Origin of the sequence: Hyphomonas pacifica, assembly GCF_000682675.1 — a bacterium.
GTDB classification, from domain to species: Bacteria; Pseudomonadota; Alphaproteobacteria; order Caulobacterales; family Hyphomonadaceae; genus Hyphomonas; species Hyphomonas pacifica.
Genome location: NZ_AWFA01000006.1, coordinates 1 through 57,671, shown reverse-complemented (window position 1 = coordinate 57,671; position 57,671 = coordinate 1). Strand labels below are relative to the sequence as shown.

The 57,671-nt window shown below is 58.8% G+C and carries 52 protein-coding genes and 2 tRNA genes (1 of these 54 running past the window's edge); 35 read left to right on the top strand and 19 right to left on the bottom strand.

The annotated features are described in order from the left end of the window. The 3 genes from HY2_RS03095 to rpoN form a co-directional block, all read left to right on the top strand. Positions 1–76, top strand: partial view of an LptA/OstA family protein gene (locus HY2_RS03095; RefSeq protein ID WP_034824623.1) — the 3' portion only. 452 nt of this gene lie to the left of the window's left edge; 76 of the gene's 528 nt are visible here — the last part of the coding sequence; the start codon falls outside the window, past its left edge; it ends in the stop codon at positions 74–76. A 99-nt stretch (positions 77–175) separates the two neighbouring features. Next, positions 176–910 (top strand): LPS export ABC transporter ATP-binding protein, encoded by a 735-nt coding sequence (lptB, locus tag HY2_RS03090; RefSeq protein WP_051594656.1) that lies wholly within the window; start codon positions 176–178, stop codon positions 908–910. Positions 911–931: 21 nt separating this feature from the next. Beyond that, on the top strand, positions 932–2,419 hold the full coding sequence (gene rpoN, locus HY2_RS03085; protein WP_034824621.1) for an RNA polymerase factor sigma-54: 1,488 nt from the start codon (positions 932–934) through the stop codon (positions 2,417–2,419). Positions 2,420–2,529: 110 nt separating this feature from the next. On the opposite strand, the gene HY2_RS03080 is transcribed toward rpoN, so the two are convergent. The 3 genes from HY2_RS03080 to HY2_RS03070 all read right to left on the bottom strand — a co-directional run bounded on the left by HY2_RS03080 (position 2,530) and on the right by HY2_RS03070 (position 5,160). Then, positions 2,530–3,318: a S1/P1 nuclease gene (locus tag HY2_RS03080; RefSeq protein ID WP_034824682.1), complete on the bottom strand. Its 789-nt coding sequence runs from the start codon at positions 3,316–3,318 to the stop codon at positions 2,530–2,532. Between the two features lie 85 nt (positions 3,319–3,403). Further along, positions 3,404–4,240 carry a ribokinase gene (locus tag HY2_RS03075; RefSeq protein WP_034824620.1) on the bottom strand — a complete coding sequence of 279 codons (837 nt, stop codon included), beginning with the start codon at positions 4,238–4,240 and terminating at the stop codon, positions 3,404–3,406. After that, positions 4,237–5,160, bottom strand: a complete 924-nt coding sequence (locus tag HY2_RS03070) for a nucleoside hydrolase (protein WP_034824617.1) — start codon at positions 5,158–5,160, stop codon at positions 4,237–4,239. Before HY2_RS03070 ends, HY2_RS03075 begins: the two co-directional genes overlap by 4 nt. Before the next feature lie 53 nt (positions 5,161–5,213). Between HY2_RS03070 and cdd the strand changes: the two genes are divergently transcribed. Next, positions 5,214–5,657 carry a cytidine deaminase gene (gene cdd / locus HY2_RS03065; RefSeq protein ID WP_233346192.1) on the top strand — a complete coding sequence of 148 codons (444 nt, stop codon included), beginning with the start codon at positions 5,214–5,216 and terminating at the stop codon, positions 5,655–5,657. On the opposite strand, the gene HY2_RS03060 is transcribed toward cdd, so the two are convergent. Next, complete coding sequence (locus HY2_RS03060; RefSeq protein ID WP_034824616.1) at positions 5,654–6,199, bottom strand: thioesterase family protein; 546 nt, start codon at positions 6,197–6,199, stop codon at positions 5,654–5,656. The genes cdd and HY2_RS03060 overlap by 4 nt on opposite strands. Positions 6,200–6,497: 298 nt before the next feature. Next, a complete protein-coding gene (locus HY2_RS03055; RefSeq protein WP_034824614.1) occupies positions 6,498–7,694 on the bottom strand; it encodes a hypothetical protein in 1,197 nt (398 codons plus the stop codon). Positions 7,695–7,916: 222 nt separating this feature from the next. Between HY2_RS03055 and HY2_RS03050 the strand changes: the two genes are divergently transcribed. Beyond that, positions 7,917–8,810: a stearoyl-CoA 9-desaturase gene (locus HY2_RS03050; RefSeq protein ID WP_034824612.1), complete on the top strand. Its 894-nt coding sequence runs from the start codon at positions 7,917–7,919 to the stop codon at positions 8,808–8,810. Positions 8,811–9,058: 248 nt separating this feature from the next. Next, the gene (locus HY2_RS03045) at positions 9,059–9,820 is read left to right on the top strand and encodes a vWA domain-containing protein (RefSeq protein ID WP_034824610.1); all 762 of its coding nucleotides are present in this window, start codon (positions 9,059–9,061) and stop codon (positions 9,818–9,820) included. Positions 9,821–9,923: 103 nt separating this feature from the next. Here the strand turns inward: HY2_RS03045 and HY2_RS03040 are convergent, their stop codons facing one another. Both HY2_RS03040 and HY2_RS03035 read right to left on the bottom strand, forming a co-directional pair. Continuing rightward, positions 9,924–10,289 carry a VOC family protein gene (locus HY2_RS03040; protein WP_034824608.1) on the bottom strand — a complete coding sequence of 122 codons (366 nt, stop codon included), beginning with the start codon at positions 10,287–10,289 and terminating at the stop codon, positions 9,924–9,926. Between the two features lie 140 nt (positions 10,290–10,429). Further along, positions 10,430–11,212, bottom strand: a complete 783-nt coding sequence (locus HY2_RS03035) for an SDR family NAD(P)-dependent oxidoreductase (RefSeq protein ID WP_034824606.1) — start codon at positions 11,210–11,212, stop codon at positions 10,430–10,432. Between the two features lie 65 nt (positions 11,213–11,277). Here HY2_RS03035 and HY2_RS03030 point away from each other — a divergent pair, with 65 nt between their 5' ends. Next, entirely contained in the window at positions 11,278–11,679 is a 402-nt protein-coding gene (locus HY2_RS03030) for a YkvA family protein (protein ID WP_034824603.1), read from the top strand. Positions 11,680–11,684: 5 nt separating this feature from the next. After that, positions 11,685–12,338, top strand: coding sequence for a lysoplasmalogenase (locus HY2_RS03025; RefSeq protein ID WP_034824601.1), 654 nt, complete (start codon positions 11,685–11,687; stop codon positions 12,336–12,338). Between the two features lie 9 nt (positions 12,339–12,347). Here the strand turns inward: HY2_RS03025 and HY2_RS03020 are convergent, their stop codons facing one another. Next, positions 12,348–13,184 carry a TauD/TfdA dioxygenase family protein gene (locus tag HY2_RS03020; RefSeq protein ID WP_034824600.1) on the bottom strand — a complete coding sequence of 279 codons (837 nt, stop codon included), beginning with the start codon at positions 13,182–13,184 and terminating at the stop codon, positions 12,348–12,350. 134 nt (positions 13,185–13,318) lie between these two features. Here HY2_RS03020 and HY2_RS03015 point away from each other — a divergent pair, with 134 nt between their 5' ends. The 6 genes from HY2_RS03015 (at position 13,319) to HY2_RS02990 (ending at position 20,469) form a co-directional block, all read left to right on the top strand. Further along, positions 13,319–14,485, top strand: coding sequence for a phosphoserine transaminase (locus tag HY2_RS03015; protein WP_034824598.1), 1,167 nt, complete (start codon positions 13,319–13,321; stop codon positions 14,483–14,485). 110 nt (positions 14,486–14,595) lie between these two features. Next, positions 14,596–16,191, top strand: a complete 1,596-nt coding sequence (gene serA / locus HY2_RS03010) for a phosphoglycerate dehydrogenase (protein WP_034824596.1) — start codon at positions 14,596–14,598, stop codon at positions 16,189–16,191. 112 nt (positions 16,192–16,303) lie between these two features. Next, on the top strand, positions 16,304–16,891 hold the full coding sequence (locus tag HY2_RS03005) for a flavodoxin family protein (protein WP_034824594.1): 588 nt from the start codon (positions 16,304–16,306) through the stop codon (positions 16,889–16,891). Positions 16,892–16,958: 67 nt separating this feature from the next. Next, positions 16,959–17,537, top strand: a complete 579-nt coding sequence (locus HY2_RS03000) for an acyloxyacyl hydrolase (protein WP_034824593.1) — start codon at positions 16,959–16,961, stop codon at positions 17,535–17,537. 78 nt (positions 17,538–17,615) lie between these two features. Next, entirely contained in the window at positions 17,616–19,082 is a 1,467-nt protein-coding gene (locus HY2_RS02995; protein ID WP_034824591.1) for a flavin-containing monooxygenase, read from the top strand. A gap of 94 nt (positions 19,083–19,176) precedes the next feature. Beyond that, positions 19,177–20,469, top strand: a complete 1,293-nt coding sequence (locus tag HY2_RS02990) for an adenylosuccinate synthase (RefSeq protein WP_034824589.1) — start codon at positions 19,177–19,179, stop codon at positions 20,467–20,469. Between the two features lie 142 nt (positions 20,470–20,611). Here HY2_RS02990 and HY2_RS02985 read toward each other — a convergent pair. The 3 genes from HY2_RS02985 to cpdR form a co-directional block, all read right to left on the bottom strand. Further along, a tRNA-Val gene (locus HY2_RS02985) sits at positions 20,612–20,686 on the bottom strand. A 46-nt stretch (positions 20,687–20,732) separates the two neighbouring features. Then, the gene (locus tag HY2_RS02980; RefSeq protein ID WP_146617159.1) at positions 20,733–21,017 is read right to left on the bottom strand and encodes a hypothetical protein; all 285 of its coding nucleotides are present in this window, start codon (positions 21,015–21,017) and stop codon (positions 20,733–20,735) included. A 35-nt stretch (positions 21,018–21,052) separates the two neighbouring features. Next, positions 21,053–21,412: a cell cycle two-component system response regulator CpdR gene (cpdR, locus tag HY2_RS02975; protein ID WP_034797220.1), complete on the bottom strand. Its 360-nt coding sequence runs from the start codon at positions 21,410–21,412 to the stop codon at positions 21,053–21,055. Between the two features lie 123 nt (positions 21,413–21,535). Here cpdR and HY2_RS02970 point away from each other — a divergent pair, with 123 nt between their 5' ends. The 3 genes from HY2_RS02970 (at position 21,536) to HY2_RS02960 (ending at position 24,034) form a co-directional block, all read left to right on the top strand. Further along, a complete protein-coding gene (locus HY2_RS02970; RefSeq protein WP_233346706.1) occupies positions 21,536–22,504 on the top strand; it encodes an N-formylglutamate amidohydrolase in 969 nt (322 codons plus the stop codon). Between the two features lie 285 nt (positions 22,505–22,789). Further along, a complete protein-coding gene (locus tag HY2_RS02965) occupies positions 22,790–23,185 on the top strand; it encodes a helix-turn-helix domain-containing protein (protein ID WP_034824585.1) in 396 nt (131 codons plus the stop codon). A gap of 33 nt (positions 23,186–23,218) precedes the next feature. After that, positions 23,219–24,034 (top strand): inositol monophosphatase family protein, encoded by an 816-nt coding sequence (locus tag HY2_RS02960; protein WP_034824583.1) that lies wholly within the window; start codon positions 23,219–23,221, stop codon positions 24,032–24,034. A 23-nt stretch (positions 24,035–24,057) separates the two neighbouring features. On the opposite strand, the gene HY2_RS02955 is transcribed toward HY2_RS02960, so the two are convergent. Next, positions 24,058–25,077 (bottom strand): TraB/GumN family protein, encoded by a 1,020-nt coding sequence (locus HY2_RS02955; protein ID WP_051594655.1) that lies wholly within the window; start codon positions 25,075–25,077, stop codon positions 24,058–24,060. A gap of 353 nt (positions 25,078–25,430) precedes the next feature. Here HY2_RS02955 and HY2_RS02950 point away from each other — a divergent pair. Next, positions 25,431–25,507 (top strand) — tRNA-Arg (locus HY2_RS02950). 287 nt (positions 25,508–25,794) lie between these two features. On the opposite strand, the gene HY2_RS02945 is transcribed toward HY2_RS02950, so the two are convergent. Next, complete coding sequence (locus HY2_RS02945) at positions 25,795–26,010, bottom strand: hypothetical protein (RefSeq protein ID WP_034824581.1); 216 nt, start codon at positions 26,008–26,010, stop codon at positions 25,795–25,797. Positions 26,011–26,362: 352 nt separating this feature from the next. On the opposite strand from HY2_RS02945, the gene HY2_RS02940 reads away from it, so the two are divergent. The 10 genes from HY2_RS02940 to HY2_RS02900 all read left to right on the top strand — a co-directional run bounded on the left by HY2_RS02940 (position 26,363) and on the right by HY2_RS02900 (position 34,319). Then, entirely contained in the window at positions 26,363–26,926 is a 564-nt protein-coding gene (locus HY2_RS02940; protein WP_155836540.1) for an antirestriction protein ArdA, read from the top strand. A 14-nt stretch (positions 26,927–26,940) separates the two neighbouring features. Next, positions 26,941–27,111: a hypothetical protein gene (locus HY2_RS17275; RefSeq protein ID WP_155836539.1), complete on the top strand. Its 171-nt coding sequence runs from the start codon at positions 26,941–26,943 to the stop codon at positions 27,109–27,111. Continuing rightward, complete coding sequence (locus HY2_RS02935; protein ID WP_034824579.1) at positions 27,108–27,320, top strand: hypothetical protein; 213 nt, start codon at positions 27,108–27,110, stop codon at positions 27,318–27,320. Before HY2_RS17275 ends, HY2_RS02935 begins: the two co-directional genes overlap by 4 nt. Continuing rightward, positions 27,317–27,793, top strand: coding sequence for a hypothetical protein (locus HY2_RS02930; RefSeq protein WP_034824577.1), 477 nt, complete (start codon positions 27,317–27,319; stop codon positions 27,791–27,793). The genes HY2_RS02935 and HY2_RS02930 overlap by 4 nt, the downstream gene beginning before the upstream one ends. A gap of 48 nt (positions 27,794–27,841) precedes the next feature. Then, the gene (locus tag HY2_RS02925; protein ID WP_051594654.1) at positions 27,842–29,617 is read left to right on the top strand and encodes a ParB/RepB/Spo0J family partition protein; all 1,776 of its coding nucleotides are present in this window, start codon (positions 27,842–27,844) and stop codon (positions 29,615–29,617) included. Between the two features lie 454 nt (positions 29,618–30,071). After that, entirely contained in the window at positions 30,072–30,395 is a 324-nt protein-coding gene (locus tag HY2_RS02920) for a DUF736 domain-containing protein (protein ID WP_034824575.1), read from the top strand. Between the two features lie 94 nt (positions 30,396–30,489). Next, positions 30,490–31,383, top strand: a complete 894-nt coding sequence (locus HY2_RS02915; protein WP_146617160.1) for a DUF2285 domain-containing protein — start codon at positions 30,490–30,492, stop codon at positions 31,381–31,383. 74 nt (positions 31,384–31,457) lie between these two features. Next, positions 31,458–31,685 (top strand): helix-turn-helix transcriptional regulator, encoded by a 228-nt coding sequence (locus tag HY2_RS02910; RefSeq protein ID WP_013300171.1) that lies wholly within the window; start codon positions 31,458–31,460, stop codon positions 31,683–31,685. Then, a complete protein-coding gene (locus tag HY2_RS02905; protein WP_051594653.1) occupies positions 31,682–32,182 on the top strand; it encodes a S26 family signal peptidase in 501 nt (166 codons plus the stop codon). Before HY2_RS02910 ends, HY2_RS02905 begins: the two co-directional genes overlap by 4 nt. 208 nt (positions 32,183–32,390) lie before the next feature. Beyond that, positions 32,391–34,319 carry a DUF3363 domain-containing protein gene (locus HY2_RS02900; RefSeq protein ID WP_034824571.1) on the top strand — a complete coding sequence of 643 codons (1,929 nt, stop codon included), beginning with the start codon at positions 32,391–32,393 and terminating at the stop codon, positions 34,317–34,319. A gap of 25 nt (positions 34,320–34,344) precedes the next feature. Here HY2_RS02900 and HY2_RS02895 read toward each other — a convergent pair whose 3' ends face one another. Genes HY2_RS02895 through HY2_RS02870 form a run of 6 tightly spaced genes read right to left on the bottom strand, consistent with a single transcriptional unit; the run spans position 34,345 to position 50,375 of the window. Further along, complete coding sequence (locus tag HY2_RS02895) at positions 34,345–35,100, bottom strand: HNH endonuclease (protein WP_034824569.1); 756 nt, start codon at positions 35,098–35,100, stop codon at positions 34,345–34,347. After that, a complete protein-coding gene (locus tag HY2_RS02890; RefSeq protein WP_034824567.1) occupies positions 35,100–37,061 on the bottom strand; it encodes a chromosome segregation protein SMC in 1,962 nt (653 codons plus the stop codon). Before HY2_RS02890 ends, HY2_RS02895 begins: the two co-directional genes overlap by 1 nt. Next, positions 37,051–41,547, bottom strand: coding sequence for an Eco57I restriction-modification methylase domain-containing protein (locus HY2_RS02885; protein WP_034824565.1), 4,497 nt, complete (start codon positions 41,545–41,547; stop codon positions 37,051–37,053). Before HY2_RS02885 ends, HY2_RS02890 begins: the two co-directional genes overlap by 11 nt. A 2-nt stretch (positions 41,548–41,549) precedes the next feature. Further along, on the bottom strand, positions 41,550–44,315 hold the full coding sequence (locus HY2_RS02880; RefSeq protein WP_034824563.1) for a DEAD/DEAH box helicase: 2,766 nt from the start codon (positions 44,313–44,315) through the stop codon (positions 41,550–41,552). After that, the gene (locus HY2_RS02875; protein WP_034824561.1) at positions 44,312–49,498 is read right to left on the bottom strand and encodes a DEAD/DEAH box helicase; all 5,187 of its coding nucleotides are present in this window, start codon (positions 49,496–49,498) and stop codon (positions 44,312–44,314) included. The genes HY2_RS02880 and HY2_RS02875 overlap by 4 nt, the downstream gene beginning before the upstream one ends. Before the next feature lie 10 nt (positions 49,499–49,508). Then, positions 49,509–50,375 (bottom strand): helix-turn-helix transcriptional regulator, encoded by an 867-nt coding sequence (locus HY2_RS02870; RefSeq protein WP_034824672.1) that lies wholly within the window; start codon positions 50,373–50,375, stop codon positions 49,509–49,511. Positions 50,376–50,606: 231 nt separating this feature from the next. On the opposite strand from HY2_RS02870, the gene HY2_RS02865 reads away from it, so the two are divergent. The 7 genes from HY2_RS02865 to HY2_RS02835 all read left to right on the top strand — a co-directional run. Next, on the top strand, positions 50,607–52,568 hold the full coding sequence (locus HY2_RS02865) for a conjugal transfer protein TraG (RefSeq protein ID WP_034824560.1): 1,962 nt from the start codon (positions 50,607–50,609) through the stop codon (positions 52,566–52,568). Positions 52,569–52,570: 2 nt separating this feature from the next. Further along, positions 52,571–52,984 (top strand): ribbon-helix-helix domain-containing protein, encoded by a 414-nt coding sequence (locus HY2_RS02860; protein ID WP_034824558.1) that lies wholly within the window; start codon positions 52,571–52,573, stop codon positions 52,982–52,984. Positions 52,985–53,188: 204 nt separating this feature from the next. After that, positions 53,189–55,654, top strand: a complete 2,466-nt coding sequence (locus HY2_RS02855; RefSeq protein ID WP_051594650.1) for an SEC-C metal-binding domain-containing protein — start codon at positions 53,189–53,191, stop codon at positions 55,652–55,654. A 238-nt stretch (positions 55,655–55,892) separates the two neighbouring features. After that, positions 55,893–56,888, top strand: coding sequence for a P-type conjugative transfer ATPase TrbB (gene trbB / locus HY2_RS02850; protein WP_034824553.1), 996 nt, complete (start codon positions 55,893–55,895; stop codon positions 56,886–56,888). Further along, entirely contained in the window at positions 56,885–57,220 is a 336-nt protein-coding gene (locus tag HY2_RS02845; RefSeq protein ID WP_034824551.1) for a TrbC/VirB2 family type IV secretion system protein, read from the top strand. Before trbB ends, HY2_RS02845 begins: the two co-directional genes overlap by 4 nt. Further along, the gene (locus tag HY2_RS02840; RefSeq protein WP_034824549.1) at positions 57,220–57,474 is read left to right on the top strand and encodes a VirB3 family type IV secretion system protein; all 255 of its coding nucleotides are present in this window, start codon (positions 57,220–57,222) and stop codon (positions 57,472–57,474) included. The genes HY2_RS02845 and HY2_RS02840 overlap by 1 nt, the downstream gene beginning before the upstream one ends. Further along, the coding region (locus HY2_RS02835) for a hypothetical protein (RefSeq protein WP_034824547.1) at positions 57,468–57,671 on the top strand (204 nt) is incomplete at its 3' end. The genes HY2_RS02840 and HY2_RS02835, both read left to right, overlap by 7 nt.

The window sequence follows — 57,671 nt, the reverse complement described above, 5'->3', positions numbered from 1 at the left end:
CCGCACCACGCTGGATGGGGGCAATGGGCGCACACGTATGGTGATTGATCCTGAGAACAAATCCAGCGGGAACTGAACAAATTTAAGCAGGATCGTGAAGCCGATCTTAAGTATGTAAGATTAAGCCCTTCTTCGGGTGGCAAAAATCCCGGCATATGAAGGAAGTAGTGTAGAGATGACCGAGTCGGCCGAAGGTCTTGTCGTGCAGAATATTGCCAAGTCTTTTGGCAAGCGACAGGTCGTGCGCGATGTCTCTCTCAGCCTTCAGCGCGGGGAAGTTGTCGGCCTGCTCGGACCCAACGGGGCCGGCAAGACGACCTGCTTTTACATGATCATGGGCCTGATAGGCGCCGATTCGGGGACGATCTCGATTGATGGTGAAGACGTGACCCGTCTGCCCATGTACCAGCGCGCACGCCTTGGCGTGGGCTATCTTCCGCAGGAAGCTTCGATCTTTCGGGGCATGAGCGTGGAAGAGAATGTATTGGCCGTTGCGGAACTGGTCGAAAAGGACCGCGCAGCGCGAATGGCACAGGTCGATAGCCTGCTCAGCGAATTGCATGTGGAACATCTACGTGGCCAGGCGGCCACGTCCCTCTCCGGGGGCGAACGCCGCCGGGTGGAAATTGCCCGCGCGCTCGCATCCCGTCCGAGCTTCATGCTACTGGATGAACCGTTCACCGGTATCGACCCGCTCGCCATTTCCGACATTTCCGAACTTGTCCGCTATCTGAAGCAGCGCGGCCTGGGTGTTCTGATCACAGACCACCAGGTGCGTGAGACGCTGCAGATCGTGGACCGGGCCTATGTGATGTATGAAGGCGAAGTCCTGTTCAACGGCACACCGCAAGATGTGTTGACGAATGAGGAAGTGCGCAGGGTCTATCTGGGTGAACAGTTCGCCGCTTGAGGAAAGGCGCGGGCTTATAGAATGAAACAGTCACTCGACATGCGCCAGGGCCAGTCTCTGGTAATGACGCCGCAGCTTCAGCAGGCGATAAAGCTGTTGCAACTCTCAAACCAGGAACTGACAGAGTTCGTGGAAGCCGAAATCGAGCGCAACCCCCTGCTGAACAAGGCAGAGGAAACTGATGGCGGCAATAATGAGACAGATAGCTCCAGCAAAAACGAGCAGCTGTCCCTTGACGATTCCTCCGGCCTCGGAGAAGCGCGCGAACAACTGGATGCGCCTGGCGAGGATGTCTACGAGCCTGGCACCGGATCTGATGCGGCCATGCCCGCCGGCAATAGCGGCCCATCCGCCAAGGCGGACTGGTCCGGCGTTGGCGGCAACGGCTCGGGCGAGGATTTCGACTACACGGCCAATCTCAGCTCCGAAGTATCCCTGCACGAACATCTCCACACGCAATTGAATCTCGCCGGCCTGTCTGCCGCAGATCGCCTGATCGCCGCTCGCCTGATTGATGAGACAGATGATAGCGGCTATATGCGCGGCGACCTTGAAGACATAGCCGAAGCGCTCGGTGCAGATGTTGCGAACATAGAAGCGGTGCTGGACGTTTGCCAAGGCTTTGACCCCACAGGCGTAATGGCACGCTCCATTCCCGAATGCCTCGGCCTGCAACTGAAGGAGCGCGGCCGGTATGACCCGGCCATGGAGGCCATGGTCGAGAATTTGCAAATGGTCGCCAAGCACGACCTCAAAGGCCTCGCAGAGGTCTGCGGCGTCGGCAAGGAAGACCTACTCGACATGATGTCGGAGCTGCGCCAGCTGTCGCCCAAGCCTGGATCAGGCTTCTCCAGCGATGCGTCTGTCGCGGTGACGCCGGACGTGTTCGTCCGGGAACTGCCGAATGGCATGTTCGCCGTCGAACTGAATTCCGACAATCTTCCCCGTGTCCTGATGGACAAGGCCTATTATGCCGAAGTCACGGCGCTCCCGATGCGGGACAAGGAGAAGGAATTTATTTCCGAATGCGCGGCGTCTGCCACATGGCTGATTAAATCCCTAGACCAGCGCGCGCGCACCATTCTGAAAGTGGCGAGCGAGATTGTCCGCCAGCAGGACGCGTTCTTTGCGCATGGCGTCGCCCATTTGCGGCCGCTCAACCTGAAACAGGTGGCGGATGCCATCGAGATGCACGAGTCGACCGTCAGCCGCGTGACGACCAACAAATACATGTCCACACCGCGCGGACTCTTTGAGCTGAAATACTTCTTCTCTGCCGCCATCCCGGCAACCGGAGGCGGCGAAGCGCATTCCGCCGAGGCTGTACGTTACCGGATCAAGCAATTGATCGATGGTGAAGATGCCGACGATGTACTCTCCGACGACCAGATCGTGGAAATCCTGACCGGCTACGGCGTCGAAATCGCCCGACGTACGGTCGCCAAATATCGTGAAAGCCTCAACATCCCCTCCAGCGTCCAACGCCGCCGGATTAATCGGGCGAGTTAAGAGCAAAAGGCCGGCCCGTTCATCCCTTAACTTCGCTCAGGATGAGTTCGCACGGTGCTGAAAATCCGAAGTGCTCATGCTGAGCGAAGTCGAAGCATGACAAGCGTGGGCTACTCGGTCGCGCCTTCCGCAAACATCTCGTTCAGATACGCCGCGAGGCGGACGCCGCCTTTGGAGAGCTGCTGACGCAGGATCGGGCGAGTCTGGTAGACATATTCCCACTTCAGGATCTGGTGGTCCGGATAGATCTGGTCACGGATGGCTGCGCTCTCGTCTGCCCACTCGGCGGGCGTTGCGGCGGACCAGACGAGGATGTTTTCGGCCGTGATCTTGGAGGTCAGCCAGTCGGTCCACTCTGTGTAGGACAGCTCCTCATAATTGATCAGCAATTCGTCCCAGACTTCGTGCAGATTGGTCAGGTCTTCGAAGAAGTAGCAGGTGAAGAGGTTTGCGCCCCGGTCGGTGCCGTTGCCGGCGTGCAGGGGCTGCTGGAGGTCGCCGACCAGGTGGATGATGAAGCGGAGCGCCAACTGGCGCTGTTCCAGCGGCTGGGTCTCGTCCACGGCAATGGCACGGAAATGCTCCAGCGCTGTAATCGCATTGCCCTCTGGCGGCGGCGTGATGTCCGCGTAGGTCTCGCCTTCCGGGATGGTGACATAGTGCCAGGGATTGGCTTCGCGGCGCCAGAAGTCTGAGGAGTCCGAGCGCATGAAGTCGGCCCAGTCAGCGGCCTCTGCCATGCTCTCCGGACCAAGAATGTCTTCCACCGCCGCGGCGGCCTCGTCACTCAGATATTCGTCCGCGATGGCGGCGACGACACGGTGGCCGGTCTTGCCCCAGGCGGCCGCCGGCAAGGCGAGGGCTACCCCAAGGATTGCACTGCAGATCAAACGGAGCATAGCGCCACCTCCAAACATCATACCTATGGCCAGAAAGGCTTATCTGGCGGTCACGTCAATTCCCTGACATGTGAAACCCTTGCGACTAAAGCCAGGCATCAAGGTCCAGCCGCTTTGGCAGGCTGGGTTGCGCGCCGGGTCTGGTGCAGGCAACCGCGCCCGCCACGACTGCAAAATGCAGGGCATCCTCGGGTGACTTGCCCTCAATCAGGGCAACGGTCAGCGCTGCAGTGAAGGTATCCCCTGCCCCGACAGAATCCACGACGGTCACCTTGGGTGGCTCGGCCCGCGCGACTTCCCTGCCGCCGCGCCACAGCGTTGCGCCTTCCGAACCGAGCGAGATGGCGATCCAGGCATCCAGCCTATGCAGGGCGCCACCATAGAAGGCCGCCTCTGTTTCATTCACGCTGATCAGGTCCGCGGCCGCCAGCAGTTCGTCCGGCACATCCATGGCAGGCGCCAGGTTGAGGCTGACAAAGCCTGTTGCCTTGCGGGCAGCGGCCAGCAGGGTTTCCGGGCTGACTTCCAGCACGCCCATCATGTGCTCGATGTCCAGGAATTCTATGTCCGACGGGCGCAGCACGGTGTTCGCGCCGGGGCACACGACAATCTGGTTTTCGCCATCCGCCGAGACGGCGATCAGGGCCACGCCGGTGGTTTCGCCATTCACATGTTGTACGCCGGACAAGTCCACGCCGCCCGCCTGAAGCAGTTTGAGCGCTTCTTCCGCCATGTCGTCTGCGCCGACAGCTCCGGCAAGCCGGACCTGTGCGCCGAGCCGTCGGGCCGCAAGTGCCTGATTGGCCCCCTTCCCGCCCGGATGGCGGGCGAGCTTTGCGCCAGTCACTGTTTCTCCCGGTCGCGGCAGCTTCGGGCCAGTCGCGACGATGTCCAGATTAATCGATCCGACGACGGTAATCATGCAGCCTCCACCAGGCTTTTCAGAAGCTCAAAGAAACCGTCCGCATCGGCCTGCGTCACCCATGTGTGCGGACCATCCTGTGTGCGCGACACCTCGGTCTGCCCGAAGCGGACGCCGGCATTGGTTTCCACGGAAACTGCGGCAGGCCTGCTGTCAAACAGCTCCCGCGCGAGCAGCCACGCAATGGTGGAGGGATCATGCATCGGCGTGCTCTTGCCCTTCCATTTCTGCTCCAGCCTATTCGCCGCTTCGAGCAGCTTTACCAGAATGGCCGCCCGCTCCCCGGGTATTGCGCGGAATGCGTCGAGCCTTTCCGGCACGGCCCGCACCTGATGTGTCACATCCAGTGACAACAGCGTGGCTGACGCGCCAGAGCTGAGCACAATTTGGGCGGCGTGCGGGTCTGCGAACACGTTGAATTCGGAGAAAGGCGTGATGTTTCCGCCTTCAGTGTCCGCCCCAGCCATCAGGATGAGCTGGTCAATATTCTCGACAATATCGGGCGCCATGACGATGGCCGCAGCGATATTTGTCATTGGCCCGGTCACGACCAGGGAAAGCCCCTTTGGCCCGGCGGCACGCAATTGATCGATCAGCACGGTAACAGCATGGTCCGGCGCGAGCGGCGTTTCGGGGCTGAACGGGTCGAGCCCTGCAATGCCGCTCTCGCCATGGAACTCCTCCGCTGTGACAGGCGTGCGCACCATCGGACGCGGACAGCCAGCATAAACGGGGATATCCGTGCGTCCCATCAGATCGCACATCATGCGCGCATTCCGGCTGGTCAGGGGCAACGGCACATTGCCGGCAACGGCGGTGATGGCCCGCACATCCAGCACAGGACTGGCCAGCGCCATCATCAGCATGACGGCGTCATCCACACCGGGATCACAATCTATGATGAGGGGTAATTTCGTCATATGGGTCGCCAGATCTTAAGTCTTTCAAACTATACACAAGGCTATCCTGCCTAATGTTTAAGCAGGTGCTTGACCAGAGGATATCGCTTTTGCGCCAGATCGATGACGCCCTGATGGACCGGCTGACAAAGGCAGCCATGGCTGCGCGAGAAAACGCCCATGCGCCCTATTCCGGCTTCAAGGTCGGGGCCGCGGTGCTGGATGAGCAGGGCCGTATCTTTGCGGGCTGTAATGTCGAGAATGCGTCCTATCCTATGGGCACCTGCGCCGAGCCGTCTGCACTGGGCGCCATGATCACCGCCGGGGGCAAACGCTGCTCGGTGGTCCTCGTTATCGGTGGTGAGGGCGGCCTCACGCCGTGTGGGGGCTGCCGCCAGAAGATTGCGGAACTTGGCGGACCGGACTGCCAAGTGCTCAGCCTCGCAGCAGATGGCAGCGGCCTTGAAAGCTGGACACTGGCCGAGCTATTGCCGAGCGCCTTTGAGCTGAAACCCTAGGCCTTCTCGGCCGCACGTTCAGCGGCCTTTGCCTTAAGGTCTGCAATCGCATCCAGATAGCGCTGGCCCAGTTGCGGGCTTTCGACGGAAAGCCCGAGCGCTTCCAGCGCCATCTCTGCCGTCACCCTGGATTTCCGGCGGCCTGTCAGACGGGCAACCATGCGGCTTTCGGCAATCAGCTTACCCTTGCTATGAAACTCGTGCCGAAAGCAGATATAGCAATCCTCCCAGCCCACCATCTGTGTACGCAGTTCAAACTTTTGCGGGAATTTCATCATCCTGTAGAAGGTAAGGGATTCATGCTGGATCACCGGCATCCAGCCTCGCTTTCGGAAGGCTTTCAGCGTGCCGGTACGGCCCATGAAATTCATGATGCCGAGGTCTGTGAAAGAGGAATATCGTGAGTTCGTCATGTGCCCCATCGGGTCCTGGTCTCCCAGCCAGACGGCGGATTTGACGATGTGCACATCCAGCAGATTGGTTCGCTGGCGGGAGAAAAACGCTGGCAGGAAAACGCGCAGAAAACGGAAGAACAAATTCATGCCGGGCGTCCATCCCGTTTACCGTACCTCTTCACAGACTGGCATGCTGTCTCTGTTCTCAGGATCATGTTCCTGTCCTCTCGGCCCCGTTTGGCAATCTCCCGCACATATTGCAAAGAATAGTGCAGTTCAGGCCTCACTCCGCAAGAAGCACGCCATGATTCCATAAGGATTGCTACGCAGCAAAGAAAAAGCCGGTACATTCTGTACCGGCTTGTAAGTTGGATGGAGAAGCACCAGAGCGTTGCTTCACAGATTCTATGCCTCGGGCCCGAAAAGGTTCATTTTTTGAGGGTTTTCAAGCGTTAACGCTGCCAGTCGGCGGGTTAACTGTACGTCGACCATACAGGATCAGCAGCGCGACAAGGCCGATGGATGTGCCCTGACTGGAAAACAGTTCCAGCATGCCCGCAAAGAACCATCCCGGAATGGAGGTGCGCGTTTGTGCCTGAACGAGAATCTCGCCCTGGCCTGTGCCCAGCAGCTCTGCATTGGCCGTCTCGATCTTGGCCTGCAGTTCGTCCCGGCGTTTTGCAAGCCCCAATTCGTTTTGTGCATCGCGATATGGCTTTTGATGCGTGCGCCCGACCCGCTCAACCTCTGCGAGATAGGTCTCAAGCCCCTCTACGGTGCGCGTATCAGCCGGAATGCCCTCAAGCTGGCGGCGCCAGTCTGCGATCTGGCTTTCAAGGATTTCACGATTGGAGCTGGCCTGCACCTGCTCCATCTCTGCGGCCTTGTTGTTGGCGGCGATATACATCTGCGTGCCGACAATGGATGTCCCCGCCCCGGCCAACGCGAAAAATAGCGCCCGAACACCCTCTTTCATGCGCCTGTTGGCCGTATGCCAATAGAAGAAGGTAAAGCCACCAAAGGAGACGACCGCCGCAATTACGCCCGTCCAGCCCCAGACGCCCGCCTGCAGCGGATCGGCAACGGAACTGGAAAAAGCCTGATAATTGGCGAAGCCGCTGAGCGCGGCTGCCGACAGTCCGGCGCCAAGAAAGACAAGCGCCAGAAGGGTGATGATGATCTTCTCACCCGTATGACGCCCTTCACGCGCAGCCTGTTTGGCGCGCTTATGCTCCATCCTGATCTCTTCAGGTGTGCGAATGCGCTGGGCGTCCTTCAGTTGCAGCACTTTAGGCTCAGCCTTCTTCGCGACCGCCTGAACAGGCTTTACCTCAACCGGCGTATAATCGGCGTCAACAATGCGGGTAACTTCCAGCGGTTTTGGCTCGGCGGGGCTAACCGGCACAAGAGCGCCGCCTTCCAGGGCGCGGACCAGCTCACGCAAGCTACCAGACTGATTGCAATTTACGCAGTGGAATGTCTCGGTCTCAAGATTCAGCGTGAGGCTGTTCTCACCGGACTCACGGCAATCCTCTGTCAGCAGGCAGGGGCTTTTCAGCTCGGCCTCGTCCTGACTGGACTCCAGATCCAGCCCCAAAGTGTGGAGCCGTTGCAAATCGTACAGGCGACGGTCATCCGCCATTCAGCCCCTCCCGCCCGGTTGGCCTCAACTATTCACAGACTTGTACACGTTTTGTACCTCACTCGTCACCCCTGCGCCACACTTGTCTTCACGACTGCGTCAGAGACGCATCTGCATCCTTTACGCGCCCCCTCCTCCGGCTTTAAAGATTATAGGTCCGCTCAGCGGAAATTTATGAAAACAAGATCCGCGCGGGGGCGCGGACATTGAGGAGACACCTGAATGACTCTGCCTCGCTCGCTTGCCATTCCGAAGACGTGGAAAACGTTCAATTTTCCCAGCTTCTTCTCTGCCTTTGGCTATCCGGCGCTGGGCGCAGCCCTGTTCATCACCATGGTTCTACTAGGCGCACTCTTGTCCTCGCTGACCTTCCATTGGTGGTATGTGCCCGTCGCGATCGCCACGGTTGCAGCGTCCATCTTTGTCTGCAATGCCGGAATTGGACCTCTGCACCGCATCCTACAGCACCGCGCAGGCGAACTGGCCGTGCCGGGCCAAGTGCTGACCATGATCAATCTTGTTATCGCCATGCAGGGTAATGTGAAGGATTGGGTCAATTACCACTCCCAGCACCACCGCTTCTCCGACAAGCCCGGTGACCCACACAATCCGTTTGAGTCCAAACGTTGGGCCTGGGTTGGCTGGATCCTGTTCCGCGACAAGAAAGATATGGATCGCCCGCTCGCCATGTGGCTGAAGAACCAGCCGGTCATTGTCTGGATGGACCGCTTCTACAATGAGATCAGCCTGGTGGTGCATCTGGTCATCCCGGCCGTGATCTATCTGATCGTATGGCTGGCAGGCGGCTCGCTGCTGCTGACTGCGCTGATCCATGCCAGCGTCGTGATCGGTCGGGCCATTCAATTCCACGCCACGGTCTATGGCATCAATGTGCTGGGCCATCTGAAAACGCCGCTCTGGGCGGATCACCTGATTGGCCTGCTGACCGGTGGCGAAGCGTTTCACGATCACCATCATGACCAGCCGATCAGCGCCCTGCACCGTCCGCGCCATGGCATCTGGAACCGGATCGTCGATTATAATGGCACCATCCTGTTGGCCATGGAAAAGATTGGCTGGGTTCGCAACCTGAAGATCGCTCCGCAATTTGCCTGAGGTAGGCGGCATTTAAGTTCCCCGCCCAAGCCCCACACATCAGCCCGGAAGACACGCCTGTCTTCCGGGCTGATTGCGTTAAAATGAACAGCCATTCAGTTTCGCCGGGTACGGATGGTCTCGAACGCGCGATTACCATCCTAACAACTACTTAATGCCACATGTGCGCCCCAATCCCAGGGGACATTACTCTACATCAAGGCAGGGGGCCTGACAGATGCAAGATACTACCGGGAAGGGACGCACCCATGAAATCTCTCATCGCCACACTCGCCGCAGGCGCCGCATCCATCGCCATGATGGGGCCGGCCGCCGCAAAGATTCCAGCACCGGAACCTGATAAAGATCCGGGGGCGGTACATTCCTACATCCTGCTGGACCGTACAGGTTCCATGAGCACTATCTGGGACGAGGCCCTGAACTCCGTCAACGCTTATGCTGCAAGCGTCGGCGAGGCCGATGAAGGCGAGACAGAAGGCAGTGATATCAAGACAGATGTGACACTCGCTATCTTTGATTATCAGGACGGCATGCAATTCGACGTGTTGCGCAAGCAGGTCAAAGCCGAGGACTGGACAAATGTCACCAATGACGAGGCAAGTCCGCGCGGCATGACCCCGTTGTTTGACGCCATTGGCCGCATGGTCTCCCTCGCTGAAGCCGACAAGCCGGAAAAGGCCGTGATTGTTATCATGACAGACGGGCTAGAAAACTCATCACGGGAACTTACCAAAGACGGTGCCAAGGCCGCACTGGAACGCGCAGAGTCCAAAGGCTGGGAAGTTGTTTTCCTGGGCGCCGAATTTGCCCGCTTTGACGATGCCGAAGCTGTCGGCGTGTCAGCAGCCAAGCGCATGGCTGTGGGCCAAGGATCCATGCAGGACAGCATGTCCGCGCTGGCCAAGAAGTCCCGCGCCTATGGAAAGGGCGAGGAATCAGAAATCATCTTCAATGAAGAAGATCGCGCAATTGCTGACGAGGAAGGCGTTAAACAACGCAAGGGACAGTAAAGGGGACGACCGGGGGCTGGGTTCCCTGCCATTCTCGTGTCCCACCCCCATTTAAAGGTCCGCCCTCCCCTGGGGCGGGCCTTTCTTTCATGCGGCAAAATCCCTAGTCGGCCTCGCCATGAAATACGGCCTCAATATTGTTCCCATCCGGATCAAGTAGGAAGGCCGCATAATATCCAGGGTGGTGATCCCTCAGACCTGGTACGCCATTGTCATAGCCGCCAGCCTCCAGTCCTGCCTCATACCAGCGGTCAACCATGTCGCGCCCCTTGGCCTTGAAGGCAATATGAATACAGGACTGGCTTTCACCCTGGTCGATCCAAAGCTCGTCAGCAGAAAAATGCGCTTCATCAGAAATATATTCGATACCGAGCGCACCCAGAACAGCCTTGTAAAAATGCTGGCTGACTTCAAGGTCCGAAACACGAATGTGAATGTGATCAATCAGTCTGCTTTCGCGCTTTTCCATGGATAACTCCCTTTGTTTTTCGAACTTACGCCTTGCAGCAGGTCAGGTTCCAGACAGGGATGGTCCGTACACATAACATGGATTAAAAAAGCCCGCTCGAATGAACGGGCTTTTCTACATTCGTAACAGCTGGTGCCCAATCAGCGCGGTGCCATACGGATTGCGCCGTCGAGACGGACATCCTCACCATTGAAGTAGCCGTTGCGGATCATCTCTGTCGCGAGAGATGCATACTCTTCCGGATTGCCAAGACGGGCCGGGTTCGGCACAGAGGCCGCCAACGCCTGTTTCACATTGTCCGGAGCGCCCTGCATCAGCGGAGTATTAAAGATGCCCGGCAAAATTGTGTTGACGCGGATCAGCTCACGCGAGAGGTCGCGGGCGATCGGCAGGGTCATGCCGACAACACCGCCCTTGGATGCGGAATAGGCCGCTTGGCCCATCTGACCATCTTCAGCGGCAACGGAAGCCGTGTTGACGATAGCGCCGCGCTCACCCTCGATCGGGTCCAGTGTCATCATGCCTGCAGCAGATTTCGCGATGCAGCGGAAGGTGCCGACCAGATTGATCTGGATAATCATGTTGAACTTATCGAGCGGGAAGTGCTTGATCTCACCGCTCTGCTTGTCGCGGCTGGCCGTCTTGATGGCGTTACCCGTACCGGCGCAATTCACAAGGATACGCTCTTGGCCAATGGCTGCGCGGGCCTTTTCAAAGCCGGCGTCAACAGAGGCTTCGTCAGTGACGTTGACGTTGCAGAAGACACCGCCGAGTTCCTTGGCGAGTGCTTCACCCTTCTCCTCGTTCAGGTCAAACAGGGCGACCTTGACGCCATATTCCTTGGCCAGTTTTGTTGCCGTTGCGGCACCGAGACCAGAGGCACCGCCCGTGATCACGGCGGAGATATTCGAATTGAGTTCCATGGGCCGCTGCCCTCCCTAGTTTTCGTTGATACACACTTGGTCTATAGTGCTGGGAGGAGGACGCAATGTCTGACGCAGCGGAAATTATCAACACAATCAAGGGCGCTGATGGGCGTTTCACGCCGCAATCCATTGAGCGCAATGAGCGCACAGCGCAAGGACTGGTCCCGAAGCTTCTGAAAGTTGCGGGAAAAATCCCTTTCGCCGATGATCTGGCAGCGGCCTATTTCGCCGCGCGCGATCCTGAAACACCGATGAAGGCAAAAGGCGTACTTTTCGCAGCCGCAGCCTATTTCGTGATGCCTGTGGATTTGCTGCCGGATTTTATCGCAGGCCTCGGGTTCACCGATGACGCGACGGTTCTTGCGACCGCGCTTGGCATTGTCGGCATGCATGTGAAAGATACGCATCGCGGTATGGCCAGGCGCCTGCTGCGTCTGCCGGAACCCGTAAAGCAGAGCGACTAAGCGGCGTGACGCCCGTCACCTATATCGTGCTGGGCTCGCTCGCGCTGGCTACGTTGTTTGGCGCAGCCTTCAGTTGGCGCAGGCACAGCCTGCTCAAACTGATCATCAAGACAGCCTCTACAGCTCTGCTGGCAGTATGGGCCTTTATGGTGGGCGGACCGTTGCCGGTTGTGGCTGGCCTTGCACTCAGCTCGCTCGGCGATTTCTTTCTGGAAGCAGATGAAGACGACAGATTCCTGCTGCCGGGAATGGGCGCGTTTTTTGCGGCGCATGTTGCCTATATCGCCCTGTTCTGGACCTTACCTCAAGCTGACCAGAGCTGGCTGATCCTGGCCGCACTATCCGGCCTCATATTATCAGGCGTGCTGTTTATTCGCTGGCTGGCTCCGTGGCTGCCGCCGAAGATGCGCTGGCCGGTCTTTCTCTATGGCGGTGTCATTCTGATGATGGGCGCAGCAGCATTGCGTCTGGACTCTGCCTTCCTGCCGATCATGATAGGCGCCCTGATGTTCATCGCCTCGGATGTCATCCTGTCGACTGAGCTGTTCAAGCACCCTGACGGCGCACCCAAACGGCCCCTGCCCTCGATTGCTCTCTGGTTTCTCTATTTCGGCGGTCAGGCCCTGATCGCCTGGGGTGCCAGCCCGATAACGGACTGAGGCGGCTTGCTAGCGGGGCTTGTCCCCATTGATCGTGGCCCGGCGCATATGGCGGCGGTGACCGTGATAGTCGTTCAAGGCATAGTGCCAGACACAGCGATTATCCCACATCGTCACATCTCCCGCCTGCCAGCGGATGCGGCATGTGTTACGCTCTTCCCTTGAGAGATCGAATAGATAGGTTAGTAGCGGTCGGCTCTCTTTCCGGCTCCAGCCAGCAAAGCGCAGCGTGAAGGCCGGATTGATGAACAAGCCCTTACGGCCCGTTTCCGGATGGGTGCGGATCACGGGGTGCTCGTATTCCGGTGCGTCGGGCGCAGACTTGGCATCCATGGACTGGCGCACAGCGGCGGAATAGCCGTCGGCGCCATATTCCTTGCTGGCAGTGTGAATGGCGCTCATGCCCTCCAGCGTCTTCTTGAGACCCGGGGACAGGCGCTCATATGCGGCCTGCTGGTCGGCGAAGAGCGTGTCCCCGCCATAGGGCGGCACTTCGATGGCGTGCAGGATGGAGCCGAGGGCGGGCTCTTCCAGAAAGCTCATGTCGGAATGCCAACCGCCGCCGAAATTGGTCTTCTCGTCCGGCTCCTTGATGATCTCAAGAAGTTCCGGATGCCTGCCCATGCCCTTTACGTAAGGGTGAATGTTCAGCGTGCCGAACCGCCGAGCGAAATCCTTCTGCTGGTCCGGCGTCAGGCCTTGCTGGCCGCGCAAGACGATCACCTTGTAATCCAAAAAGGCCTGATGGACCGCGTCGAAAGCCTCATTCGACAGGCCCGCCTTCAGGTCTGCGCCACGAATTTCTGCGCCAAGCGTACCGGTAAGAGGCTGAATGGTCAGGGTCATCTGTCAAATGAACCATTCGGGCAGGACTTATGCAATAATGTCATTTGCAAGCGCCCCGGATTTGTGAGACAGACGCGGCGGGCCAGGCGCCCCCAACGGCGCTCAGCCTATCTGTGAGGATAGGAGTAAAACAGATGACGAATACCGTCCCCAAGCCGGATGTGCTGCCAGCATGCCCGCATTTTTCTTCCGGACCGACCGCTAAGCGTCCCGGATTCTCTCTCGAAAAACTCAACACTGCAGCCCTTGGCCGTTCGCACCGTTCCGGTGATGCGAAGAAGAAGCTGAAGGATGCGATCGAGCGCACAAAGACCATTCTTGGTTTGCCGGAAGGCTATCGTGTTGCCATCGTTCCAGCCTCTGACACGGGCGCTGTTGAGATGTGCATGTGGTCCATGCTAGGTGCGAAGCCGGTAGATGTCTTTGCCTGGGAAAGCTTTGGCCAGGACTGGGTCACCGACGCGACGAAGCAGCTGAAACTGGCAGACTGCAATACCTATGTCGGCGAGTATGGCGAACTGCCGCCTTTCGAAAAGGCTCGCGATGATGCCGACATCATCTTCACCTGGAACGGCACCACATCCGGCGTGCGCGTCCGGAATGCCGATTGGATAAAGCCTAACCCGGACCGGGTCGTAATCTGCGACGCGACCTCTGCCGCATTTGCCCAGGATATCGAGTGGGAGAAACTCGATGTGGTTACCTATTCCTGGCAGAAAATCCTTGGCGGGGAAGCTGCTCACGGCATGCTGATCCTCAGCCCGAACGCCGTGAAACGCCTGGAAACCTACACGCCGGATCGCGCTCTGCCGAAACTGTTCCGCATGACCAAAGGCGGCAAGCTGAATGAGGATCTTTTCGAAGGCTCCACGATCAACACGCCCTCCATGCTGTGCGTCGAAGACTATCTGCAAGCCCTCGACTGGTGCGAAGAACTTGGTGGCTGGAAAGCCCTCAAAGCTCGTTCCGACGAAAGCCTCGGCATTTTGACAGACTGGGTTGCCAATACCGACTGGGTCGACTTCCTCTGTCCGGATGCGGATGTTCGCTCGAATACCGGCGTGACGTTCAAGATCGTTGATCCGCGTGTTGCGGGCCTTGACGAAGCGGGACAGCGCGCTTTCGTGAAAGCGATGATGAAGCGCCTCGAAAAGGAAAACGCCTGCTTTGACGCGGCCGGATACGCAAAGGCTCCTCCGGGACTACGCATCTGGTGCGGGGGTACAGTGGAACCATCCGATGTCGCGAAACTGACGCCTTGGCTCGACTGGGCCTTCGCTGAAGAAGCGGCCATGCTTTAATGTCTATCATCCCGGACAGCCCGTCGGGCTGATCCGGGACCTTTCCCCCGAGTACGTAAAAGATCCCGGATCGCCTGCGGCATCCGGCATGACACCCCGAGGAAACTCAAATGCCCAAAGTCCTTATCGGAGACAAACTCTCCCCCGCCGCCGTGGAAATCTTCCACGCCCGCGGCATTGAAACCGTCACCAAGACCGGTCTGAATACGGAAGAACTCATTGCCGAGATTCCGGAATATGACGGCCTCGTCGTTCGCTCCGCCTGCAAACCGAATGCGGACGTCATGGCCGCCGCGACGAATTTGAAAGTCATTGGCCGCGCCGGTATCGGTGTCGACAATATCGACATCAAGGCGGCAACCGCCAAAGGCGTGGTGGTGATGAACACGCCCTTTGGCAACGCAATCACAACGGCAGAACACGCCATCGCGCTGATGTTTGCTGCCGCCCGCCAGATCCCGGCCGCCAATGCCGAGACGCAAGAAGGCAAATGGCCGAAATCCGGCTACATGGGAACCGAGGTTTCCTACAAGACGCTCGGCCTGATCGGGTGCGGCAATATTGGTAGCCGTGTCGCAGAGCGCGCAATCGGCCTGAAGATGAAGGTCGCTGCATATGACCCATTCTTGACAGAGGAACGCGCCGTGGAACTTGGCGTGGAGAAAGTCGAACTCGACGAACTGCTGAAGCGCGCCGACATCATCACGCTGCATGTTCCGCTGACAGATCAAACCAAAAACGTGCTGAGCCGCGAAAACCTTCAGAAGACGAAGGAAGGCCTGATCCTGGTCAACTGCGCCCGCGGTGGCCTGGTTGATGAGGAGGCCGTGAAGGACTTGCTGGAGAGCGGACACATCAAGGCAGCTGCCTTCGACGTGTTCGCCGTGGAACCGGCAAAGGAAAACGTTCTGTTCGGCACAAAGAACTTCATCGCGACGCCGCACCTGGGCGCAGCAACGACCGAGGCGCAGGAAAATGTTGCGCTTCAGGTAGCTGAACAGATGGCGGACTATCTGCTGTCAGGCGCCGTCACCAACGCGCTGAACATGCCGTCCATCACGGCAGAGGAAGCGCCGCGCATCAAACCATTCGCAACGCTGGCCGAAAAGTTGGGTAGTTTTGCCGGCCAGATCTCCGATTTCGGTTATGATGAAGTGGTGATCGAGTATGAAGGCGAAGTCGCTGACCTGAACCGCAAACCGCTGACGGCCGCCCTTCTGGCTGGCCTGCTGCGCGCCTCACGCGGCGATGTGAATATGGTCTCTGCTCCGGCAATCCTGGCCGATAGCGGCGTCAAGTTGACCGAGACCAAGACAGAGGACAGCCCTGTCTATGACAGCCTGATCCGTATCAAGGTGAAAACCAAGGCGACCCAGAATGCCCCGGAAGGCGGCTGGCGTACCCTGGCTGGCACGATCATCGCTGGCCAGCCGCGCATCGTCGAAGTCAAGGGCATGGCGCTGGAAGGCGATTTCGCGCCGACCGTGCTCTATGTGAACAACCTAGACAAACCAGGTTTTATTGGCGCCCTGGGTCAGATGCTGGGCGAAGCCGGCATCAATATCGCAACCTTCCACCTCGGCCGCACCGAGGCCGGGGGCGAGGCGATTGCCCTAGTCGGCATTGATGCCGTACCGCCAGCAGATTTCATCGAAAAGCTCGATGCTCTGCCCCAGGTTCGCTACGCAAAAGTGCTGACCTTCTAAGACCCAAACGCCTTTCATTCGAAAGACGCATAGATCCTATGCCAAAGGGGCGGATTTATTCACACATAAATCCGCCCCATCTGACCCTTGCAAACATGAAAAGGGGTTTCCCATGACAAAGATCGCAATTGTTTATCATTCCGGCTACGGCCACACGGCCAAGGTTGCAGAACACGTCTTTAAGGGCGCCGCGGACACAGGCGCAGACGTTACCCTCTACAAGGCGGAAGACCTCGCCTCTCCCGATACGGGACCATGGGATGAACTGGCCACCGCAGATGCCATTATCTTTGGCTCGCCAACCTATATGGGCTCGGCCTCTGCTCCAATGAAGCAATTCATGGACGCAAGCTCCAAATCCTGGTTCGCAGACGCCTGGAAAGACAAGATTGCCGCTGGCTTCACCAATTCCGGTGCTCTGGCAGGGGACAAATCCTCCACCCTCGCCCAATTTGCCACTTTGGCCGGGCAACACGGCATGATCTGGGTGAATTTCGGCATGAAGCCGGGCTTCAATGCCTCTGCCCATGAATTCGAAGGTGCCCTGAACCGCGCGGGCCATGCAACAGGTCTCGCCACGCAGGCCCTAACAGACTTGTCTGCTGAAGACGGCCCTGATGCAGCTGATCTGAAGACTGCCGAACTGTTCGGCAAGCGTGTCGCTGAAGTCACGGAACGGTGGGTTCGCGGCAAAGCCTGATGGAACTTTCTTGACGGCGCGATGTTTCGCTCCCTTGTGAAGGGAAATCTTACAAAGGGGAAAGATTATGATTCGCGCCGTCACCCTGACTCTGAGTGCAGCCCTGCTGGCTGCCACTGCCTCAGCAGACATTTTCAGCGAAGCCCGTTTCGGCGTGATGCAGGAAAACATCTGCGTGCTGGACTGCGACAATGCCGACAAGGAGCCTGGCCAGAACATCAGTGGCGAATTGCTGTTCACCTCTCCTGACTTTCTCGATGTGATCTGGAGTCCTAAGCCCTACGCTATGGCCAGCCTGAACACGCAAGGCGATACCAGCTTTGGCGGCGTCGGCCTGCACTGGTCTTTTCCCTTTACAGAAAAATGGGCGTTTGAGCCGAGTGTCGGTTACGTGGTGCATGATGGAGAACTGTCGAGCCCCTTCCCTCAAGGTGACCCGCGCGGTGATGCCTTCACCGAAGAACATGTTCTTCTAGGCTCTCGAGACCTGTTCCGTACCACATTTGGCCTGCACTATGACTTCAACGAAACTTGGGGCGCAGAGGTGATGTACGAACACCTCAGCCACGGCCAGATTCTTGGCAATGGGCGCAATCAGGGCCTCGATAATATTGGCGTGCGCCTGTCCTATAAATTCGACAATTAAGGCTCGCCTTGCGGCACCCCTTGTGAAACGCTGCAGGCATGACACTCTTCTCCGAAAATATAATCGGAGGAAACATGCATGCCGGAGAAGCATATTGTCATCATTGGTGCAGGCCTCGGCGGCCTGACGGCAGCCATCAAGCTGCAGGAAGCCGGGTATAGCTACACCATTCTTGAGCAAGGTGACCGCGTCGGTGGAACCTGGGCTCAAAACACCTATCCGGGCTGCGCCTGTGATGTGCCGGTGGCGCTGTACCAGCTCTCCTTCGCGCAATCGATGAACTGGAGTCGGATCTATCCACAGCAGCCGGAAATTCAGGCCTATGCGGAAGAGATCACGGATCGCTTCCAGCTGCGCCCGAGTCTGCACCTGAATGAAGGCGCCAAAAAAGCCGTCTGGAATGAAGACTCACGCAAATGGACCGTTACCAGTACGAAGGGCGACACATATGAAGCCGATGCCGTCATCGGCGCGTTAGGCCAACTGAACAGACCCTTCTGGCCGGATATTCCCGGCAAGGACAGTTTCAATGGCGCGATCATGCATTCCGCCGAATGGGATCATTCTGTCGACCTGAAGGGCAAGCGCATTGCCATTATTGGCTCTGCCGCAAGCGCCATTCAGATCATCCCTGAAGTCGCAAAAGTCTGCGCCAATGTTGGCGTCTTCCAGCGCTCTCCCAATTGGGTTGTGCCGCGCAATGACCGTTTCATCTCGCCCGAAGAGAAGGCGATGATGATGACCCAGCCCGAAAAGGCAATTGAATTTGCAGAGATCAATCGCCGCCTAATCTATGAAAACTCAGACTATTTCTTCTGGCAGGCCTTTGAATGGACCCCTGAGGGCCGCGCAGCCTTTACCCGCCAGGCGACCGACCACCTGCATGATCAGGTGGAGGATGAAGACCTGCGCAAGAAGCTCACGCCGGATTATCCGGTCGGTTGTCGCCGTATCCTGATCTCGGATGACTATTTCACCACGCTGACCAAACCGCATGTCGACCTGATCACGCCAGGCATCGACGCCATTGTGCCAGAAGGCATCCACACAAAAGACGGGGCGGTTCACGAATATGATGTGATCGCCTTCGCCACGGGATTTGAAACAACCGGCTGGCGCTGGTCTGTCGATGTTATCGGGCGCGACGGCGTGTCTATTACAGAAAAGTGGCAGGACGGACCTGAAGCCTATCTCGGTATCACCGTCGCAGACTATCCGAACCTGTTCATCCTCTACGGCCCGAACACAAATCTTGGCCACAACTCCATCACCTTCATGCTGGAGCGGCAGGTGGAATATACGATCCAGGCTCTGCAGAAACTCGACGAGACAGGCGCGGCCGCCATGTCTCCGCGCCAGGAGATACAGGATGCCTTCAACAAGGAGCTGCAGGAGCAATTGGGCAAGACTGTATGGGCCGATCCGGCCTGCAATAGCTGGTACAAGACCGGCTCAGGCAAGATCACCCAGAACTGGGCCAGCCATACCCGCGCCTATGCCGATATCGTAGCAGAGGTGAAGCTGGAGGATTACGACCTCGTCTGAGCCCAGGGGTGCGGCAAAGGGATTTCACGCCCCCCCTTGCATTTAGCCGCCAAATCCTGCCCATGTCGCCGCGGACTTTGCAGGAGCAGGAATCATGGCCGGAGTAGTCGTTGTCGGGGCCCAATGGGGCGATGAGGGCAAGGGCAAGATCGTTGACTGGCTGTCCAGCCGGGCTGACGTTGTTGTGCGCTTTCAAGGGGGCCACAATGCCGGCCATACGCTGGTCATCGACGGCAAGGTCTTCAAGCTGGCCCTGCTGCCATCCGGCCTCGTGCGGGGCGGCAAGCTGTCTGTCATCGGCAATGGCGTGGTCGTGGACCCCTGGCACATGCTGCAGGAAATCGAGGGCATTCAGTCGCAAGGCGTCGAAGTCAGCCCGGACACACTGGTCCTGGCCGACAATGCCTCGCTGATCCTGCCCTGGCACAAGGATATTGATGCCGCCCGCGAAGGCGCCCTTGGCGCCGGACAGATCGGCACCACCAAGCGCGGCATTGGCCCGGCCTATGAAGACCGCGTAGGCCGCCGCGCCATCCGTGTTGCAGACCTCGCTGATCCGGCGGCGCTGGACCTTAAAATCGAGCGCCTTCTGGCCCACCACAAACCATTGCGTGCGGGTGTTGGCCTGCCTGAACCGGATGGCAAGGCGCTGAAAGCAGAACTGTTGAAGATTGCCGATCAAATACTGGCCTATGCCAAGCCGGCCTGGAAGCTGCTGGACGAGCAAGTCCGCGCCGGCAAGCGCATCCTGTTTGAAGGCGCGCAAGGCGTCATGCTGGATGTTGACCACGGCACCTATCCATTTGTCACCTCCTCGAATGTGGTGGCGGGCAATGCCTCTGCAGGTGCAGGCGTGGGTCCTGGCGCGATCTCCTACGTGCTGGGTCTTGCCAAGGCCTATACGACGCGCGTCGGCTCAGGCCCCTTCCCTACCGAGCAGGACAATGAAATCGGCGAGCGTCTCGGCACTGTTGGCCGCGAAGTTGGTGTGAACACTGGCAGGGCTCGCCGCTGCGGCTGGTTTGATAGCGTCATGGTGCGTCAGGCCTGTGCCACCTCCGGCGTCAACGGCCTCGCCCTGACCAAGCTTGACGTGCTGGACGGCTTTGACGAGATCAAGGTCTGCGTGGCCTACAAGCTGAACGGTCAGGAGATCGACTATTACCCCGCCGGTCTCACCGATCAGGCGGCTGTGGAACCTGTCTATGAGACCCTGCAGGGCTGGAAAGGCTCTACCGCAGGCGCGCGCTCCTGGGCGGACCTGCCAGCCGAAGCTGTCAAATATGTCCGCCGCCTGGAAGAACTCGTCGGCAAACCCTGCGCCCTGGTCTCCACCTCTCCCGAGCGCGAAGACGTCATCCTGATGAAAGACCCCTTTGAGGGGTGATCCTGTTGAGCCAATGGCTCATACGACAACAGTTTCCCCTGTCTCTAAAGCCGACCTTGTGAAGGTCGGCTTTTTATGTTCACGCAAGCCTGTCGTCAAACCGGGGCGTAACGCGTTAATATAGGAAAATCTCTGAAGTGAATGGTGGGCGGTACAAGGTTCGAACTTGTGACCCCTACGATGTCAACGTAGTGCTCTACCACTGAGCTAACCGCCCCGATCCCGTCGGGAAGCAGGGGTAATGGATAATTCGACGCGTGTCGTCAAGACGCCTTTGTCGGTCCAACGACGCATAGAGCAATTTTCTGCAGTATTCCTTCCGGCGTTTCGGGGTCATCGGCAAAAAACCAAACCTCCCCAAACGGATTACTGGCAGAGAATGCATAGCCTTCAAACTGGAAGACAAGCCATTGGCCAATCTCAGCTGGCACCATGGAAACGATATTTACCCCCTCCAGGAACCCAAGACGGATGACACATTCGTCCATACTCAGTGCAGCCGGGGCATCGAAAAAATGCCGCCCGGCATCATTGACAACTGATTTCAACAGCTTCTGAGGCTCATGATCCGAGCCCCCGCCCATTATGCCGCCATAACCTTGTCGACTTCGTCGACGATTTCACGCAGATGGAAGGGCTTGGACAGAACTTTTGCGCCTGCAGGCGTCGGGGCACCAGAGGATAGTGCCACAGCGGCAAAGCCAGTGATGAACACAATCTTCATGGCCGGATCAAGTTCAGCCCCTCGGCGCGCCAGCTCAATGCCATCAAGCCCCGGCATGACGATATCCGTTAGCAACAAATCAAAGACTTCGCGCTCCAGCGCGGAGAGCGCCGTCTCGCCATCGGCATAGTCCTGAACTTCATGGCCCGCGCGGCGCAATGCGGCAGCCAGGAAAGTTCGCATGGAATCGTCATCTTCGGCCAGCAGGATCTTGGTCACGCTGAATGCCCCCCTCTTGGAACTCGAACCCTAACCATAAAGACGCAGTTGGGTAAATCATGGGTGAATAGCCCTTTTTCGTGAGAAGGTTTTTGCACCCCCAAGAGATGCAAGAGCGGGAAAATGCTTGACCTTCGGGCGAACTGGGAAACCATAAGCCGTATGACGGATGCCCCCCAATTTCTTGATACATCTGCGCATTTTCAATCTGCGCAGGACGCTTCGCAGCTGGCGTCCGCCCCTATTCGATATAAAGACCCGTTCACGCTGCATTTTCCGGAGAAAGTGCACGGCCCTGTCATTTTCGCCTCTCCTCACTCCGGAAATGTCTATCCTGAGAGTATGAAATCGGCGCTGTGCGTGCCTCTGGAAACGGTAAGGCGCACTGAAGATGCCTTCGTTGAACAGTTGTTTGAAGATGCCCACGCGCATGGGGCTATCCTGATGGCCGCCCGTTATGCCCGCTCCGTCACCGATCTTAATCGAGACCCGCGTGAACTGGATCCGACCATGTTCCATGATGGCGTGCCCCGTGCCTGTGGCGCCCCTACAGCCCGCGTAGAGGCTGGCCTTGGCTGCCTGCCTCGTGTCGCTTCACAAGGGGAAGAAATTTATGGTCAACGCATGTCCCGCGCTGAAGGAGCTGCACGGCTGACAGATATACATGATGCCTATCACCAGCGCCTCAGCCTGGAACTGGCTACCCTGAAAGAGATACATGGCCGCGTGATCCTGATCGATTGCCATTCCATGCCTAGCGTCCAGCCCGGCAGGCGCCATCTGGCAGATATCGTCCTGGGTGACAGGTTTGGCTCCAGCTGTGATCCGCGGCTGACTGGCCGTGTAGAACGGGCCTTCCGCGCCCAAGGGTTAACCGTGGCGCGAAATGCGCCTTATGCGGGCGGCTACACAACCCGACGCTATGGGCGCCCCAAACGCAACGTCCATGCACTGCAGATAGAAATCAATCGCGGACTTTACATGGATGAAGGCAACGTCAGCCCGTTAGGGACTTTCGATAGCATGCGCGCCGCCGTTTCGACGGTTATTCAAGAGATAGTCTCAGCCTCAGGCCACATTCCGGTCCGCTAGAAGCCGACAGCCTGATCCATTCTTTTGTGAGCGCAAAAAAAAGGCCGCGCTCAGTAAGCGCGGCCGAGGTCAAAGGGAGGAAACGCCAGAGGCGTCTGCACCGAAGTGCATGACCAGATTTATGTTGCGGCGCACAAAACGCAATAGGTTATTGCCCTTATCCCTGCATTTAGTGATATCTGCCTGAAATTTGGGCACCCGTGACCATCGGCATGCCAATTGCGAGAGAGACTCGCAGATATCCCAATTTGGGACTGCACAGACCTCATCCGCAAGGAGAAAAACATGGCTGATGAAACCGACCTCCACGTAGGCAAGCGCCTGCGTCGCCGCCGCCGGTTGCTGGGGATGACACAACAAGACCTCGCCGGTCAGGTTGGCGTACGCTTCCAACAAATCCAGAAATATGAGTGCGGCGCAAACCGCATCACGGCCTCTCGCCTCTACGAACTGGCCAAGGCCATGAATATTTCCGTTCAGTATTTCTTTGATGGTATCCCCGCCTCAGATGCCCCGGACGCAGCCAATGATGCTGATCGGATGGAAGGCGACATTCTCTCTCAAAAGGAGACGCTGGAACTGGTACGCGCCTATTACCGTCTCGGTGAGCGCCCGCGCAAACGATTGCTGGAGCTGGCAAAAGCGCTGGAAGCTGACACGACGAATAGCGGTGTCGCTTGACGCTGGGCTCCGGGCAAGGCAAGCCCTGGCCGGATGACTGCTTCTTTCTCCATTGATGAAGATCTTGCCTTTGCGGGCAAACTTGCGGACGCGGCCTGGTCAGCGATCAGGCCGCATTTTCGTGCGCTGACGGCAGTCGACAACAAGGCGCCACCTCAGTCTGCTTTCGACCCCGTAACAGTAGCTGACCAGGCTGCAGAAGAGGCCATGCGTGCCCTGATCGCAGCAGAGCGACTGGCCTATGGCATCACCGGAGAAGAATTTCCTTCAAAACCAACAGACAATGGCCTGACATGGCTGCTGGACCCGATTGATGGCACCCGCGCCTTCGTGGCCGGCCTGCCTTCCTGGACTACGCTGATCGCGCTCTGCGATAGAGATGGTGTTCCCTTGATAGGCGTCATTGATCAGCCAGTCCTAGGTGAGCGCTATCTGGGCTGGCCCGGTGGCGCCGCGATGCAGAAAGACGGACAGACCGAGATGCTAAACGTGTCGAACTGCAAGGATCTTCGCCACGCCGTTATCTCTACCACAGACCCCTTTATCCTTAATCCAGCCGAACAGGGCGCCTGGACGCATCTGCGCGCCACAGCCCGCCTGGCGCGCTATGGCCTTGATGCTTATGCTTATGCGCGCCTCGCCGCGGGTACAATTGATCTGGTGGCAGAGAGCTGTCTTAAGGCTTGGGACGTGGCGGCGCTAATTCCTGTCGTACGTGGTGCAGGTGGTCTTGCGACCGATTGGCGCGGCAACACGCCGAAGCTGGGCGGCCAGATTGTCTGCTGCGCAAGTGAGGAAATTCTGGATCAGGCGCTGCTGGCCCTGCGGCGATCCGCCGACACGGTATAAGACGCACGAAATGGAAGCCGGGCTTACGGCCCGGAGACTTCATAACCTTCCTGCTCCAGCAATTCGATGACGCTGTCCTCGCCGGCCAGGTGTCCAGCCCCGACGGCAATCAGCCGCGTGCCAGGCTCATCCAGCATTGCCTTAATCTTGCCTACCCAGTCTTCATTGCGCGACTTGAGAAGCGCGTCATATACCTCATCCGACCCGATCATGTCGGGATTGGCCATCAACAGGCCAATGCCATGCACATCCCCGTCCACCCATTCCGATACCAGCACATCAAGCACATCTGCGCCCTCTTTGATGGACTCAGTCGAGCCGATCAGGAAATCGACCTGCTCGTCATCCGGCATACCAGCCAGACGGCCAAGCTGTTCGTCGATTGTTTCCAGATAGGCAAAGGATTTTCCGTCAGCCAAAGCCTCAGCCTCAATGACTTTCTCGACGCCGGAATTCGGATCAAAGCCCTCCTGCTGGATCTGCATGACGGAGAGGTTTACCGCCGCCCACCACGGCTTCATCGGCTGGATCGCCCCCAGCGGCAGGCCGAGGTGATCCAGCGCTTTCTGCAACTCAGCCTTCTCGAGATCGCTCAACAGGCTGGTCAGCTGGCGCCCATCTGTGAACATGCCCTTGCTGGAAATGAAGCGCATCATTTCTGACTTAGCCTGCTGGCTGGTGACATCGGCCTCGAAGACCACTGTATCGGCCTCTTCCAGCGCCGTATCGATGGCATCGCTGCGCCATTCAAGATCCGGTCGCAGGAGGTGCACGGTGCCCATGATGTAGAGCGTTGTGTCTTCATCCCGCAGACTCCAGAGCGCTGGTTCGCCAGTGCCTCGGGACGCTTTCGCCTCTGCCAGCGCGGCTTCATAAGCGGCTTTCTGCGTCTCGAGCGCTTCGGCCCTCGCGGCCGCTTCCTGTGCCTCAGCCACAGAGGCGGCCTGTTTCTCAGCGGCGGGCGCATCGCCTTGCCCGCACGCCGCCAAGGCCAGGAATGTACAGGTCGCAAGCCCCGTCAGACATCTTGAAAACACGCGCATGAACAGCTCCTGAAATGATTGTCTTTGACAGACCTAGCCTACCTGCCCCGGCAAGCAAATCGCCCACTCTGTACAAACCGCACTCTGGCGTTGCACGGTCCGCCAGCTTGCCCTAAAGACGAGACACGGTTCAGCACCCATAGCTCAGCTGGATAGAGCGCTGCCCTCCGAAGGACGCAACCTTTATCTGTTTGAGCTAAAAATATAAAAGAATTACAAGGAGTTATCTAAGGCCACACTTTTCGACCCGCTTTTGAGTCAGCACCATGTCAGCACGGATTTCCGCAAGGTCTCGCAAGCTGTGTGATTACGAACTGGCCGCAAACCGGATTTGGCCTTAAACGAGAGTCAAAGGTTCCTTAGCTCAGCTGGATAGAGCGCTACCCTCCGAAGGTAGAGGTCACAGGTTCGAATCCTGTAGGGACCGCCATCTCGTTCGCTTCTTCAAAATCGTTTTTAGCCCCGTCCGCGCTCATCGCGCGGAGCACTTCGCCCGGCGGAGTCTGCCGCCTAAGAGCATCTTGGCGGTCCGGCCGGATCGCCGACCTTGCGCCCGGCGCTCTGACCGGAGCAGCAGGAACCGTCTTGCGCCGACCGGCCCGGCGAGGCTCAGTTCAGGGACGTCCCTAGTCTTACCAGACAGGTCGCTGGGACTCGCCGGCGGGGCCTACGCTGCGCTTCCCACTGGCTGGCGCCAGAGGGGTCGCAGCTTTGATCTCAGAATTTCACCAGCGAAAGACTCTTTGCGCGGGGATTCAAAGACCCAAGCGATACAATAAGCGGAAACACGTCGAGGAGTCGCCCCTCCACAAAGGCGGTGCCGCAATCGTCGCAGATCATCAGAGCATCAAACTCAACATCAGGATCGTGGGCCGGCATACGCTTCACCCGCGACCGTTCCGCATCTCTCAGCGCTCGGACGCGCGTACTCATACACACTTCATTCGGACAACACATGATCTGGCTCCTTTCCCCGGCTCCTCGACGGCTCAACTGAAGCGCGAGCAAGTTTCGGGCCACTCGCCCGATTGGATCAGTGTTCAGACCCGGCCACCCCAGCCTCCCTCCGCCTCAATATCTTTTCCCATCAGTCAGGTGGGCGGACGGTGCGTCTGCCAGAGCGCGGTCGCCGCGCAAGGGGGCGGGACTTTGTCATCTCTGATCGTCTTCAGGCGTCATACCTACAGCTTCCCCTTGCGCGGCGCCCTGATGCGCTCCGGCTGAGCACCTCCTCGCCGCCCACCCGACTGTCGGGAAAAGAACGCGGGCGGGGAAGGAGACTGACATGACTGACCAGATTTGCATTCACGCACACGCGGCAACGCCCGCACCCGCGCGAGCGGCGAGACCCCGAATCTATGTGGCCTGCCTTGCAGCCTACAATAATGGCTGCCTGCACGGGCGATGGATCGACGCGACCACCCCTGACGAGATTTGGGAACAGGTTCGCGCCATGCTGGCGGCATCGCCGGAACCGGATTCGGAAGAGCACGCGATCCACGATTACGAAGGCTTCGAGGGCGCGAACCTGTCCGAATACGCCTCATTCGAAACCGTTTGCGAGCTGGCCGATTTCATCGAGGAACATGGCGAGCTTGGCGGCAAGGTATTGAGCCATTTCGGCGACGACCTCGCCGAGGCCCGCGCCGCCTTCGACGAATACGCGGGCGAATATCGCAGCGCGGCAGACTTCGCCGAGAGCCTGCACGAGGACACCGGCACCGAGATTCCGGAGTCGCTTCGCTATTACATCGACTGGCACGCGCTTGCCCGCGACATGGCGCTGAATGGCGAGATCATGGTGTTCCAGACGGGCTTCGACGAAGTCCATGTCTTTTGGTCGCGATAAGGGAGGACGGAACCATGTTTCTCGTCACCGCCCTTTATGGCGACGGATCAGCCAAGAGCCATCTGGCGGCAAATGCCGCCGATGCGCTCAAATGGCATGCCGCCCTTTGCGCCGACGCTTGGCAGGTTTTCATCAATCCGCTGGCACAGCCGCTGGACATTGAAGACGGGGAGGATTTCGCATGACTCCCGAAACCACCCGCTATCGCTTCACCGTGGAAGAACTTGAGCAGGCCGACGACTGGCAGGAAGGCTTCTGCCTTGCCTGCCGCGCCCCGCGCGGATGCTGCGAACCCGATGCCAGCGCCTATCGCTGCGATGAATGCGGCGAACATGCTGTCTATGGTCCTCACTGGATCGCCATTGCCGGACTCTTCAAGGAGGGCGCGCAATGACGTTCACGGAACGCTTCCAGCCCTTCGTTTGCGAAGGCGACAGCATCTCTTGCGAGGTTGCAGGCTTCGAGGTCATCGCGCGGATCGTACGCGATGATTGCCCCGACGCACCGGATGAGCGCCAGGACGGATTCTGGCCTTCGCTCTACAAGGACGCGCCTGGATTCATTGGTCCCGGCCCGAACCACCGGCAACGCTTCGCCGAGGCGCAGGCCAAGGCCGAAGCCGTCATGCAGGCATGGCGCAAGGATGAATGGTTCTATTGCGGGATCGTTCTGTCCGTGACGCTCGAAGGCGTGACGCTTGAGCGAAACGCAGCGGCCTTGTTCGGGATCGAAGCCAACTATCCCGACAGCGACAACGCTTACCTCACCGAGGTCGCGCAGGAGCTTCTGCCTGAGGCGCTGGACGCAGGACGCGCCGCCGCCCGACGCTTTTGCGCGGCGCTGGAAACCAGCGGGGCGCGCGCCTGACGGCGCGCCCCCAATCTCAAAGCCAATCAATCAACAAGGAGCCAGATCATGTCCCAGCCCATTCTCAAAACCATCCCCCTGTCCGAGCTTCGGATTTCCAGACTCAACATGCGCCACAGTCGCAAGAAGCCGGACGTGTCCGACATCCTGCCATCCATCCGCGAGAGCGGAATCCGCCAGACGCTCTTGGTGCGCAAGGAAGGCGATCATTATGGCGTCGTCGCCGGACGGCGGCGCTATTTCGCCCTGAAAGAGATCGAGAAGGAGACGGGTGAAACCCCGCTTGTCCCCTGCGCGATCATGGCCGAGGAAGACGCGGCCAGCGCAATCGCCGCCTCCGTCATCGAGAATGTCGGACGCCTGCCAGCCTCGGAAATGGAGCAGTACACCGCCTTCAAGCGCTTGCACGATGAAGGCCGCAGCGTCGACGAGATCGCCGCTTTCTTTGGCGTCACCGAGCTTCTGGTGCGGCGCGTTCTGGCGCTGGCTTCGCTCAGTGAACCGATCCGCAAACTCTATGCCGAGGAGGAGATCGACCGCGAGACGATCCGCGCCCTGACGCTCGCCACCGAGGACCAGCAGGCTGAATGGCTGCGCCTCTATGAAAGCGAGGACGAACGCGCGCCACGTGGCCGGAACTGCAAGGCATGGATCACCGGCGGGACGGTCATCACCACCGACAAGGCGCTGTTCGACATCGCCGACTATGAAGGTCAGATCACCGCCGACCTGTTTGGCGAGCATGGCGTGTTCGCCGATCCCGAAACCTTCTGGAAAGCGCAGTCCGCCACCGTGGCCCAGCGCGTCGAAGCCTATATCGCCGATGGCTGGAAAGACGTCATCTGCCTTGAGCGCGGCGCGTTTTTCCATCGCTGGGACCACCAGAGCCGAACGAAGAAACAAGGCGGCAAGGTCTATGTCGAGCTTCGCCATGACGGCACCGTGACCTTCCACGAGGGCTATATCTCACAGGCCGAGGCGCGGCGGCAGGAGAAGGCAAAGTCTGGTCAGAAAGATACGCCCGCCGCGCCCGTCAAACCCGAAATGTCCGGACCGCTGGCGGAATACATCCTTCTGCACCGCCATGGCGCGGCTCAGGCGAGCCTCGCTACGCAGCCCGCCATCGCGCTGCGCCTGATGGTCGCCCATGCGATGACTGGAAGCGCCTTGTGGGACATTCGCGCGCATGAGTGCCGGACGAAGAAACCGGACACGCGGACGAGCCTTGAAGCATCGAAAGCCGCCGCCGAGATGGAAGAAAGACGCGCCTATGTCGCTTCCCTGTTCGAGGCGCTGGGTGTGCGCGGAGAGGCGCGGCGCAACACAGACGCCTACCGCCTTTGCGAACTCTTTGCCGCCTTGCTCGCCATGTCGGACGAGGAAGTTATGGAGGTTCTGGCCTTCACCATGGCGCAAACGCTCGAAGCAGGCGGTCCGATTGCGGAAGCTGTCCTGCATGTCTGCGAGACGGATTTGCCTGCCTACTGGAAACCGGACGCAGCCTTCTTCGATCTGCTTCGCGATAAGCGGGCCATCAATGCCATGGTTGCCGATATTGGATCGACCTCGCTCGCGGAAAGCTGCGCTGGCGACACCGCCAAGGTCCAGAAGCAGATTATCGGCAACCGGATAAACGGCCATGGATGCGAGCCTAATCCCGACTGGCGTCCCGCATGGATGCAGACGCCGCCAACCCGCCTTGTCGAGTGTGCAGGGTCCCCGCCCGCCGATGCCTGGGCGCGGGTTGCGGAACTGTTTGAAGGGCGCGGCGAACACATTGATGGGGCCGCGACGCAAGCCTTCGATCAGCCACACGCCGCCTGACCTTTCAGTCTCCTTGTCAGGCGGATGACGGAGCCGCCCGGTGACAGTCGCCGGGCGGCTTTCCGCGCACTGATTGATGCAGCATGGGCGCAGGCAGAGGGTTCATTGATTGAACCGCGCCGAAAAAAATCGCCCCGTCTTTGGGTCTCGCTGGGCCTTCCGAAATGTCGGCCAGACTGGCTCCATCCGTTTCCAACGATGCGCTGCGAACCCCTTGTTCCCGTCTCATGCCGTGTGACCTGGACGACGCCTGTCGGGCCTTGAAACCAGCCCTTGCGAAGAATTTTCCCCGCCGCTTTGCGGCTCCTCGCCCAGCAAAATTCTTCGCCGGGCCGGTGCTCCACTTCGTTTCGCCCGCAAGCGGTTCAGGCCCGCCCAGCGCCGCCCGAGCGGTCCGGCGTCGACGGGGACAAGGGGTCCCCGGGACACGATCAGAAACGAAAGGAACCACACCATGGCCAACGCACTCGGATATGTCAGCGAAACCAAGACCGGCTTCGAAGGCGCTCTTGCAATGATGAACCTCACCGCCGCCATCCGCATCGAGAAGAACGCGGAGAAAGCCGCCGAAGGACAGCCCGACTACCGCATCTTCGCCGGTGAAACCTCGACCGAGATCGGCGGCGGATGGCTCAGAAAAGCCAAAGCTTCAGGTCGCGAATATGTCTCGATCACCCTCGCAGACCCGCAGATCGGCCCGCGCAAGATCTACGCGAACCTCGCCCCCGTGAAAGGCAAGAAGGGCCGCCACGTGATCCTCTGGAACCCGCGGGATTAGGGATCATATCCATCGCCAATGAGCCGCTCCGGAGATCATCTCCGGGGCGGTTTTTGCGTTGGCTTTCGTGCCATTCGCGTCGCTCGCGCGACGCGTGTTGGCACGCATTTTGCTCTTGTGGATTGAAAAGGTTGGGGATTTTCAGCGTTTGAATGCAGACGACTACGCCTATCTCAAGAACGTAACGCTGGGCAGCTGGGCCTGGGAATTCGCCCGCCGCTGGCCAGACTATGCAAACGCGCATGCCGAGCATCGAGATGGTGCCCTGACGCGGACCAAACAGTCCTGCGGCATGGAAATCCTGAAACTGTCCAGGCCGGAGCCTGATGCGGCGCGGTTCGGTCTCTCCTTCTTCGTCAGCCCGCGTCGCACCTGTCTTGATGCGCCGATTTTCTGGACGGAAGAGGCCAATCACCGCGTCACCACGGTGGATGTTCGTGCGGTTGAGCGAAGCCTTACGGACCGATGTCTCGAAGGCCTGTTCAATCTCTCCCGGCTGACCTGTCGCAGGTCCCTGTTCATCGATCATGATGGCGCGCAGCACCTTCGGATCGTCTATTGCAAACGTTCGATCCAACTGCGCTGCGAGGGCGACAGCCTGCTTCTGGGCGAAGTTGATTTACGCTTCATGCTGCGGTTTTTCGGGCCGGTTGATGCAAAGATCGAGACACTACGCAGACTGAAAATGGTCTATGACGGCTTCCTTCCCGAGCAGCCTGCAGGCCCGCAATGGACCAGCACCGCGCTCGGTCTGCGTGACGCCTTGATCGCCCTGGATGTTCACCTCGAAGGCGGCTCCCATCGTGACGCGGCGATGGTCATTTACGGCAGAGAGGATGGCATCGAGCGCTACAAATCACCCGACGAGAGCGTACGAAACCGTATGCGCAGACTCCGCAAGAAAGGGCTCTCACTAATGCAGGGCGGTTATCTTGATCTGATGAATCCGGCCCGGTCTGCAGGGGGATCGTTCGTCCCTGCGGGCTAAACGATCCCCCTGAATTCTTGCGATTTGTGCTGACCTTTCCCTGGTCCTGAAGCGACCGGAAAGGACAGATTACAATGACCAACACCCATGAAAATGGCGGGCGCAAGAGCCCGTTTCTAAGAGCGCAGGAAGCTGCCGACTATCTCGGGTTGACCCGTTCAACCCTCGAGCATTATCGCTGGATCGGTGGCGGGCCGAGCTACCGCAAACATGGCGGACTCGTCTTCTATCACATCGATGATCTCATCGAATGGTCCGAGCGCAGAAAGTTCAAGGACAGCGCGACACGGGTGCGTCCGTGAAGCGCAGAACCGCCCTCATTCTGTTAGGTATTGCCATAGGTCTGATCGGCTCAGCGAGCGTGATCGCCGATCAGAAACGGCTGATTTGGAACAGGACGCAAAGCGCGCCCATCGGCCTCTACTGGCGGAGCGACGGCCCGCTCACCCTGAACGGGTGGGCTGTCGTCTCTGCCAAATCGGAGGCCGCGAGATGGACTTCCTCACACGGCTTTACCGGCGCAGACTGGCCATTGGTGAAGCGGATTGCAGGGCTTCCTGGCGATGAAATCTGCCGCGAGAACCAGACCATCCTGATCAATCAAACCGTGGTCGCCGAGGCGCTCGTCGAGGCGCCCGCCGGTCTCAAACTGCCACGCTGGCAGGGCTGTCATGTGCTCCGGAACGGCGAGGTTTTCCTCCTCAATGATCATCCGCGATCCCTCGACGGGCGCTATTTCGGGATCATGCAGGACAGCGATCTCGAGGGTGTGGCGACCCTGCTGTGGGAACAGCGATGACCGGCGATCTCGCAAGCGCTTGCAAGGATTGGCAAGGAATAGGTGTGCGGACCCGGAGGGCAAGATTAAAGGGTTGGCGCCCTCGGCCCCTTAACCCCTTGTCTGCACATCCCTTTTTTGGCGCCTCTTGCGAAACCTTGTGGCACCCTGTTTTTTGGTATCCCCAATTGATTCAGTGGTTTATGAGGGCGCCAACGGCGTTTGCACCATGAGCGGGGAGGATGAGTTCACCCCGCGCCTCGGCAAGCTTTGTGATGCTGGAGCCGCAGGCGGCAGGCGATTCAGGGCCGAGCTCAAACGTGCCGGGCGGCGGTTGTCTTCTAGTGTTGGTAAGACTGCATTCAGCGGGGCCCAGATCGCCCGTGGAACCGGCGCCGGACGGGCCAGCCTTTTTCGCCAGACACCGCACCCGAAACTCCGCATGCGGCGCGTCGTGGTGAAAGTCCATATCGCGCGTGCTGCCCGAGGCCTTGGCCCCGCCGCCTTCCGGGCGCATCTCAGATACATTCAAAGGGACGGTGTAGACCGCGATGGCGAAGGCGGCGAACTCTACGGCCGGGACGCCGACCGAATAGATGGTGCCCTCTTCGAAGAACGTAGCGCCAGTGACCGACACCAGTTCCGCTTCATCGTCTCGCCCGAGGACGCCGCAGACCTCAGAACTCAGAGAGAGACGGTGCGCGCGCTCATGGCGCAGGCCGAAAAGGATCTCGGCACGAAGCTCGACTGGGTCGCCGTCGATCACCACAATACCGGCCACCCCCACACCCATATCGTTGTGCGCGGCAAGGATCAGCTGGGACGCGATCTCATCATCGCGCGGGACTATCTGACAGAAGGTCTGCGGACGCGCGCCAGCGCGATCGTGACAGATGAACTCGGTCCCCGGCGCGACCTTGAGATTGCGCGGGCTCAGGAACGCGATGTGACAGCGGGCCGACTGACACGGCTCGATGCCAGGATCGAGCGGCTTGCACGGGATGGCGATCTGACACGCCCGTACGGGATGGAGAAACTGAGCCGGTTTGACCGTGCGCTGATCCAGAGGCGGCTGGAACACTTGCGCGGGATGGGGCTTGCGTCCGCGCGAGGCGATGGCGCCTTCGCGCTTGAAGAGGGCTGGAAGGAACGGCTTCAGGCCATTGGCCGCGAGGGCGACCGCATTCGTGAAATCGCCGCCGCCTTTAACACTGGCGATGGCCTCTCCGGCAGGGTCTATGATCCGGCCCATGAACAGGCCCGCACGATTGTCGGGCGGGTCGTGACCGACGGTCCGGAAGATGAGCTGCGCAATCGCCGCTATCTCATCCTCGAAGCCCTCGACGGTGAGCGCTGGCATGTCAGCCTTGGCGAGACCCTGCCGGGCGCGGTGCCGCCAAAGGGATCAGTGGTGGTATTGCCTTCAGTCGGCCAACCGCGCGCGTCCGACCGAACCATTGCCCGCATCGCCGCTTTGAATTGCGGGATGTTTTCTGATGCATTGCACGAAGCGTTCGATCCCGCCTCACGGCCTGACTATCGCCTTGCCCATATTCGCCGCCTCGAAGCCATGCGGCGGGCAGGCTTTGTCACCCGTGACAGCGACGGGCGCTTTGCAATCGGTGCGGACTATCTGGATAAGGCCGCGCGGTTCGAAGCGGCACGAACCGGTGGTGTGCGGGTTGAGGTCAAATCCTGGCTGTCTGTCGAGGCGCAGATCGAACGCCGCGCACCTGTCTGGCTGGACGCCGTGGATCGTGAGAGTCTGACGGGCAAAGGGTTTGGCCGGGAAACGGCATCCGCACTCAGTGCAAGGCGCGCCTTTCTGGAGCGTGAAGGCTGGCTCGGAGAGGATGGCCAGTTGAAGTCCGGCATGAGGGACCGTCTCGCCGCAGAGGAACTGAAATCCGCCGCCGATGGCATTCGGGGAAAAGGGGCGTTCCTGAAGCTCGAAGACGGCATGTCGATCAGCGGTGTCTATGAGCGTCCCGTGGACCTTGCCCAGGGCCGGTTTGCGCTGGTCACGCGTTCAAAGGAATTTACCCTCGTCCCCTGGCGACCGGAACTGGAGCGCTATCGCGGGGCAGAGATCAGCGTCAAAGCGCGTGCGGGCGGCATCGACTGGAGCGTGGGCCGTGCGAGGGGGATTGGGCGGTGAGGCGCGTCAATCTTCCAAGCATCGTTCAGCCGATAACGAAGACGTTGCTCCTGTGCCAAGCCAGTCGGACAATGTGGCTTTGAGTCAACACTATCGGCCTTGTCCACTTGAGATGCTGCCGGGCAGACGATCCCAGGACAGAAGAGTAGACAGGTTCTCCACCATCATCGAATGTCACGAGACCTTTGTCGAAGGCTGCGTCCCAAAGCGCCGAAAGCAGAAGACCGTTGTGCACATCGAGGCGCTCAGCGTCGGACTCACAGTCTTTCCATGGGATGATGTGAGAGGCGCGCAGCAAGGCAGCATCACCGATCCCAGTGAGAGGACATTTCCCATCCCAGTATTCCAGCAAGCTCTCGCGGAACACGTCCTGCCCAATGCGTTGTACAACTGTTCGCTCGGCTTCGGTCGATCTGGGAAGGCCTTCGATTTTCTTTTCGAAGACACGAAGCGGCGCATCAGGAAGACTTGACGCGAGCGCATAGATACGAGGTAGCGCGGCATAGAGTTCCCGGAGCGACTCGAACCTGAAACGCGCTTTGCCGGGGCCATTCGTGGCCGTCGTGGCAAGACCTGATTCAGCGATCACACCGGAATGATCCAGCGCCAGATACCATGGACCCGATGCCCCGGCAGCCGCGAACCAGATCGTCCCTTGCACCGTTGTTGACTGGAACGCCGCCCATCCGTCTGTTTCGCCAAGTCGACGACGAAAACCGTTCTGTTCGGCAGCCTTGCTGCACTCGGTAGAAACGACGAAGGATTGAGGATTTTCGATCATCAGAAGTCCATTGCGAAGAGCCTCGCCTCCGGCGGGGTGGACGAGAGCTCCAGACGCATGGCCTCATGACCGCGTGCTGAATCTGACGGGGCGGTCGTCGTCGTGACGATGTACTGGAATGGTGTCGGGACTGCCTGCCCCTCCAAACCCAGCACGAAATCGAAGAGGTTGGCATAAATTCCGGCGTCAAGATCCGCCTCGCGTGGGCTGTCATGGATTAGAAGTGCTGGCATCCTGGCCTTGCCATTCACCGAGAGGATCAGGGCCGCCAGATCAAAGGCGACGATCTTGAAGGACTCCACGGCTGCGGTTGATAGACCGACGCCACGCTCCAACAGAATCTCCGGATGCAGACCATTTCCGTCAAGCTGGATTCTTCCGGAACAGCCACGCGGCATCAGGCTCGAGATCAGTTGCTTGAAGACGGTCTCAAGATCACCAATGGCGGTGGACGCACGTTCACGTTCGCGCCGCATGGAATCGCGAAGAACTTCAAGCCTTGTGTCGATCGCTTCAAGTCGGCGAACAATGGCCTGCCTGCCGTTCAGCTGACGGTCGAACCAGGTTGCCTCTCGGACAAGCTCGCGCGCATTCGTGACGCGAGAGTTGGTTTCGGTCAACTGACCCTCAAGCTTGACGAACTGATCGTCGATCTGACGGATCTCACGATCCAGGCGTAGGATTTCCCCATCCAGCTTCCCAATTTCGATGGGAAGTGAAGCGCGTTGTCTTTCAAATTCCGCCACTTGCTCTTCAGCGCGGTCTAGCCGTGTTCGAACTTCATCCAAGTCGCACCGCTCAAGCGAGACACCACACCCCTTCGCCTTCACCTCATCAATGCTGACATGGCAGATCGTGCAGCGAACGATCTCTCCGGTTTCCAATCTTGCTCGCTCAAAGCCCTGTTCTGAGCGCTTCGCAGCGATCTGAGCGGGAAGGCTGTTGAGCAGCGCTTGTGCTTCCGCACGTTCGTCGCTGACCTTTGTACGCTCAGTCTGCAGGGTGCGACGCTTGCCCTGAAGCTCCGCGCTGGGCGCGCTACCCTTCGTGTGCTTATTGCCCGTGGCCTTCGCCAATTCCTCATTGGCCCGATCAATCAGTTCCCTGCGAACCGTTTCCTCGGCAGGGTCGCGGTCCGTCGGATAGGAAAGGCCTTCGCACAGCTCACCAAAGCGCTGGTTTTGGAACCAGTCGAGATGGCCAAGTTGCTGACGCAGGCCATCGCGCTCGCGTGTGAGCGTTCGTGCTTCCGCGGCTGCCGAAGTCTCTTCCGCGGAAAGGGCACCGATTGCGAGGCGAACAACGGTCAGCTTGGTTTCAAGCGATAGCTCCTGAGCAGGCGACCCGGAACCAGACCGCTTCGAGCGCCAGTCGAACACATCATCGAGGCGGCACTCCTGATCGCGGGTGAGCCAGGCGAGAAGCACATCCCAGACCTGATCTGCCCTCAAATTGTCCGGCACTTGATCACGATAGGCCTTGCAAAAGCGATCCGAAATAACGGGCGCGAGCGTCGGCGGGTCCGTCCCGACCAATAGCTGATCAAACGTCTCTTCTATCCGGTCTGCCCGAACGGCACGAGACGGCAGGTTCATGCCAATCGGTCTCGTCACGACCCAGCATTCACCGTCAATGATTATCTCTGCCCCAACGAAACCGTCAGGCAGCTTGTGCTGCATCAGCGGGCGCTGTTCGTCATTCGAGAAGTGCCGCTCGCCGAGGCAATAGCGGATCAGCCGACAGAAGGTGGACTTACCGCTGCCATGGGGTGTCGCGCCCTTGCCATTTGTGGTGAGGTCGGGAGACCAGATAATGTTCACGCCGGGGCGAAGTGGTATGTCCCGCAGAAGCGTGCCCGCGTCCTGCCAAAGCGCCACGCGGCGAACCCACAACCTTGGCCCCTCCTGGCCGTCCGGCAGGGAGAACTTGATCTCTTCAGGCTGGAAGAAATCAGGCTGCAAGCCGTCCCTCCCTGATGAATGGAATGATCTCTGCCGAGACCGCAGTCAGGCCCTGCTCCAGATCGACGGATTGTAGCCTTGACCACGCAAACAAGGCGCGGGCCACCGATGGGTCGTCAGCGCTCAAAGTGGAGTGATCGAGTCGCTCACCGGCGCTCCACCTGCTGCCGTCTGTCGATACGTCGAGAACGGCCGATGACACCAACTCGTTGAAAGCCGCGCCCCAGGCGGCGTTGGTCGGCGGGACAAGCTGGGTGACGCCGGTAGGATGCGCCATGAGACGCTGCCATTCGCGACGATCCTGATCTGAAAGGAAGCCATCAAGCAGGCTCGGCTGAAGGCAGGACAACGCTGCGAGACGTATCCGGCGAGCGTCCGATGGCTCCGGTACGATACCAGCGACGGCGCGAAGTTGAGCGCGGACACGGTCGCGCTCCGGAACGCCCTGCTGCCAGGCCCAAATTGCATCGGGCAGTTCTTCGAGCGGTGGGAGTTGAATGGGTTGTGTGGTTGAAGGCTGTCGTGCTTCTTCGGCACCGTGACAAAGGCTGATGTCAGCGGGCGGCGGTGATAGCGGCGTCTGGTAGCTGACCCCATCCGCTTTAGCTTTTGCCATCGCGTCATAGGCTTCGAGCACGAGCCGTCTTGTGCGAAATTCGTCGTGGTCTCGCTCCTCGTATTTGCGGAGAACGGTGAAAGAATCGAGAAGCCACTCTGCTTGTTCGCGGTTCAAGGAATAGAGGTGCAGAACAGCGGCATCTATTTCAGCCTGCAATACCGAACGACGGGAGGCATCCCACCGATAAGGCGATGTTGCTGAACCAATGCTCTCCGCTAGTCCGCTGAGTTCCCTGTTCGTGTAGAAGAGCTCAATCGCCCGCTGGTTAATCCAAGCACCGGCACTTTCTCCGAGCCAAATCGGAGCATGCTCCAGTTTCTCACGGTCGAGCATAGGAAGCTGTTCTACCACGAAGAAAGTCATTCGGCTTGTTTTCTGCCGAACCGCGTAGTCGACCACCAGAGATGATAGGATCGCGCTCAATGAAAGCACTTCAGGCGGTGGCAACTCGGCTGAAATATAAGGCGACGCGTGACCCATTGCGGCTCTCGGCACGATGGTCCCAACGAAGCTACGCTCCGACGGTCCAACATCCCTCCAGGCGAAAAACCATTCTGTGTCCGCATCGTCGGCCAACGCGTCGTGCGTTGCCCGTCTATCAACCCAGTAACGGGGCTGAATTCTATAGTCTGGCCGGGAATGCTGCGCATCCGTCACCCTAGGGAGAACGCCTTTGTTGGCCTGCTTCTCGGTTTGGTTCTCGTAGGTCCCGTACCGGTGGTCGAAATGCCAGAACATCTTCCCCTCATAAAGGGGATAGACTTGTCGACCATCTGTGAGGACAGCGAGCGCGCCTCGGCGTTCGAGAATCAGCGGCGCAATGTCCTCATGGTCCATGAATTGCCCTGAGTCAGTCGCCATATTAAAAAGCGTTTTGAACGTGACACGCCAGTCATTCCGAACAACCGTGTTTCCGTCCTTCTCGATCAAGATCGGTGCCACGGTGTGGATGACAGCAGTAACTTTGGCGTCTCTGGCCCAGCGAAACGCTGGCAGATTGAGCGTGTTCGGATTGATCGCCCGGATTTCATCGACGGTAAGCGAATAACGCTTCTCGGGATCAGCGATTTCGGCAGGCTGGCGAATGTGCGCCGTGAACCAAGGTCGTTCGATTTCAACACTGCGCCCGGCAACCGTCAGTAGGCCAAACTTTACCTTATTGGTGATGTGAGGAAAGATAAGGTCTTCATTCTCGAAACCGTAGAATGCTACTAGCGACCTCGCGCGCAATAGCTCGCCGAGAAACTCACGATACGTATAGCCGCCGACCAGACCAGTCGGAATAATCAACCCAGAATAGCCTTGTGGATGTGCTAGCTGCCAAAACAGGTCCGAGAATACGGCGTAGGTATTTACCTTTCCCGGGCTACCGAGCGGAAACCTTCCGCTTTCCTTATAAAAATTCACCTCGAAAGCCGCTGTCCGGAGCGCATCCTGCCATCGCGCGAAGTTCTTTGGATCGCTAGTCCTCAGCGCGTCGATCATCCTTTTGCGATGGGAAGCATTCTTTGCAGTCGCGATCTCGGGATGTGACGTTGCGAAAATTTCCTGTTCTTGAACTTCGACACGCTCCCAAGGCGGATTGCCCAGCACCACATCGAACCCACCGTGTTGCATGACGTCTGGGAATTCCAGCGGCCAGTGGAAAGCGCGTGCTTTGCGGGCAGCGTCGATGCTGTTTGCGAAGAGTGGGCCGAAGAGTTGCACGCCGCGCAGCCATTCCCAGAGCGCGCCAGAGGTCGGTACGGTCTCAGCGCCCCGGCGCGGCAGGCCGTCCGGACCGGCATGCGGATCGTCTTTCGTCTTGGGCAGGAGGAAGGCTGAGACATAGAGATCGCAGGCGGTCTCCAGCGTCCAGGCGATTGCGCCCTCCGCCGTCAGGGCACGAAGCTTCTCAGCCTTGGCCTCGATCTGCCGCACCGTGTTTTCCGGCATGGCGCGCAGGCGCGCAAATTCGCGCATGAAATCCTGCTGGCGGGCAAACCCGAAGCCGCTGGCGATGGTCTCCCGCTCTTTGACCTCGCGCTTGTTCTTGTCGCGATAGTATTTGGCGACATCCTTGTCGTCGCCCGTTAGCGGCTTGTAGGCCGCATCCGGAATACCTTCTTCCAGAACAGCCAGATCGAACACACCGAGCAGCGCATCGCCGCAGCGGATTTGCGCATCGAAAAACCCGAGCGGCAGGCCGGGATCGACCGTCTCGATCCAGAGCGCCACCTTGGTCAGCTCCACCGCCATCGGATTGCGGTCCACGCCGTGAATGCAGGAGCGCGCGACATCGCGCAGCGCGTGGCGGAAATCCTCCTGCGCCGGTGTGCCGTCGGCACGAATACGGGCGACGCGCGTGGCAATCCGTCTTGCCGCAGCGAGCAGAAAGTGACCCGACCCGCAGGCGGGATCGATGACAGACAGGTTTAGTAGCGCGGCTTCCGGATCATCCGCTTCGGTCTCGGTCTTTTCGAGGACCGGATCGAGCGCGGTATCGAGCAGGGCCTGCACGAGGCTGTCGGGCGTGTAGTAGGAACCGGTGGTTTTGCGCTGATTGCCCTTCTGTTCCGCCGCTTCGGACGCAAAGACCAGCGACTTGCCGTCATCGCCAAGCTGGGGCTGGAGTTCGAGGAGGGATTCATAGACGGAGCCTAGTTCCTCGGTCTCCATGGCGCGCCAGTTGACCGGCGCCATGCCTGTTTTGCCCTGCAGCCATGAAAGGCGGTAGAGCGCCTCCATGAAGGCGCGGTTGCGCAACTTCGCGGTCTCCAGGCTCGGCAGCATGTTCGGCGCAAAGAGCCCGCCAAGCGCGGGCAGCGCCAGGGCCTCCTGACCACCAGCCAGTGCGCGGAAGACGATCTTGATCCCCTCAAATCGGTCATGGTGGCGGTCCCAGGTCGCCCCGCGAAAACACTGGGCGCGAAGATGGGCGAGGCTGTAACCATCCGCATAAAGCTTGCGCGCCTCCGCCCTGGAAACCTTCGGGTGCAGAAGGTTTCGGTCCTCGGCAACCATCAGGAAGATCAGCCGGTAGACTAGACGCAGCAGTTCGTTGAACCACTCGGTCAGGTTTTGCTCGCCAGACTGAAGCTTGGCCGCGAGCGCCGGATTGGCTTCAAGGAAGCCCGATCCGAGAATATTGAGGGCAAGTTTGACCTGTGCTGCGAGCCGGTCGCGTGCAACTTCGCCTTCCTTCGTTCCCGTTTCCCGCCAGCGTTCCAGCGCACAGTCGGTGGCCGACGCGCCAGCATTGCCGAAACGGCTTCGGTGAATGAGGAGCCAGAGCAGACCGAAAGATGCGGCGTCCTCATTGGAGAAGATTTGTGCAAGGTCAGCCTCGATGAACGCGGGGCGCGTCAGGGAGGCGTTGTCCCGCATCAGGCGAATAACGGTGCCATTTGTGGCAAGGCCCCACAGGGCGTCATCTTCTTCGTTGAGGTAGTCCTGAAGCGCAAAGGCGGGCGAGCGCGAGCGCTCGACCGACAACGTGGCGCTGCGTCGGTCGAGCCGTTCCTCATCAGGCGGTACGACAATGACGGGAATACGCTTGTCGCCCGCAAAGAGTGCTATCAGCCCTTCACCATCTTCGACATCATCGAACCCAAACGTCTCCTTCAGGAAGGCCTTAATGAAGCGCCGCGTGGCGTCGGCCGAAGGATTACTCTGTTTGCTGAACGCATCAAAATGCGACTGGCCAACCCGGAACGCCGTGGAGATGTCTTCGCGAAGTGTAAGGCCTTTGCGCACGCCATACTCTTCTGGGCTTTGTTCGGGCGCAGCACGTTCATCAATCCGCGCCAGCATGGCGGGCGCAATCAGATTGCCTTCGAGACTAATCGAAGGCCAGGCGGAAAGGTCGGTGACGGGGCGACGCGCCATGCTTAGGCTCCGTCCGGTATGAGAACGAAGAGCCCGATAACATCCGGCGGCAGCACTGGTTCGACGCTAACCCTGGAGGCGGCCCCAGCGGCGGCGCGCAAGCGGGCATGATCTTCGACGAGTTCCTCCGCACGCTGCCGGATGAAGTCTGCCAGCGGACCCGCAAGCATCATCGGCAGATCGGCTTTGGCTGCATCGGTCAGTCTCTTGCGTGCAATGTCGGCGAGGTCCGCTGTCGCCGGTGTGCTGAGCCAGTCCCGGACGGCGTTTCCAGACGCAACGATCTTATCGCCCTGCAGGGCAACAAGCGCGGCTTCCTCAGCGAGGAGCAGTCTTTCTTTTCTGGCGTGAATGGTCAGCTTGTATCGCAGACGCAGTAGGGCAATCCGCGTCACGACGGTGACCGCTGGAGTTGGCCAGGCACCAACACGGCCAATACCTAGATCTGGCAATGATTCAGGTTCGAGAGAGGCTTCGAGCAGGCTTTCCGCCAAAGCGGATGTCAAGGGATGGGTCCGCGTCAGAAGACTGGTTCCCGAAGGCGCAGGTTCGGCGGTGGCAAGCCTCACTGACCCCGTGAGCCCGCGCTGATCCAGTTTTTCTTTCAGGCTTGGCTCCAGGGCGTGCACATGCGCGAGATGGACCGGGCCCTTCTTCTCGAGCGGTACGCCAAATTTCGACATGGCCCGGTCAACGAACTGCCGAGCGTCATCAGGCGAGCCGAGCAGGTCTTTCACCTTGTTCCATTCCGGTGCGACTTCACCCGGCTTCATGGCATTCTGGGCAAATCGCGCGCGTGATTTCTTTTCATTCTCGCTGGCATCGCGCCAACGCGTCTCAATGGCCCGTGTGCCGTCTTCAAGACGTAGGTCGAGCGCGAGTTGTTGCTGCCCGCCGCGACGCAGCATCATCGACGCCATCAATGCGTCTGTGACCGCTCCACGTTCTTCCGGCAGCGGAACGGTGACGCCGGTTGCTTTTCTGATCTCTTCTGCCTTTCGCAAGATGACGTCCAGAACTGCGCCGTCGATCGCGCTGTCGGGGGAGAACATCATGATGGACCGAACCAGTTCAGCAGGCTGACCAAAGCGGTCAACGCGGCCCTCCCGCTGCTGGTGGCGCGTGGGATTCCACGAAAGATCGTAGTGAACCACGGTGTCGAAGAGTTGCTGAAGATTGATGCCTTCCGACAGGCAGTCGGTGGCCACAAGAATGCGCTGCGTGTCCTTCTGCGAATCCTCAGAGGCCATTTCGGCGACACGGTCGCGCCGCTCATCCGGCGTCAGCTCGCCGGTCACAACCTCCACCGTGAGTTTGCCAAAAGCTTTGCGAAGCCGTTCCTTCACATATTCCGCAGTTGCCAGATAACGGCAAAACACGACCGGGTTTGCCCCGTCTTTGATCAGAGGTTTCAAAGTACTGACGAGCGCGTCAATTTTCGGGTCTGTCTCGGTTGTGAGCCCTGATGCTCGATCGAGTAGTGCAAGAAGTTCAGGATCCGATGTGAAGACCGTGCCCGGCTCGAGGTCAACGGCATCTTCGTCATCGCCGTCTTCGTCGTATATCCGGGGTTCGAGGCGCTCAGTCTCATTGCTGGCGCGGTTCCTCAGGGCACTGAGCGCCGCAGCCGGTGACGACCCAACGCAGCGCATCAGCGCAAGCGTTCCCCAGAACGCTAATCTTTGATCCCGTCTTTGGTTGCCGGCGCGCGAAACGACTCCCAGACAATAGTCGATAACCGACTCCTGGAAATCGAGATGCGGTCCCGTCAACCGATAGGAGAATTCCGTGGTCTCATGTTTTGGAAAGGACCGCGTCTCGTCCCAGTCTCCTTCAATCAGGTCCACACGTCTGCGCTGGACAAAATGCCGTGCAAGGCGCTCTCGATAGCGCGTATTGTCAAAGTCTGCGCTCGCGAATTCCTCATCAATTAGTGACAGAAGCCGCGCAAATGCCTCTTCATCACCTGAATGCGGTGTGGCGGTCAGCATTATCAGTCGGCGATTGGCGTCTTTTGCCAGCCCCTGAAGAAGGTCGAAACGCTGCTGCTTGCCCTTGTGGGTCCCGACGCAGGCGTGAGCTTCATCAACTATGACAAAGTCAGGACACGCCCTTGCAAACCCGTCCCGCCGCTTCTCCGCTTTGATGTAGTCGAGACTGACAACCGTAAACGGAAACGCGTCAAAGAGTGTTTGCGCGAGAGGCAGATTACGTTCGAGCCGGGTCGCTGTCCCCGAGGTTACCGGGACCGCATCAATCCCGAACCGGTCTTTGAGTTCAATGAGCCATTGATCCACCAGATGCGGCGGACAAAGCACTGAGAACGAATCTACCTCGCCCCGATCCATGAGCTCGCGGAGGATCAATCCTGCTTCGATGGTTTTTCCGATCCCCACATCATCAGCGATGAGCAGCCGTGGCACCTGGAGCCTCAAGGCCATAAGAAGCGGAACCAACTGGTAGGTGCGAGGCTCGAAAGATAGATGGGCCGCCGATCTGAAAGGACCTGCACCGCGTCGCAGTGTAAGCCTCAATGCATCGCTCAAAAGGGCGGCCTTGGCTTGAACGGTGCGCGCGGCGTCTGCAGGCAAGTCGAAGCGGGCCGGTTCGACCGCCGTCAGCTCAAGGTCGGGGTTCAGCAACACCACGTCGTTTTCGTTGCCGGACAAAGGCCGAAGCGCCAACACATCACCATCTGGTGGCGGCAGTGCGACCCACTCCCGTCCTCGCGCACGCACGATATCGCCTGGCGAGACGTTGACCCTCATGCGTTGCCCCCCAGCAATTCAACCAGCTCTGGCGGAAGTCCCTCACCCGGACTTGAGGGCAGAAATACCAGCTCCCACCCCTGGGCTTGAGCCTGTTCGGCCAGCGGATCCGTGAGAGGCTTCAAAGTCGCCGCGACGCGATGTGTTTTCCAGCCATATTCGATCGACGCTTCTCCGATTTCAAAATGCAGAGCATCGGGTTCCGGCAAGTTGGCGGCCGCAAAAGCGCTCAGCCAGAGATGAGCCGCCGCATCTGGTTTAGTTTGTTGCTGGAGCACGGTCTCGCCTCGAGCAAGATCTACAAGCAACTGCTTCACTTCATCGCTGGCCCGATCGATCTGTTCATGATCGGGCTGGTTGAAGTATGAGAGCAGGCACCGATAACAGCCTCTGACGCACGCTTCATCGTCAGCGTCCGTGAGCAATGTCGCATCGCCATCGCTAATCGCCTTCTCAATGTTCTCAAAGTGCATCAGCTCCAATGCTGTCCTCGCCACCTCAGCTATCGCTTTGGGATCATCGATCAGACGGGTCAGGACGCCCGCGCCACCCTCTGTAGCCTCATACGCCAAAATCGCCCGGCGATTATCGCGAGCCGGTAGAGGCTCGCCCAGCACTTCACCTTCCTCCAGCTGGTAGACGACTTCGATACCCCTGAGCAGGGCATGCTGGAGTGTCGTGATCGTTGCAGGTGCATAGGCTTGTGGCTCTTTGATCCGGACGAGAAGTGCATTCTTGTGATCACGGACTATCGGCACAATGCGGACTGGCTTTACAACGTCTGGTGCTGCGTCTGTTTCCGCGTCTTCATCTTCGGACTTGGCCCAGTACCCGGTTCGGGGATCAATGTAGAAGCCAAAGACGGTTTGGTCGCGACGACGTTTCAGGCCTTTGTTCAACCGACTGATTTCGGCGCTGTTCGCATACTGGAGCGCCAGCAGACTTGCTTCTCCACACCGATAGTCGGCCTCGGTGACCTGAATTTGTCCCTCCTTGCGCGGCCATGAGAAGACCGTTTGAATGTCAAAGCCCTGCCGCACACGCTCTTCGTCATTTGCCGAAATGCGCTCGGTCGGCATCGCCTCTACATTGTCGATCCGAAGAGTTCGCTTAATCGGTACTTCATTGGCCATATGTGCATTGCAGCCATGGCAACGCTCGACCTCACCTTCATGGCAAGCGCCGCACTCCTGGCAGATGAAGATATCCTTTGTCGCAAGTTCTGAACCGTCCCCGCCCCGCGCCTCAGGAGGGAGCTTCGCTTTCATCACGCGGTAGGCGCGGCCCTCATGATAAATCAGACTACGTGGGCCAAACTCGGAAATAGCGAGAAACCGGGCGCGCGATAAAAACGACCCGGTTTTGTCTTCACCCGGAATAAAGGCGTAAAGTGGCAAACGCGGAAAATTATACCCCGGCAAAAAGCCCTCGGTTGCCAAGTACCGATACGAATAGAAGTCCGAACCATTCGATGCTTTGCCTTGCTCGAGGATGGTAATCTGATCACTGGCCTGAATTTGCGCAGACTTTATCTTCCGCCGGTCAGCTCCGGAGAGTCCTGTGATCTCTGATCGCGCATTGGCCTCGGAAAGTTGACTGCGTGCCGACTTGTAGAGCTCCCGCCATCGGCCAAACGCTTGATCAAACGATCTCGGCGCCTCCATGGCCACCTTCAGAACAAAGTCATCGGCGTCGTCCATCCATGTAGGAAGCGCCCCCCCGTCCGCCGCCAGAATGGCATGCAGCACGCGTTTCATGGGCCCCACGGCTGATGAGACGAGCGATGGTTTGTTTATCGCGCTCAATATGTCGTCTTTGAGCGGGAAATTCTCCGTCTGAAGATCGAGTATTTCTGGAATGTCCGGGGACAGGGCGAGCTTTGATTCGGCAAGCCAGACCGCATGAAGATGGGAGCGAACAAGCTCTTCATTTGTGATGTCGAGCGCAGGCGGCCTCACAACGCCGGCAACCATATCGTTGCGGCGCTCGAAGAAATATTGATCGTGTGGTGACCCTGAGGCGCAATAGGCGACCACTACGGCAGCCTGACCCGAGCGCCCGGCACGTCCCGCGCGCTGCGCATAGTTTGCCGGGGTTGGCGGCACGTTGCGGAGGTAAACCGCGTTCAGTGCTGAGATATCAACACCGAGCTCCATTGTCGGAGAACAAAAGAGCGCCGGTAGGAACTGGTCCGACTCACCTGTGGCCTTTATCTCGGTTCTGTATTCAGACCCCTGCAGATTGGTCTGGTCGTCGTTCTCGAACCGGAACCGCCATTCGCGCCATTCGCGTTGCTTTTGAGATACTTGCGCGGTGTGTTCCCGACCTTCCAGCCCCCAATAGGCGCTGCTCCCCAGGGCGAGATCGTTCGCAATGGTGAGATACAGGTTATGGAAATACTCATTGCCACGCGCAGCCGCGTCCTGGAGTGCGGCACCGGGCACGAGTCGGACAGCCGACGGTGTGAGCCGCCAGCCCATGACATTGGTGTCGATCTCGACGGGAACAACGAGACCTTCATCAGACAGAAGTTCGAGAAGACGTCCTAGGAAATCCAGATAATCGTTCTTGCCAAGTTTTGTTCCAATAACGCTCTTCTTGTTTATCAGTCTGGCGATACGGGAATTGTGACCTGCACGGAGGAGCGTTTGCTCTTCGCGCAGGCTGACCACGCCCTTGCCTGGAGCGCGCTGGACCAGCGACGCCCGCCCCCTCGGCTTCTCCTTGCTGTCGATTGCCCATGGAGAACGGAGCAGCGATCGAGATTTTTGCGCCACGCCGTCGAGCACCGCCAGGTCGAGAGACTCTGTGTTCACAGCGAGACCGGCGAGCATTGCATTGAGCAGTTCTTTCAGGAGCTTCTGTCGTTGCTCGGCCGAGACCTCTCCCAACTCCGGAAGTACAGCCATCATCCGCTCGCGGTCGTGGGCGATTTCCTCGAGGCCAACAAATCGCACATCAATCAGATTGAGAACTGAGAGGCTGGGATTTGTGTACCGCCAACCGCGACGAAGATCTGTCCAGACCCGATGGGCAAGCACTTTTGCGAGCGCGCGCTGTGCATCCTCGCGAATAACCGCGCCTGCTGACGGATCCAGCATCCAATGAACCCGGGCGCCGGCATTGGAAGAGACAAAGCCAAGCGCCTTAACGACCCTGAGACCAAACTCATCCTCGCTGAGGCCGTCATCGCCATCGTCAACTATAGCCCGCAAAATCGCGCCGCGGAGGAGACTGACGAAAAGAAAGTCATTGAAATGACCAGACTGCAGCGCCGCGTCCTGACGGTTATCCGTAAAGCCGAGAAGCTTTCGTTTTGTCTCCGGAACACCACTCTCGGTCGAATTCATCCATTCAAGGGCGCTCGAGACCAACAGCGTCGTCGCCGAGCTTCGGCCTTCACCCGACAAGCCCGCAAGTTTGCTTCGCTCCCGCATGCCTTGATTGGGTTCGTCCTGACAGCACAGGCAGAACGCGAATTTGCCGGGTATAAAAAAGAACTCCCGGCCACCTGAACCGTGACGCCCGTCTGGCTCCACAAGAAATGACACCGGAGCGCGCGGCCTTCGATAAGATCGCAACCGTTCCACGCCATTGCGTTCTTCCAGCCAGCTTTCCGGATAAGTGGTGAGATCGCCATTGAATACGAAATCGGAGTCGCCGTCTGGCACGGGGCAGAGATACCCAGCCACTTCTGATCCGTCTTCAGACTCAAGTGGCGTATCGTCGATCCCTCGCGGCAGAAATTTCGTATGGCCATCATCGTCAGTCTTCGTAACGACGTGATATTCTTGACCGCAATTTCTGCAGAAACGCGTTGGATACAGGCGGTTGCCTGGTGAAGTGGGATCTTCGAGCTGCCCTTCAAACAGAACCGTTCGGGGCTGTTTCGTCAGGGTGGTAAAGACTTCACCTGCGCCCGAGATGAAGCGGTGAAGCTTGAAGGCGAGAAAGGCGCGGTCTCCGCTTCCGCCTCTTTCGAATTCTGGCAGGCTGACTTTGGTCAGAAACTCCTGCAGAACGCTCTTGCACTTTTCAGAATCCAAACCACTGTCCGCCACGAGTCGATCAACGGCATCCTGAAAAGGCATTGGCTTCTGTCGTTTGAGCTCGAGGCCGTCATCCAGACCAAGCGCAAGCTCGGCCCAAACCGCCAGCGCATGGGTTCTGAGCGTAGAGTCATCTAGTGTTTCGGGAAGGTCGTCCCCCAGCACGGCTGGCAGTGAAGCGACAGCATCTGATAGAGTGATCTTGTCATCCGTCGCGCGCTGCAGGGACTCATCGATGACGGCATCGGGGCCAATGTCAGCGCCGAACAAACGAGAGGCGACCTTTGCGACCGCAACGGCCCGACTTTCTTCTGAGCCCTCGGACGCCATAGTCGCGGAAGTACCGATGCAGACAGGGGCTTTGTCTGGCGCGCACCGGTCGCGAAGGCGTCGCACAAGAACAGCAACGTCTGCACCTTGGCGTCCCCTGTAGGTGTGAAGCTCATCAAGGATGATGAATTCCAAGCCACTCGCGTTCTCGACCACTTGCGCATCTAGCTTGTCCTGCCGTGTCAGAAGCAGTTCTGCCATCATGTAGTTGGTAAGCAGAATATCAGGAGGATTGGCTGCAATTTTCTGGCGTTCCTCCTGGCTTTCCTGACCAGTATATCGCTTGATCACTGGACGGATATTCTCCGGAAGGCCCGACTGGCTGATGAACTTGTCGATCTCCTTCAATTGACTATTCGCCAGCGCGTTCATTGGATAAACGATGATGGCTCTCGTCTTTCTTGGCTTTCCTGCCCGCAAAGCCCGAATAATTGCATCCACCACCGGCACAAAGAAGCACATGGATTTTCCTGATCCCGTGCCGGTCGTGACGACGAAACTCTTGCCTGCTTTCGCCTTGGCGATGGCTTCGGCCTGGTGCCGATAGAAGGTCATCGGAACGTCGCCAAAACGAAAGACCCTGCCAGTGGCGTCATCCAGATCACCCGTGGCTACAAGTTCATCGATGTTTTTGTCCGACCGATATCGGGGATTGAGCGACAGCAACGCCTCAGGCCAGAAGCGCCCTTCGTCATATTGCCGATCTATTTCAGCTCTCAGGTCATCTGATCGGATTGAGGTGAAGGAACGCGAGAACCGTTCGTATGCCGTGATCAAATGCTGGTCGAAGTCGAATGCTTTCATGGCATTTCACTCACGTCAGATTGGTGGTTGCGAAACCAGCGGTGTCCAGCCGGTTCTTTAAGACGATTTGCTGGTCCTTCGGTTCGCGCACTGAAGGATCCGTGTCGAGGCCAAGACGCCGCAGCGAGTAGTAGAGCATGGCGTTTCTGACGGTTAGTGTCGCGTGACCGTCGGTCATTCCATAGTCGAGAGCCACGGCGGCCTTTTGGGCATCCGAGAGGTCCGGGTGCGGGGCGATCACCAGATCGACCGTCTTGTGCCAGTTGCGATCCGTTTGCGGATCAATCTCTGATGGTTTGCGCGCGCGGTCTTTCAGGATCCGCGAAAGCACAAAGTCCTTGAAGGCAGCGTCCTTGAAACACCACGCCCGGGCATGCCAGCGGAACCCGTCAAATCCGAGCGCGTGGGGTGCGATCCAGCGCCATGCCGGTTCAGGCTGCGACATAGACTGGTAGCGAACCTCAATGGCCTCTCGGTTCTCGATAGCCCTCAGGACCGAACGGAGGATCGGGGCCTCGACGCCGCGCGCTGGGGTAGGCGAGGCTTCGAATTCCGGGAGACTGCCGAGCCAGGCGTCGGACCGCTCCACAATCCCCTGATCCAGCAAATGAAGCTGTGATAGATATCGCCCCGCATCGGGCTGCAGAAACTTCGGCGCAAAGTGATCGCCGCGCACATAAGTGCGTTCGCTCTTGTCGTAGAGCATGTTGCCCGGCGCGAGCTCGAGATAGCGGTTGAGATCGGTCGAAGCCTGGTTCACCGAAACGCCGAAAACTTCCATCACATCGCCGCGGTTCACATGCCCCTCCCAATATAGCCGGAACTCGATGAATTCGAGACGCCGCTCGACGCCCCAGCGAAGCTCCGACTTGTTCATTCCGACCATGTCCTCCTGCCGACATGATTGATCCAGTAACTTTGCTCACACAGAAACTGGTTGCACACGCACGTTAGGCGGGATTAACGATTCTCGCAATCGGGAAAATGACGCTTCACAGTTGAAAGCCGCCTAGTCCTTGCCTTGCGAATTCTTGCGCCTTTCCCGTCTGGGCGATGGCTTCGCTTTGGCTGATGCTTGAGCGCTCCCCTTGTCTGTTCGGAGCGCACCATGACCGGCACAAAAGTTCTTATCGGCACCTTCTGTCTGGTTTGCCTGATCATCCTGTTCTCGATCTGGGGCGCGACCCAGTGGACCGCAGGGGCGCTTGGCTACCAGCCGGGGCTTGGACGACCCTGGTTCATGCTTGGCGATACGCCCATCTATCGCCCCTGGCGTCTGTTCCAGTGGTGGTACGCCTACGAAGCCTATGCGCCGGGCGTGTTTGCGCGCGGCGGATTGATGGCGGCGGGTGGCGGGTTTCTGGGCGCGGTGGTCGCCGTGATCGGCTCGCTGCTGCGGGCGCGATCAAAGAAGCACCTGACCACCTATGGCTCCGCCCGATGGGCAAGCGCGCGCGATGTGAGCAAAGCAGGCCTGCTGGTCGAGGACGGTGTGTTTCTCGGGCGCTGGAAATCCGCCTATCTGCGCCATGACGGCCCCGAACACGTCATGGCCTTCGCGCCGACCCGCTCCGGCAAGGGTGTGGGGCTGGTTGTACCAACCCTTCTCGGCTGGACCGGCAGCGCGGTCATACACGACATCAAGGGTGAGAACTGGGATCTGACCTCAGGCTGGCGGTCGCGCTTTTCCCATTGCCTGCGCTTTGAGCCGACGGATGCAGGCTCGGTTCGGTTCAATCCGCTCATGGAGGTGCGACAGGGCGACAATGAAGTGCGCGATGTTCAGAACATCGCCGATATCCTGGTCGACCCGGAAGGCTCGCTGGAGCGCCGCAATCACTGGGAGAAGACCGGGCATGCGCTCCTGGTCGGTGTCATCCTGCACGTGCTCTATGCCGAAGAAGACAAGACGCTGGCTGGTTGCGCGCGGTTCCTGTCCGATCCGGAGCGCAGCTTCGAGGCGACCCTGTCAGCCATGATGAATACCCCGCATCTGGGCGACGCTGTGCACCCGATTGTGGCGCAGGCGGCCCGCGAACTCCTGAACAAGTCCGAGAATGAGCGATCCGGCGTTCTCTCCACCGCCATGAGTTTTCTGGGGCTTTATCGCGACCCGGTCATCGCCCGCGCCACCAGCGCCAGTGACTGGCGCATTGCTGACCTTATCGATGGGAAACACCCATGCTCGCTCTATCTCGTCATCCCGCCCTCCGACATATCCCGCACCAAGCCGCTCGTGCGGCTGATCCTGAATCAGATCGGACGCAGGCTGACAGAGGAGCTGCCCAGAAAGGGTGAGCGCCGCCACAAGGTGTTGATGATGCTGGATGAGTTTCCGGCGCTCGGACGGCTTGACTTCTTCGAAAGCGCGCTCGCCTTCATGGCGGGCTATGGCATGCGGGCCTATCTCATCGCCCAGTCGCTGAACCAGATCGAAAAGGCCTATGGGCCGAACAATGCCATTCTCGACAATTGCCATGTACGCATCGCCTTTGCGACCAATGACGAGCGCACCGCCAAGCGCATATCTGATGCCCTCGGAACAACCACGCAGCAACGCGCGCAGCGCAACTATGCCGGCCATCGCCTCGCGCCCTGGCTCTCCCATGTCATGGTCTCGGCCCAGGAAACCCAAAGGCCGCTCCTCACACCCGGCGAGGTGATGCAGCTGCCCCCTGACGAAGAACTCGTCATGGTCTCCGGCGCGCGGCCATTGAAGGCGAAGAAGCTTCGCTATTTCGAAGACAGGAACTTCACCTCGCGGGTTCAGCCGCCGCCCGTCGATCCGGTCCTGCCTGAGCAACGCAAACATGACTGGGATGGCGTGCTGGCAAAAGCAGAAGTCGCGTCGTTTGCGGACAAAGATACTGGCTCTGACGAGGGAGGACTGCAACACAGCCAGACGCCCAGCCTCGATCCGCCGGAGCGCGACACTCCTGAGCCAGCACAAGAGCCTGAACAGGAAGCAAGAGACAGCGATCTGGATGATCTGGCCGTCAAGACGCTGAAACCCGCAGAGCGCGCCCTTGGCATGGACCGCGCAGACGGCGACTTCTTTCCGAAATTCTGACCATGAAGCCACGCGTCAACATTCGCCTCTCCCACGAGATGCATCGTATACTTGAAGAGATGGTACTTGCGCCCGGCGCGACGAAATCCGCGATCATGGAAGATGCGCTGAGAGCCTATCTCGATCCTCAGCGCAATGCAGCTCGGGACGATCTCCTTCTGCAGCGCGTCGGCCGGATTGAGAAACGTCAGAACGCCATGGAGCGGGACCTAGCGCTCTGCCTCGAAACCCTCGGCCAGTTCGTCCTTTACTGGCTGACCCGAACAGACCCGATACCCGAAGCCGAGCGCGACGCGGCCCAGATCCTCGGCCAGCGGAGGTTCGAGTTTTTTATCGATCAGGTCGCGAGGCGCGTTGCGTCCGATGAACCGTTGTCAAAGCGGGTTTTTCCGCCTTCAACACATGATTCTCAGTAGGAAGATCATGGTCGCCGTCGGTGCCAATTAGACGGGCTGCTCAGGCCGAGAAAAATTCTCGAGAACTAATTATTTCATCGTGGGCGATGATCGTGAGCAACCCCGTTGTCTGTGCACTTTATCCGAATCGTCGGGCACTTCGCATGATACATTGAAAGCAACCTGAGTTATCTTCGCGATTTCAAAAATAAGAAAGGTCTGTCGTTGAAACGCCGCAAGAGAAAAAAAGCGCGCCGGGCAAGGCCTGACGAGGTCTTTGGAAACGAAGCGCTGACTGTTGCACGGTTCGGAAAGGACGTTGTCTGGCAATCACACCTCACGGCCGAACAACTTGCGGAACTGCAGGCAAAACAAGCTGAAGCATTTGATGCTGTCGTAGCCGAAATCGATTCGCTTGTGATCGGCATAGCAACACAAGTCAGCCAACTACCCGCGAGCCAATTACTGCACCGCGCTTGGTGGGAACTTGCTGCGCGTCATATGGGCGTCAACGCTGAAGCGGACGTTGGGCCAGAGGACGCTTTAGCGATGCGGATGGTAGACTACATTCAAAGTATCATTGCGTCCGTACCGCCAGCGCCAGTCGTCAAACCTGAAGTTACCGAAGAAGACTGGAATCAGCTTCGCGAGAGTGTCGATGCGCTCTTCATGAAGTTGAACACCTCCTACCAGATTTGCCGTACGGCAAAAGCGCTGAAAGAGGACCCAGCGTTAGACCTGAAGTTCGAGGAGTTCTTCTTCAAGGCCCAAATGTACTGGTGTAACGTTCGTGGAGAACGGTATCAGGTTCTGGAGGAGGCACATTTGCGTGATCTCTTCGCGCCCCACTCGGACGTCATGGAAGAAATGTTCGGGATCAGCGCTGACACGTTCGTTGACGAAATCATGAAGATCGTCGCCTCATTGACGAAAGGCATCCAGATCGCATTCGAAGAAATGGAATCATTTCGACAAGATTCGCTGAATGCAGTGACTACGAAAGTTCAGACTGGCCAATATGGCAACAAAACCTTTGAGGAAATATTCGAAAATGTGATTGCTGAGAACAACTGGGGGGACCGACGAGAACGAGTTGGCTCGCTATGGATCGGGCTTGACCTATACGATGTCAGAAAGCTGACAATTCTGTCCAATGATCTGGTTGACGAACTTACATGGGGTCCGGGCGAGGATACCGACTTCTTTGCAAATGGCCCGTTCCCGGGTTGGCCGTTGCGCGTTTGGCCGACATTCAAGCGGCCCTTCATTTGTATTGACGGAAGAGCGTGTTGCTTTGACCTCCACAGTCTGTGTGACAACATTTATCGTATCATGAGCCGGGTCATACGGCGTAAGAAGCCCGACTATCAGGAGACTTGGAATGTGCGGCAGCAAGCGGTTGCTGAAGAACTACCATTAGCACAGCTAGCTGCACTTCTTCCCGGATCGACTGTCTTTAAGTCGGCGTACTACAAGTGGATTCCCAAACCTGGTCACACAAAAAAAGAATGGTGCGAGACGGACGGACTGGTCGTATACGATGATCATCTTTTCATTGTCGAAAGCAAAGGCGGAGCGTTCACACACACGCCTCCGGCAACGGACTTTGAAGCCTACATCAGCTCTCTGAAAACGCTACTTCTGCGACCCGCAACGCAAGGACAACGTTTCCTCGAGTACCTGAATTCGGCTGAAAGCGTTGAGCTTTACGACGCTGACCATAATGCAATTGGCTTGCTATGCAGGACCGATTTCCGTCAAGTCACTATTTGCACCGTAACACTGGATCCCTTCACGGAAATGGCGGCGCAAGCTCAGCATCTAGGACGGCTGGGTATCAACGTAGGTAGCCGGGCTATCTGGCCAATCTCTGTGGATGATCTACGCGTCTATAGCAACGTATTTTCAAGCCCACTGGAGTTTCTTCATTACGTCGAGCAACGTAACGCAGCTTTCGCTTCGGAACTTCTGGAACTTGACGACGAGCTTGATCACCTTGGTCTTTATCTAAAACACAATCGCTATGCTGATTATGCCCAAGAGCGCTTTGCCGACGCAGGTGCGACCATAAATTTCTCCGGATATCACTCGGCAATCGATAAATTTTTTTCGGAACGGTTACATGATCCAACGTTTCCGTGTCCCCTGCGTCAAGACGCTCCAGAGCGTTTCATCGAAATTTTGGAAATTTTGGCCGGCTCAGATCGCAAAGGCAGGTCTAGGCTTGCCAGCTATTTGCTTGATCTTAGCGGAGATGGACGCAAGGACATTTCTGAATGCATAGATCGCGAACTTCGTGAACAACTGGGCCGCGGTCGGCCACTCGCGTTTTCAACAGTTGGCGGACTGGATATTGGGAATACAACTCTAGTCTATGTCGGGGATGACGCAATCAGAAACGCCAAAGTTTCTGTACGGCTGGCACGTGAACATATGCTAATCGCTGGCGAAAGAGAACGCTTACTCCTTGAGCTAACGTATGCTGACAATCAGCTTCGAGATGTCGATTGGCAATGGGTGAGAATGGAAGATATCTCTTCAGAAGAGTTGCCAGAATTGCAGGCCGGTGCAGAGAAGCTGCGCCAAATTCGCCTCACAACCGACAAAAAGACCCGCCGCAAGATCGGGCGCAATGATCTCTGCCCATGTGGTAGCGGCAAAAAGTACAAAAAGTGCTGTCTTCGTCTTTAAACTCGCGAGCCGCTGCGAGCGATTACTCGGCGTTCTAATCGCCCATTACATGCGGGAGGACTCTCTTAGCTCCGAATTCGAACCCTCTCGCGTCTCCGGTCACCCGGACTTGATAGGCCAATGGCGTCTTGCAAGTCCTCTCGATCTTTCCCGATCATTTGCGACTTTCCCAACTATCAGAAACTAGCGTTAAATCAGAGGATTGGACCTGTCAGCAACGACAGGAGCCTCTCCCCCGATGTCCGCACCCGCCCGAACGCTTGAGACCGACCAACGACGCGTATCCATGCTGCGGTCTGCCTGCGAAGGCGCGGTGCGGGCAGCGCTGGAGGCTGACGACGTCATCGAAATCCTCGCCAACCCTGACGGCTCGATCTGGATCGAACGGGCCGGGCGAGGGGTCGAGGTCAGCGCCGAAAGTATTCCTGCTACTGCGCGCGAACGGATCATCCGCCTTGTCGCCAGCAGCATAGGCGAGGCCTGTGATCGGTCCGCCCCCATCGTCTCTGCTGAGCTCCCCGGCAGCGGCGAGCGGTTTGAGGGGCTTCTCCCACCTGTCTCGACGGCGCCGTGCTTTTCGATCCGCAAGCCTGCGACGACGCCGTTTGAACTCGGCGATTATGTCGATCAGGGCGCGCTGGCGCCGGCGCTGGCACAAGCGTTACAGGACGCGATAGCGGCGCATGCGAACATCCTGATCGCGGGCGGCACGTCCTCCGGCAAGACGACCTTCACAAACGCTTTGCTCGCCGAACCCTCTCTCCATGACGACCGCATCGTCATCCTCGAAGACACGCGCGAGCTTCGATGTGCCGCGCCCAATGTAGTGCAGCTTCGCACCCATCCCGGCAGCACCAGCCTGCAGGACCTTGTCCGCTCAACCCTGCGCCTGCGTCCCGACCGGATCATTGTCGGCGAGGTGCGCGGGGCCGAAGCGCTCGATCTCCTGAAGGCCTGGAACACCGGCCATCCCGGCGGGATCACGACGCTGCATGCGAACTCCGCCCACGGCGCATTGGCCCGGCTTGAACAATTGACGCTGGAAGCGACGCCCCGCGCGCCCTTCGACCTCATCGCGGAAGCGATTGACGTGGTCGTGTTCATGAGCCGCGCGGGCGGCCAGCGCCGCGTTGAAGAAGCGCTGCGCGTCACCGGCTTTGACGGCGAGGGCTACCAGACCGCCCCGCTCGTCTCCCGCTCTTTGTCCCTCGTCCAACATGGAGAAACCCTATGACGCTCTACAACCACCTCCAGACCGTGAACCGAACGGTTCAGGTCGCAGCCTGTATCGGCCTTGGCCTCATGATCGCAGGCCCGGCCCATGCGGCAGGCTCCGGCATGCCGTGGGAAGGCCCGCTCGATCAGATCCTGACCTCGATCGAGGGTCCGGTCGCGCGCATTGTAGCGGTGATCATCATCACCATCACCGGCCTGACGCTGGCCTTTGGTGAGACAAGCGGCGGTATGCGCAAGCTGATCCAGATCGTGTTCGGCCTCTCCATCGCCTTCGCCGCGACCTCGTTCTTCCTGACCTTCTTCAGCTTCGGCGGTGGAGCGCTGATCTAGTGGCCGACGGCTATGAAATCCCTCTCCATCGCTCGCTGACCGAGCCGATCCTGATGGCGGGCGCGCCCCGCACGGCCGCCATCGCCATCGGGACGCTCGCCGCAGCGGTCGGCCTGGGCCTGCAGCTCTGGATACCGGGGCTTGTTCTCTGGGCGGTGGGGCATTCGGCGGCTGTGTTCATGGCACGGAGCGATCCGGATTTCATGGCCGTCGCGTCACGCTCCACGCGGCACAAGGAGCATCTGACATGCTGAATCTGAGAGAATACGCAGAAACCCCGGTCCTGCTGGCCGACTATCTCCCCTGGGCCTGCATGGTCGCACCGGGCGTGGTCCTCAACAAGGATGGCAGCTTCCAGACCACGTTCCGCTATCGCGGGCCGGACCTTGAAAGCAGCACGGAAGAAGAACTCGTCTCGGTCATGGCGCGGGTCAATAATGTGCTGCGCCGG

What these genes read in the sequence shown, in the direction of transcription:
- lptB (WP_051594656.1), top strand. Translation starts at nt 176, where the DNA reads ATGACCGAGTCGGCCGAAGGTCTTGTCGTGCAGAATATTGCCAAGTCT.
- rpoN (WP_034824621.1), top strand. Translation starts at nt 932, where the DNA reads ATGAAACAGTCACTCGACATGCGCCAGGGCCAGTCTCTGGTAATGACG.
- HY2_RS03080 (WP_034824682.1), bottom strand. Translation starts at nt 3,318, where the DNA reads ATGCTCCGTTTGATCTGCAGTGCAATCCTTGGGGTAGCCCTCGCCTTG.
- HY2_RS03075 (WP_034824620.1), bottom strand. Translation starts at nt 4,240, where the DNA reads ATGATTACCGTCGTCGGATCGATTAATCTGGACATCGTCGCGACTGGC.
- HY2_RS03070 (WP_034824617.1), bottom strand. Translation starts at nt 5,160, where the DNA reads ATGACGAAATTACCCCTCATCATAGATTGTGATCCCGGTGTGGATGAC.
- cdd (WP_233346192.1), top strand. Translation starts at nt 5,214, where the DNA reads ATGTTTAAGCAGGTGCTTGACCAGAGGATATCGCTTTTGCGCCAGATC.
- HY2_RS03060 (WP_034824616.1), bottom strand. Translation starts at nt 6,199, where the DNA reads ATGAATTTGTTCTTCCGTTTTCTGCGCGTTTTCCTGCCAGCGTTTTTC.
- HY2_RS03055 (WP_034824614.1), bottom strand. Translation starts at nt 7,694, where the DNA reads ATGGCGGATGACCGTCGCCTGTACGATTTGCAACGGCTCCACACTTTG.
- HY2_RS03050 (WP_034824612.1), top strand. Translation starts at nt 7,917, where the DNA reads ATGACTCTGCCTCGCTCGCTTGCCATTCCGAAGACGTGGAAAACGTTC.
- HY2_RS03045 (WP_034824610.1), top strand. Translation starts at nt 9,059, where the DNA reads ATGAAATCTCTCATCGCCACACTCGCCGCAGGCGCCGCATCCATCGCC.
- HY2_RS03040 (WP_034824608.1), bottom strand. Translation starts at nt 10,289, where the DNA reads ATGGAAAAGCGCGAAAGCAGACTGATTGATCACATTCACATTCGTGTT.
- HY2_RS03035 (WP_034824606.1), bottom strand. Translation starts at nt 11,212, where the DNA reads ATGGAACTCAATTCGAATATCTCCGCCGTGATCACGGGCGGTGCCTCT.
- HY2_RS03030 (WP_034824603.1), top strand. Translation starts at nt 11,278, where the DNA reads ATGTCTGACGCAGCGGAAATTATCAACACAATCAAGGGCGCTGATGGG.
- HY2_RS03020 (WP_034824600.1), bottom strand. Translation starts at nt 13,184, where the DNA reads ATGACCCTGACCATTCAGCCTCTTACCGGTACGCTTGGCGCAGAAATT.
- HY2_RS03015 (WP_034824598.1), top strand. Translation starts at nt 13,319, where the DNA reads ATGACGAATACCGTCCCCAAGCCGGATGTGCTGCCAGCATGCCCGCAT.
- serA (WP_034824596.1), top strand. Translation starts at nt 14,596, where the DNA reads ATGCCCAAAGTCCTTATCGGAGACAAACTCTCCCCCGCCGCCGTGGAA.
- HY2_RS03005 (WP_034824594.1), top strand. Translation starts at nt 16,304, where the DNA reads ATGACAAAGATCGCAATTGTTTATCATTCCGGCTACGGCCACACGGCC.
- HY2_RS03000 (WP_034824593.1), top strand. Translation starts at nt 16,959, where the DNA reads ATGATTCGCGCCGTCACCCTGACTCTGAGTGCAGCCCTGCTGGCTGCC.
- HY2_RS02995 (WP_034824591.1), top strand. Translation starts at nt 17,616, where the DNA reads ATGCCGGAGAAGCATATTGTCATCATTGGTGCAGGCCTCGGCGGCCTG.
- HY2_RS02990 (WP_034824589.1), top strand. Translation starts at nt 19,177, where the DNA reads ATGGCCGGAGTAGTCGTTGTCGGGGCCCAATGGGGCGATGAGGGCAAG.
- HY2_RS02970 (WP_233346706.1), top strand. Translation starts at nt 21,536, where the DNA reads ATGCTTGACCTTCGGGCGAACTGGGAAACCATAAGCCGTATGACGGAT.
- HY2_RS02965 (WP_034824585.1), top strand. Translation starts at nt 22,790, where the DNA reads ATGGCTGATGAAACCGACCTCCACGTAGGCAAGCGCCTGCGTCGCCGC.
- HY2_RS02960 (WP_034824583.1), top strand. Translation starts at nt 23,219, where the DNA reads ATGACTGCTTCTTTCTCCATTGATGAAGATCTTGCCTTTGCGGGCAAA.
- HY2_RS02955 (WP_051594655.1), bottom strand. Translation starts at nt 25,077, where the DNA reads ATGCGCGTGTTTTCAAGATGTCTGACGGGGCTTGCGACCTGTACATTC.
- HY2_RS02945 (WP_034824581.1), bottom strand. Translation starts at nt 26,010, where the DNA reads ATGAGTACGCGCGTCCGAGCGCTGAGAGATGCGGAACGGTCGCGGGTG.
- HY2_RS02940 (WP_155836540.1), top strand. Translation starts at nt 26,363, where the DNA reads ATGACTGACCAGATTTGCATTCACGCACACGCGGCAACGCCCGCACCC.
- HY2_RS17275 (WP_155836539.1), top strand. Translation starts at nt 26,941, where the DNA reads ATGTTTCTCGTCACCGCCCTTTATGGCGACGGATCAGCCAAGAGCCAT.
- HY2_RS02935 (WP_034824579.1), top strand. Translation starts at nt 27,108, where the DNA reads ATGACTCCCGAAACCACCCGCTATCGCTTCACCGTGGAAGAACTTGAG.
- HY2_RS02930 (WP_034824577.1), top strand. Translation starts at nt 27,317, where the DNA reads ATGACGTTCACGGAACGCTTCCAGCCCTTCGTTTGCGAAGGCGACAGC.
- HY2_RS02925 (WP_051594654.1), top strand. Translation starts at nt 27,842, where the DNA reads ATGTCCCAGCCCATTCTCAAAACCATCCCCCTGTCCGAGCTTCGGATT.
- HY2_RS02920 (WP_034824575.1), top strand. Translation starts at nt 30,072, where the DNA reads ATGGCCAACGCACTCGGATATGTCAGCGAAACCAAGACCGGCTTCGAA.
- HY2_RS02910 (WP_013300171.1), top strand. Translation starts at nt 31,458, where the DNA reads ATGACCAACACCCATGAAAATGGCGGGCGCAAGAGCCCGTTTCTAAGA.
- HY2_RS02900 (WP_034824571.1), top strand. Translation starts at nt 32,391, where the DNA reads ATGAGCGGGGAGGATGAGTTCACCCCGCGCCTCGGCAAGCTTTGTGAT.
- HY2_RS02895 (WP_034824569.1), bottom strand. Translation starts at nt 35,100, where the DNA reads ATGATCGAAAATCCTCAATCCTTCGTCGTTTCTACCGAGTGCAGCAAG.
- HY2_RS02885 (WP_034824565.1), bottom strand. Translation starts at nt 41,547, where the DNA reads ATGGCGCGTCGCCCCGTCACCGACCTTTCCGCCTGGCCTTCGATTAGT.
- HY2_RS02880 (WP_034824563.1), bottom strand. Translation starts at nt 44,315, where the DNA reads ATGAGGGTCAACGTCTCGCCAGGCGATATCGTGCGTGCGCGAGGACGG.
- HY2_RS02875 (WP_034824561.1), bottom strand. Translation starts at nt 49,498, where the DNA reads ATGAAAGCATTCGACTTCGACCAGCATTTGATCACGGCATACGAACGG.
- HY2_RS02870 (WP_034824672.1), bottom strand. Translation starts at nt 50,375, where the DNA reads ATGAACAAGTCGGAGCTTCGCTGGGGCGTCGAGCGGCGTCTCGAATTC.
- HY2_RS02865 (WP_034824560.1), top strand. Translation starts at nt 50,607, where the DNA reads ATGACCGGCACAAAAGTTCTTATCGGCACCTTCTGTCTGGTTTGCCTG.
- HY2_RS02860 (WP_034824558.1), top strand. Translation starts at nt 52,571, where the DNA reads ATGAAGCCACGCGTCAACATTCGCCTCTCCCACGAGATGCATCGTATA.
- trbB (WP_034824553.1), top strand. Translation starts at nt 55,893, where the DNA reads ATGTCCGCACCCGCCCGAACGCTTGAGACCGACCAACGACGCGTATCC.
- HY2_RS02845 (WP_034824551.1), top strand. Translation starts at nt 56,885, where the DNA reads ATGACGCTCTACAACCACCTCCAGACCGTGAACCGAACGGTTCAGGTC.